Source organism: Pseudoalteromonas fuliginea (assembly GCF_000690055.1).
GTDB lineage: Bacteria > Pseudomonadota > Gammaproteobacteria > Enterobacterales > Alteromonadaceae > Pseudoalteromonas > Pseudoalteromonas fuliginea.
This window is the reverse complement of sequence record NZ_JJNZ01000073.1, coordinates 1-49374: the sequence shown is the minus strand read 5'-3', so window position 1 is coordinate 49374 and position 49374 is coordinate 1. Positions and strand designations below refer to the sequence as shown.

The 49374-nt window shown below is 38.5% G+C and carries 43 protein-coding genes and 2 pseudogenes; 25 read left to right on the top strand and 20 right to left on the bottom strand.

The genetic code is table 11. The features are described 5' to 3' along the window. Window positions 1–163 precede the first annotated feature (163 nt). Entirely contained in the window at window positions 164–778 is a 615-nt protein-coding gene (locus tag DC53_RS02750) for a fumarylacetoacetate hydrolase family protein (RefSeq protein ID WP_033031642.1), read from the top strand. 54 nt (window positions 779–832) lie between these two features. On the opposite strand, the gene DC53_RS02755 is transcribed toward DC53_RS02750, so the two are convergent. Both DC53_RS02755 and DC53_RS02760 read right to left on the bottom strand, forming a co-directional pair. Further along, complete coding sequence (locus tag DC53_RS02755; protein WP_033031640.1) at window positions 833–1885, bottom strand: aldo/keto reductase; 1053 nt, start codon at window positions 1883–1885, stop codon at window positions 833–835. Between the two features lie 9 nt (window positions 1886–1894). Continuing rightward, entirely contained in the window at window positions 1895–2329 is a 435-nt protein-coding gene (locus tag DC53_RS02760) for an acyl-CoA thioesterase (protein WP_008137540.1), read from the bottom strand. A gap of 202 nt (window positions 2330–2531) precedes the next feature. Here DC53_RS02760 and dinB point away from each other — a divergent pair, with 202 nt between their 5' ends. Then, entirely contained in the window at window positions 2532–3584 is a 1053-nt protein-coding gene (gene dinB / locus DC53_RS02765) for a DNA polymerase IV (RefSeq protein ID WP_033031649.1), read from the top strand. Between the two features lie 130 nt (window positions 3585–3714). Further along, window positions 3715–5250 carry a M17 family metallopeptidase gene (locus DC53_RS02770; RefSeq protein ID WP_033031647.1) on the top strand — a complete coding sequence of 512 codons (1536 nt, stop codon included), beginning with the start codon at window positions 3715–3717 and terminating at the stop codon, window positions 5248–5250. Window positions 5251–5612: 362 nt separating this feature from the next. On the opposite strand, the gene DC53_RS02775 is transcribed toward DC53_RS02770, so the two are convergent. Both DC53_RS02775 and DC53_RS02780 read right to left on the bottom strand, forming a co-directional pair. Beyond that, the gene (locus DC53_RS02775) at window positions 5613–7247 is read right to left on the bottom strand and encodes a methyl-accepting chemotaxis protein (RefSeq protein ID WP_007377030.1); all 1635 of its coding nucleotides are present in this window, start codon (window positions 7245–7247) and stop codon (window positions 5613–5615) included. A 145-nt stretch (window positions 7248–7392) separates the two neighbouring features. After that, window positions 7393–9618 carry a S9 family peptidase gene (locus DC53_RS02780; protein WP_033023629.1) on the bottom strand — a complete coding sequence of 742 codons (2226 nt, stop codon included), beginning with the start codon at window positions 9616–9618 and terminating at the stop codon, window positions 7393–7395. A 111-nt stretch (window positions 9619–9729) separates the two neighbouring features. Here DC53_RS02780 and DC53_RS02785 point away from each other — a divergent pair, with 111 nt between their 5' ends. Then, window positions 9730–10134: an HIT domain-containing protein gene (locus DC53_RS02785; RefSeq protein WP_007377028.1), complete on the top strand. Its 405-nt coding sequence runs from the start codon at window positions 9730–9732 to the stop codon at window positions 10132–10134. Between the two features lie 41 nt (window positions 10135–10175). On the opposite strand, the gene DC53_RS02790 is transcribed toward DC53_RS02785, so the two are convergent. Continuing rightward, on the bottom strand, window positions 10176–11876 hold the full coding sequence (locus DC53_RS02790) for a DUF8614 domain-containing protein (protein ID WP_007377027.1): 1701 nt from the start codon (window positions 11874–11876) through the stop codon (window positions 10176–10178). 300 nt (window positions 11877–12176) lie between these two features. Here DC53_RS02790 and DC53_RS02795 point away from each other — a divergent pair, with 300 nt between their 5' ends. Further along, entirely contained in the window at window positions 12177–13016 is an 840-nt protein-coding gene (locus DC53_RS02795; protein WP_007377026.1) for an HDOD domain-containing protein, read from the top strand. Window positions 13017–13450: 434 nt separating this feature from the next. Here the strand turns inward: DC53_RS02795 and DC53_RS02800 are convergent, their stop codons facing one another. Further along, entirely contained in the window at window positions 13451–14101 is a 651-nt protein-coding gene (locus tag DC53_RS02800) for a Crp/Fnr family transcriptional regulator (protein ID WP_033031636.1), read from the bottom strand. Window positions 14102–14388: 287 nt separating this feature from the next. Here DC53_RS02800 and DC53_RS02805 point away from each other — a divergent pair, with 287 nt between their 5' ends. Then, entirely contained in the window at window positions 14389–14625 is a 237-nt protein-coding gene (locus DC53_RS02805; RefSeq protein ID WP_007377025.1) for a YgjV family protein, read from the top strand. A 52-nt stretch (window positions 14626–14677) separates the two neighbouring features. Here the strand turns inward: DC53_RS02805 and DC53_RS02810 are convergent, their stop codons facing one another. The 5 genes from DC53_RS02810 to DC53_RS02830 form a co-directional block, all read right to left on the bottom strand. After that, window positions 14678–16354, bottom strand: coding sequence for an amidohydrolase (locus tag DC53_RS02810; RefSeq protein ID WP_033031631.1), 1677 nt, complete (start codon window positions 16352–16354; stop codon window positions 14678–14680). A 133-nt stretch (window positions 16355–16487) separates the two neighbouring features. Further along, complete coding sequence (locus DC53_RS02815) at window positions 16488–16724, bottom strand: EF-hand domain-containing protein (RefSeq protein WP_007377023.1); 237 nt, start codon at window positions 16722–16724, stop codon at window positions 16488–16490. Window positions 16725–16733: 9 nt separating this feature from the next. After that, on the bottom strand, window positions 16734–16970 hold the full coding sequence (locus DC53_RS02820) for an EF-hand domain-containing protein (RefSeq protein WP_033016114.1): 237 nt from the start codon (window positions 16968–16970) through the stop codon (window positions 16734–16736). A gap of 290 nt (window positions 16971–17260) precedes the next feature. Continuing rightward, entirely contained in the window at window positions 17261–17488 is a 228-nt protein-coding gene (locus DC53_RS02825) for a hypothetical protein (protein WP_008137524.1), read from the bottom strand. Between the two features lie 24 nt (window positions 17489–17512). Further along, entirely contained in the window at window positions 17513–17746 is a 234-nt protein-coding gene (locus DC53_RS02830; protein WP_033031627.1) for an EF-hand domain-containing protein, read from the bottom strand. Between the two features lie 331 nt (window positions 17747–18077). On the opposite strand from DC53_RS02830, the gene DC53_RS02835 reads away from it, so the two are divergent. The 8 genes from DC53_RS02835 (at window position 18078) to DC53_RS02870 (ending at window position 30340) form a co-directional block, all read left to right on the top strand. Continuing rightward, a complete protein-coding gene (locus DC53_RS02835; RefSeq protein ID WP_033031625.1) occupies window positions 18078–19535 on the top strand; it encodes a sensor histidine kinase in 1458 nt (485 codons plus the stop codon). 1 nt (window position 19536) lies between these two features. Continuing rightward, window positions 19537–20079, top strand: coding sequence for a hypothetical protein (locus DC53_RS02840; protein WP_007377018.1), 543 nt, complete (start codon window positions 19537–19539; stop codon window positions 20077–20079). 2 nt (window positions 20080–20081) lie between these two features. After that, window positions 20082–21428 carry a sigma 54-interacting transcriptional regulator gene (locus DC53_RS02845; RefSeq protein WP_033031623.1) on the top strand — a complete coding sequence of 449 codons (1347 nt, stop codon included), beginning with the start codon at window positions 20082–20084 and terminating at the stop codon, window positions 21426–21428. 10 nt (window positions 21429–21438) lie between these two features. Next, a complete protein-coding gene (locus DC53_RS02850) occupies window positions 21439–21939 on the top strand; it encodes a DUF1543 domain-containing protein (protein ID WP_007377016.1) in 501 nt (166 codons plus the stop codon). A 598-nt stretch (window positions 21940–22537) separates the two neighbouring features. Next, window positions 22538–25573, top strand: a complete 3036-nt coding sequence (locus tag DC53_RS02855) for a TonB-dependent receptor domain-containing protein (RefSeq protein WP_033031621.1) — start codon at window positions 22538–22540, stop codon at window positions 25571–25573. A gap of 58 nt (window positions 25574–25631) precedes the next feature. After that, a complete protein-coding gene (locus DC53_RS02860) occupies window positions 25632–26738 on the top strand; it encodes a metallophosphoesterase (RefSeq protein WP_033031619.1) in 1107 nt (368 codons plus the stop codon). A gap of 218 nt (window positions 26739–26956) precedes the next feature. Next, window positions 26957–29044 (top strand): winged helix-turn-helix domain-containing protein, encoded by a 2088-nt coding sequence (locus tag DC53_RS02865; RefSeq protein WP_008137513.1) that lies wholly within the window; start codon window positions 26957–26959, stop codon window positions 29042–29044. Between the two features lie 144 nt (window positions 29045–29188). Continuing rightward, window positions 29189–30340 carry a murein transglycosylase domain-containing protein gene (locus DC53_RS02870; RefSeq protein WP_007377015.1) on the top strand — a complete coding sequence of 384 codons (1152 nt, stop codon included), beginning with the start codon at window positions 29189–29191 and terminating at the stop codon, window positions 30338–30340. Window positions 30341–30716: 376 nt separating this feature from the next. On the opposite strand, the gene DC53_RS02875 is transcribed toward DC53_RS02870, so the two are convergent. Together DC53_RS02875 and DC53_RS02880 are read right to left on the bottom strand one after the other, a co-directional pair. Beyond that, a complete protein-coding gene (locus DC53_RS02875; RefSeq protein WP_033031617.1) occupies window positions 30717–31154 on the bottom strand; it encodes a hypothetical protein in 438 nt (145 codons plus the stop codon). 128 nt (window positions 31155–31282) lie between these two features. Next, on the bottom strand, window positions 31283–31501 hold the full coding sequence (locus DC53_RS02880) for a hypothetical protein (RefSeq protein ID WP_033023621.1): 219 nt from the start codon (window positions 31499–31501) through the stop codon (window positions 31283–31285). A 132-nt stretch (window positions 31502–31633) separates the two neighbouring features. Between DC53_RS02880 and DC53_RS02885 the strand changes: the two genes are divergently transcribed. After that, complete coding sequence (locus DC53_RS02885) at window positions 31634–32893, top strand: multifunctional CCA addition/repair protein (RefSeq protein ID WP_033031615.1); 1260 nt, start codon at window positions 31634–31636, stop codon at window positions 32891–32893. A gap of 6 nt (window positions 32894–32899) precedes the next feature. Here DC53_RS02885 and DC53_RS22200 read toward each other — a convergent pair whose 3' ends face one another. The 3 genes from DC53_RS22200 to pdsR form a co-directional block, all read right to left on the bottom strand. After that, complete coding sequence (locus DC53_RS22200) at window positions 32900–33064, bottom strand: hypothetical protein (protein ID WP_002961633.1); 165 nt, start codon at window positions 33062–33064, stop codon at window positions 32900–32902. Window positions 33065–33310: 246 nt separating this feature from the next. Then, window positions 33311–35449, bottom strand: coding sequence for a proteobacterial dedicated sortase system histidine kinase (pdsS, locus tag DC53_RS02890; protein WP_033031613.1), 2139 nt, complete (start codon window positions 35447–35449; stop codon window positions 33311–33313). After that, a complete protein-coding gene (pdsR, locus tag DC53_RS02895) occupies window positions 35449–36138 on the bottom strand; it encodes a proteobacterial dedicated sortase system response regulator (protein ID WP_033031611.1) in 690 nt (229 codons plus the stop codon). The genes pdsS and pdsR overlap by 1 nt, the downstream gene beginning before the upstream one ends. A 204-nt stretch (window positions 36139–36342) precedes the next feature. Between pdsR and pdsO the strand changes: the two genes are divergently transcribed. The 3 genes from pdsO to DC53_RS21785 are packed head-to-tail and all read left to right on the top strand — an operon-like array spanning window position 36343 to window position 39752. Beyond that, on the top strand, window positions 36343–37074 hold the full coding sequence (pdsO, locus tag DC53_RS02900; RefSeq protein ID WP_033031609.1) for a sortase-associated OmpA-like protein PdsO: 732 nt from the start codon (window positions 36343–36345) through the stop codon (window positions 37072–37074). 45 nt (window positions 37075–37119) lie between these two features. Beyond that, entirely contained in the window at window positions 37120–39150 is a 2031-nt protein-coding gene (locus tag DC53_RS02905) for a marine proteobacterial sortase target protein (RefSeq protein ID WP_033031607.1), read from the top strand. Further along, window positions 39147–39752, top strand: coding sequence for a class GN sortase (locus tag DC53_RS21785; RefSeq protein ID WP_081824594.1), 606 nt, complete (start codon window positions 39147–39149; stop codon window positions 39750–39752). The genes DC53_RS02905 and DC53_RS21785 overlap by 4 nt, the downstream gene beginning before the upstream one ends. Here DC53_RS21785 and DC53_RS02910 read toward each other — a convergent pair. Continuing rightward, entirely contained in the window at window positions 39647–40606 is a 960-nt protein-coding gene (locus tag DC53_RS02910; protein ID WP_033031605.1) for a DMT family transporter, read from the bottom strand. The two genes, DC53_RS21785 and DC53_RS02910, sit on opposite strands and share 106 nt — an antisense overlap. A 119-nt stretch (window positions 40607–40725) precedes the next feature. Here DC53_RS02910 and proB point away from each other — a divergent pair, with 119 nt between their 5' ends. From proB to DC53_RS02930, 4 genes are all read left to right on the top strand, one after another. After that, the gene (proB, locus tag DC53_RS02915) at window positions 40726–41829 is read left to right on the top strand and encodes a glutamate 5-kinase (RefSeq protein WP_033031603.1); all 1104 of its coding nucleotides are present in this window, start codon (window positions 40726–40728) and stop codon (window positions 41827–41829) included. Window positions 41830–41945: 116 nt separating this feature from the next. Then, a complete protein-coding gene (locus DC53_RS02920) occupies window positions 41946–42305 on the top strand; it encodes a glutaredoxin family protein (protein ID WP_007377005.1) in 360 nt (119 codons plus the stop codon). A gap of 39 nt (window positions 42306–42344) precedes the next feature. After that, a complete protein-coding gene (gene gltX, locus DC53_RS02925; RefSeq protein ID WP_008137490.1) occupies window positions 42345–43829 on the top strand; it encodes a glutamate--tRNA ligase in 1485 nt (494 codons plus the stop codon). Between the two features lie 159 nt (window positions 43830–43988). Next, window positions 43989–44288: a hypothetical protein gene (locus tag DC53_RS02930; RefSeq protein ID WP_007377003.1), complete on the top strand. Its 300-nt coding sequence runs from the start codon at window positions 43989–43991 to the stop codon at window positions 44286–44288. A 13-nt stretch (window positions 44289–44301) separates the two neighbouring features. Here the strand turns inward: DC53_RS02930 and DC53_RS02935 are convergent, their stop codons facing one another. Both DC53_RS02935 and DC53_RS02940 read right to left on the bottom strand, forming a co-directional pair. Then, window positions 44302–44697 (bottom strand): hypothetical protein, encoded by a 396-nt coding sequence (locus DC53_RS02935; RefSeq protein WP_033031601.1) that lies wholly within the window; start codon window positions 44695–44697, stop codon window positions 44302–44304. A 104-nt stretch (window positions 44698–44801) separates the two neighbouring features. Next, complete coding sequence (locus tag DC53_RS02940) at window positions 44802–45683, bottom strand: CPBP family intramembrane glutamic endopeptidase (protein WP_033031598.1); 882 nt, start codon at window positions 45681–45683, stop codon at window positions 44802–44804. 512 nt (window positions 45684–46195) lie between these two features. On the opposite strand from DC53_RS02940, the gene DC53_RS02945 reads away from it, so the two are divergent. After that, window positions 46196–46684: a DUF3658 domain-containing protein gene (locus DC53_RS02945; protein ID WP_008137482.1), complete on the top strand. Its 489-nt coding sequence runs from the start codon at window positions 46196–46198 to the stop codon at window positions 46682–46684. Between the two features lie 133 nt (window positions 46685–46817). Further along, window positions 46818–48635, top strand: coding sequence for a serine hydrolase domain-containing protein (locus DC53_RS02950; RefSeq protein ID WP_033031596.1), 1818 nt, complete (start codon window positions 46818–46820; stop codon window positions 48633–48635). A gap of 97 nt (window positions 48636–48732) precedes the next feature. Here DC53_RS02950 and DC53_RS0120735 read toward each other — a convergent pair. Then, window positions 48733–49134, bottom strand: a pseudogene (locus DC53_RS0120735) (group II intron maturase-specific domain-containing protein); the annotation flags it as partial. Window positions 49135–49137: 3 nt separating this feature from the next. Between DC53_RS0120735 and DC53_RS22975 the strand changes: the two are divergent. Then, a pseudogene (locus DC53_RS22975) lies at window positions 49138–49271 on the top strand (transposase); the annotation flags it as partial. Between the last annotated feature and the right edge of the window lie 103 nt (window positions 49272–49374).

Below are 49374 nucleotides of genomic sequence, written 5' to 3'. Positions count from 1 at the left end.
CGTCAGCCCGAAGGGTTCTGCCCAGGGGCTATTTACTCTTTGTTGCTCGGTTTTTACTTAGCCCACTAGGTTACAAACCTCGCGCCGCGATTAAATAGCCCCTAGATTGAACAAATTTTAATCCTGAAAGGTCAACAGGCCCAATAACTGAGACATTATTTATATGAATTCAATAAAGCTAGTATCCGAAGAATTAACGCCAACAAAAATAGTGTGTGTTGGCCGTAACTACACCGCACACATTGCAGAGCTAAACAACGAAACGCCAGATCAAATGGTGTTATTTAACAAACCAAACAGCGCGATTACTAATACGCTATTTGCAGCTCATAACGGCGATACGCTGCATTACGAAACCGAGTTATGTTTTGTAATTAAAAATAAAAAATTTGCAGGTGTTGGACTCGGCCTTGATTTAACTAAGCGTACCGTGCAAAGTAAATTAAAAAATAAAGGGCTACCTTGGGAGCGCGCTAAAGCATTTAATGGCTCGGTTATTTTAAGTGATTTTGTAGAGCTAACCGATGCGATGAAGCATTTTACATTTGAACTTAAAATTAATAATGAAGTAATTCAGCAAGGCGATACTCATTTTATGCTGCATAACCCTGACTCAATTTTACACGAAATTAGTGAATTTATGAGCCTAGAAGATGGTGATGTGGTTATGACAGGTACGCCGTCAGGTGTAGGTGAAGTGATTGCCGAAAGTGTGTTCACAGTAAGGCTTTACACTAATGAGCAATGTTTACTTGAGCAGCAATGGAATGTAAGTTAAATGGACAATTAAACAGGTAATTAAACGTAATTTAGTTACCTGTTTAGGTTTGTATTAATAGGGCATTGGATTGTTTCTAAAAATAACATCGATACTTGTAAGTACGTCGTCACTTAGCGTGATATCAAATGCATCAATATCTTCTTTTAATTGCGCCATATTTGTTGCGCCAATAATTGAAGACGTTACACCGTTTACTTGATTACACCATGCAAGAGCTAGTTGAGCAGGGGAAATATTGTGATCATGCGCAAGTTCAACATACTGTTTGGTTGCTTGCTCTGCGTTTGGTGTATCTCTAAAAATACCGTTGCGTTGCATAAAGGTCCAACGAGAGCCTTCAGGGCGAGCGCCGTTTAAGTATTTACCCGTTAATAAACCGGCAGCCAGAGGCGACCATGGTAAGTAGGCAATATCTTCATGAACACATTGCTCTATTAAATACGGCCAGTCTTTAGCATGCGCTAGGCTAAACTCGTTTTGAATAGATACCATGCGCGGTAAGTTATGCTCTTTGGCCAAACTTAAAAACTGGCTTATACCCCAAGGTGTGTCGTCAGATAAACCGCAGTGCTTAATTTTACCTGCTTTAACACAATCGTTTAAACCTTCTAAAATATCCAGCATACTAGCTTGCTGTTCTTGTGTATTTACGTCGGTAAATTTAAGCGTGCCAGGCCACTGCCTACCAAAATGTGGTGTAGAACGGTTTGGCCAATGTAACTGATATAAATCGATGTAGTCGGTTTGAAGGCGCTTGAGTGAATCGTCCACTGCTTCTATTACTGTTTGGCGAGTAATATTGCTACCATCGCGAACCCATGCTAAACCGTTACCAGCAATTTTTGTAGCAAGTATTACATCGCCGCGTTTTTGCTTCTTTCGTGATAGCCAGTTGCCAATAATTTGTTCAGTTTTACCATAGGTATCGGGTGATGGAGGAACTGCGTACATTTCGGCTGTATCAATAAAGTTTACGCCTTGAGCAAGTGCGTAGGCTATTTGTTCATCAGCATCATTTTGGGTATTTTGCATTCCCCAAGTCATACTACCTAGACATACTCTTGAAACATTAACACCACTGCTTCCTAGTGGACTGTATTGCATAAAATTTCCTTATTGCTCGTCTTGAGCGTAGCTAATTAAAGCCGATAAAAGAGGCTCTGAAATAGGGGCTTTTTGACCTGTTTCAAAATCAAACATAACCACTTTCGAATTACCGGTTGTGGTTATGGCATTTTGTGCGTGACTAAATACTGTATAATTCATCATAAATCGGTCTGTTTTAATGTCAGAAATAGTGACGCCTACAGTAAGGGTATCTGGAAAAGTAACAGGGCGCTTATAACGAATATTATTTTCGCTTATAACAGGGCCAATGCCGCTTGGGCTAATTGTATCAAATAAGTTTATTTTATTTAAAAAGTCGATTCTGGCTATTTCAAAGTAACGCAGGTAAACCACATTGTTTACGTGTTGAAGGGCATCCATATCGGCCCACGCTACAGTAATGTCAGTATGAATAGGGTGCTGATCTTTAAACGTTTGCATGCACTTTAACTCTTTATTTTAAAGCACTAGATTATCAATATGACGATATGACCTCAAGGTAATTAGTGCGCTGTTTTTATGTATGACGAGTTTACTAAACTTGAACCCACCATAATAAATCGATTAATCAGAGTTTAGGAGCTTGCTTATTAATAATGATTAAACAATAATGGCTGTATAAATAAACAGTGTTGTAATGGTGATGAAAAAGTTTATTCATATAGATATGGACTGCTTTTATGCGGCAGTTGAGATGCGCGATAATCCTAAGCTTGCCAATGTGCCGCTTGCTATTGGTGGCAATAGTCGCAGAGGTGTACTTTCTACAGCCAACTACATTGCCAGAGAGTATGGCGTGCGCTCAGCTATGTCTAATTATCATGCAAAACAATTATGCCCTGATTTAGTTATTGTACCTGGGCGCATGGCTGTTTATAAAGAAGCTTCAAATCAAATACGTGAAGTATTTAATCGTTACACCAACTTAATTGAACCACTCTCTCTTGACGAAGCTTACCTTGATGTAACTGATAGTAGCGTTTGTAAAGGCAGTGCTACGCTTATTGCGCAGCAAATAAGAGCTGATATTTATAATGCTACAGGGCTTACTGCATCCGCTGGTATTGCACCTATTAAATTTATTGCCAAAATAGCGAGTGATGAAAACAAGCCTAACGGTCAGTTTGTTGTATTACCTGATGAGGTGGATGATTTTTTAGCACAGTTACCTCTGGGTAAAATTCCGGGTGTCGGTAAAGTAACGCTCGAAAAACTCAATTTAAAAGGATTATATACAGGTAAAGATGTACGCGAAAAAGGCGTAAATTGGATGCAACAGCATGTAGGTAATTTGGGCGTATCGCTTTACCAAAAATGTGCAGGTGAGTATGTCGGTAAGGTATCTACTAATCGTATTAGAAAGTCGCTAAGTGTTGAGCATACCTATGAGTATAACAAAACCAGCTTACAAGAATGCCTAGAACAGTTGCCTACGTTGTTAGATGAGTTAAAGGTGCGCTTGGAAAAACAACAATTACAAAATCGGATTAATAAACTGAGCGTTAAAGTTAAATTTGCGAATTTTATAGTAACCTCTGCGGATCAGGCTTATCACCAATTAAATACTGAGGTTTTTACACAACTACTTACTAAAGCTTTCCAGCGAGGTGTGCAGCAACCGGTCAGGCTTTTAGGTATTGGGGTGGGCATAAAAAATCAACCAGATCAAAACTTCCAACTTAGTATTCTCGATTAAGCTGTAAAGCCTGTAATTGCAAGTTGCCACTAAAAAGTGGATTAAACTAAACACTTATCGCAGCTTGCTGGTCTTCAATATTCAAATCGACGATAATAGGGGCTTATGTTTTTTAACAGGACCTTTATTTATGGCATATCCAAAAGCCGTGTTGGCTCAGCCAGTAAGTGCTAGCCTTGAATCCGCATCACATGATGCATTAATCATTATTAGTGATGACTTTTCTCAATTACCAAATAATTCGCTACGTGATGCTGTTTTAGCACAATCAAAAGTAGATTCTCGCATTGGTAAGCAAGTTATTTTATTAGTGATTGAAAGTAAGCGTGTAGTACTTGCGCCAACCGGTCCGCTAAACAGAGATTATGACGATGTGCGCCGTTATTTTGATGCAGCTAAACTTGCAATCAACGAAGCGAAAGCATCGGGTAGTATTAACCCTGCATTATTTTTACCAAATTTAAATGGCGATAGCCGTTATCAGCATGCTTTAGAAGTTGCTTATTTAGGTGCTTGCCAAGCATTATGGCAGCCATTAGAAGCGCGTGAGTTTCATGGTGAAGGTATTGAACCGATAACAAGTATTGGTTTAGTTGGTGCTAGCGAGCAAACAATTAAAGCCGTTAATGCAATTGCTGCTGGTCAATATGCTGCGCGTGATTTATGCGGTACTGAACCTGAACGTATGGCTCCACCGCGCTTTGCTGATTACTGTGTTGATTTATTTAAAGGCTCAAACATTGCGGTTGATGTAATCGATGATATTGCAGCTATTGATAAAAATTACCCAATGTTAAGTACAGTTGCTCGCGCATCGTATGCAGTTGAGCGCCATCACCCACGTGTTGTTAAGCTTGAATATGTACCAGAGGGTGAAATTACTCGTACCCTAATGTTTGTTGGTAAAGGCCTTGTATACGATACAGGTGGAGCCGATTTAAAAGTAGGCGGATATATGGCTGGCATGAGTCGTGATAAAGGCGGCGCAGCTTCTGTTGCGGGCTTTATGAAAGCAGTTGCTGATTATCAACCTAAAGGCGTTAAAGTAGTATCGTACTTAGCCGTTGTTCGCAACTCTATTGGTTCGGATTGCTTTGTACCAGATGAAATAATTACTAGTCGTGAAGGTATCCGTGTACGCATCGGTAACACCGATGCAGAAGGGCGTTTAGCAATGGGCGACCTGCTTAGCGAAATGAAAGATTTAGCTAAAACTGAGGTTAATCCAACGTTATTTACTGTAGCTACATTAACGGGTCATGCAGCTCGGGCAATGGGTCCATACGGTGCGTATGTTGAAAATGGTCCAGCTCGTAGTGCTGGTGTTTCACGTCAAATAGCTGACCTTGGAGATTTGTGGGCCGATGGCGCTGAAGTGTCGCGTTCACGACGTGAAGACTACGACTTTATTAAACCACGTACGCTAGCTGACGATGTTTTATCTAGCAATAACGCAGCATCTGCCGTTACTGCGCGTGGGCATCAGTTCCCAATGGCGTTTATGGCTATTGTTGGTGGGCTAGATAAGCACGGTAACGACTCTGCACAGCCTTTACCTTACGTACATATGGATATTGCGGGTAGTGGCGTTGAAGGTGGTGATTGGCAGCACGGTAAGCCAACTGCGGCATCAGTAACTAGCTTGTTTGCTCGTTACTGTTTATAAAATTTAAGGCCTGTTGACCTTTGTGGATTAAAATTTGTTATACCCAATGGCGGTTTGATCACGACTCGAAATTTTTAACCTAGTGGGCTAGGTAGTTGCTCCTGCGTTACTTATATATGTAACGTAGGATGAGGCCAAAGGGTAGAGTATGTTTGTCATTTATGAAGAATAACCAGATACCATAAATAGGCACTGCTTTGCTTAATTACCAAACATACAGCTGAAAATTTAATCTGGAAAGATAAGCAGGCCTCAATATATAAATAAAAGCCCCAAATTATGAACCATAATTTGGGGCTTTTAATTTACACTATTTAAAATGTGATTCGAGGCTGATTTTTATTCTGAGTTCAATATTTAAACTATAGCTTAAAGCGGTTAACAACATTGGATAACTCCGAGCTGCTTTGTTTTAGTTTATCACTAGCATCGGTAAGTTGTTTTGTATTGCTTAACGACTGTTCAGTTGAATGTGATAGGTCATTAATACGTAAATTAACTTCATCGGCTGCAGATGTTTGCTGTTCAGTAGCACGCGCTATTTGACTGTTCATTTCAGTTATTACTGATACAAGTCTTTCAATTTCGTTAAGTGACGTGTTGGCAGATGATGCTTGATCAACCGTTGATACGGAAAGTGTTTGGCTCGCTTTTACGGCTTCAACAGCTGCTTTAGTACCTTCTTGCAGCTTGGTGATCATTGATTGAATTTCATCAGTACTTTTCCCCGTACGACTCGCTAGTGTGCGCACTTCGTCGGCAACAACGGCAAAGCCTCGGCCGTGCTCACCTGCTCGAGCGGCCTCAATTGCAGCGTTAAGTGCAAGTAAGTTGGTCTGCTCCGAAATACTTCTAATAACATCGAGTACAGAACCTATATTATGGCTTTCGTTAGCTAGATCTTCCGTTACACGGCTCACTGTTTCTATATTGCTAGAAAGGGTTTCTATGGCTGTGATTGTTTTAGCTACAACATTTTTACCAGTAGATGCATTTTTAGCTGCATCATTAGCAGCCTGTTCTGCGGCTTCCGCATTACGGCTTACATCATGTATTTGGTGAGTCATTTGCTCCATTGCGGCGGCAACTTGAGTAGAGCTGTCGTTTTGTAATTCTATGAACGATTGACTTGTTTTACTTGATTCGTCAACAGTATGAACGTGCTCATTAACGTCTCGTACACTTTGTGAAACATTAGTTAGTGATTCACGCATTTTTGATATAAAGGAATTAAATGATTTAGAAAGCTCAGAAATCTCATCGTTGCCTTCTTCATTTAAAGTGCGCGTTAAATCGCCTTCGCCTTGAGAAATATCTTTCATCATATCGGCTGCAAGACGTGTTGGGATAAGAATACTTTTGCCAATAAAATAGCTAAGTAAAATAATGGCTAATATCATTACAACAGCATTGAGAATAATTAGGTTTCGTTGTTCTGAAAATGCGGTATCAATTGAATCAAGGTAAACACCAGAGCCAATAATCCATTGCCATTGATTAAATCCTTTAACAAATGCAATTTTTTCAACAGGTTTATCTTTACCAGGTTTTGGCCACTTATAAGGTATGAAACCTTCGCCATTCTTTTTCACTATATTTACCATATCAACAAATAATGCTTTCCCGTCGGGATCTTTATTATTGCTTAGGCTTTTACCTTCAAGTGCCGGTTTTATGGGGTGCATTACCATTTCTGGTTGGTAGTTATTAATCCAAAAGTAATTAGTTTCATCGTATCTAAGTGCACGAATAGTTTGTATCGCTTGGGATTGAGCTTGTGTTTGGGTAAGCGCTTTATTTTGTTCCAGCTCATAAAAGTGATCGATTATGCTATACGCGGTTTCTACTACATTTTGTGTTTTAAGGTATTGTTCGTTCTTAAGGGCATTGTATTGGTGAGTTAAGCTCGAAATACTCAATACAATTAAGCCAAAAATAACAATACCTACTAAAATGGCAAAACGTTGGAAAATACTAAAACGACGAAGATTAAGCATACATTTATCCTTTATGAGTTTGCACTATTAAGTGCATAGAATAAGCGTAGCTAAAAAGTGTATTTAATCTAGGCTTAGCTGCTAATAAAACAAAAAAAGGCTGATTTTTCAATCAGCCTTTAGTCTACCTTTAATATTAACTCATCTATTTAACATCAAAATGACGATTAAAGAAGTTTGTTATGGTTTGATGTAGGTGTGTTTGCACTTGTTTCCCACGTAGGCTGTGTTTAGAGCCAGGGTAGGTCATCATTTCAAACTGTTTTTCGTTATCTTGAAGCTGTTTAAATAATTTAGTGGAATGCGTAAACAATACGTTGTCGTCAGCCATACCATGATAAATCATTAATGGGCCTTTTAAGCCATCTGCATATGGAAATACTGCGCTGTCTTCGTAGCCTTTAGCATTTGTATCGGGGTGACCTAAATAACGCTCTGTGTAATGTGTATCGTATAGAGCCCAATCGGTTACTGGTGCACCTGATACGCCGGCTTGAAAGTAATCGCCCGCTTTAAACATAGTCATAAGTGCCATGTAGCCGCCGTAGCTATGGCCATAAACACCAATGCGTTGTGGGTCTACGTAATCAAGGGTACGTAAAAACTCTACGCCTTTAATTTGATCGGCAACCTCAACCACACCTAATTTTTTATAAATAGCATCTTCAAACTTTTTACCACGGTTGTACGAACCACGGTTATCCAGTTGAAAAATGACATAACCTTGTTGCGCCATGTACTGAAAGTACAAGTTTTTACTGCGCCAGCTATTCGTTACTCGCTGAGCATGCGGGCCGCCGTATACGTTAACAATAACAGGATGCTTTTTGCCATCAGCAATGGTGCTAGGCTTAAATAAACGGTAATGCATAACTTGGCCATCATCGGCTTTAATTGTGCCGTATTCTGGTTTTGTTAAGTCGCTTAAATAAGGAGTAAGGGGGTGGCTACTATCTAGCTTATTTTCTTCAAGCCAGGTAATGAATTCGCCGTTTACTTTACGAAGTGCTGCTGAGTTTGGTTTATTATCAGACGAGCTATTATCGATAAAGGTTTTATTGTCTTTTGCTAGCACAACATTGTGGTACTGACCTTTTTCGGTGATACGTTTGGCATCGCCTTTTTTAAATAAAGGCGCGCTGTATAAATGGCTTTCAAGCGGTGTATCTTTTCGACCGGCAAAGTAAACAATGCCTTTTTTCTCATCAATACCTTTTAAGCTATCAACAGCCCAATCACCAGAGGTGATTTGACGTACAAGTTGACCGTTTGTGCGATACAGATATAAATGTTTAAAGCCGTCTCGCTCAGATGCCCATACAAAATGTTTTTTGTCTTTTAAAAACTCAAGATCAAAATGTAGGTTAATCCACGTTTCGCTATTTTCGGTCAGTGCTACTTTTTGGGCTTTAGTTTCGCTGTTATAAAAACGCAGTTCTAATTTATGTTGCGAGCGATTTTGCCATTGGTACGACAGTGTATTGCCGTCTTTTAGCCATTTAGCGCGCGCAATGTAAATGTCTTCATCTTTACCTAAATCAATCCAATCTACTTTTTGGTCGTTTAGCTTAACCACACCAAGTTGAATTTTAACGTTATCGGTACCTGTAAACGGGTAGCGCTGGTTAAATAATTTAACTTCGTCAGCGTAAATTTCGTTACGGATAGCTTCTTTTACTGGGGTTTCGTCAACGCGGGTATAGGCAATTTTAGTTTCATCACCTGACCACCAGTAACCTGTCATGCGGCTCATTTCTTCTTGAGCTACAAATTCGGCCATGCCGTTTTTAATTACGCCGCCGCCATCTTTACTAAGCTGAATTTCTTTACCAGACTCAAGCTCTAAAGCGAATAGGTTTTGCTCTCGAATAAACGATACGTAGTTACCTTTAGGTGAAAAGCGTGCATCGGTTTCAAATGTTTCAGTGTCGGTTAGTTTTTTACTTTTAGCAGAGGCTAAATCGTAATAATAAAGGTCGCCATTGAGTGGGAATAAAAGTGCTTTGCCATCTTTAGACCATTTGTATTCAAGTATGCCTTTACCAAAGATACGTTGGCGTTCGCGGCGTGCTTTTTCTTCATCTGATAGGTTTTCTGGGCCTGAAAATAACTTTGCTGAATCAACTAGCACACGATTGGTGTTATCTTTTAGGTTGTATTCCCATAAGTCGTAGCGATTGTAGTCATCGCTTTTACCTTGCAAATAAGTCACACGGCTGCCGTCAGGCGAAAATTTAAGTTGCACAGGTGATTTACCTGAAAGGCTTGGATCGTCAAAAATACGCTCCAGCGATAAAGGTTTTGCTTGAACAGCAAGGGTGCCAACCATTAATGGCAGGGCCAGTGAAAGATGTTTTATTTTTTTTAGCACAAGGTTGCCTTCGCTTTTATAAATATTGCTTTGAATGGTAAAGCCAAGCGTGTGCAACTGCAACTAAATGCTATAAAGTGGCAATTATTAAAGACAAAGTAGGACATAACAATGACTAACCCTGAATTTAAATTAGCGCCAGAGCTTAAACGCGACTGTATAGAACTTGCCGATTGGCCGTTGTGTAAAGTACTTTTATTGAACGACAGCTTGTATCCGTGGTTTGTATTAGTGCCTAGGCAGGCTAACTTAAAAGAGATAATTGATTTATCTGAGGATGATCAAATTGTTTATTTAAAAGAGTCAGCCAAGCTAAGTAAATTATTAATGGATGTATTTAAACCTGATAAATTAAACATAGCGGCTTTAGGTAATATGGTGCCGCAATTACATATTCATCATATTGCGCGTTTTACGAGTGATGCTGCATGGCCTGCGCCAATTTGGGGTAAGCACCCAGCAGTGCCTTATACAGATCTACAAATCACAGAGCTAAAAAAAGCGCTGCAGTTTTAAGCTGCAACGCTTTTTTAGGGTTTAACTAAGTTTAACTAAACTTATTTAAGCCCTAGTACTTCCCTACCTTGCTTAAACGTTACATCTACAGGGATATTAGCTTTACTTAGTTTTTCTAAGTCTTTAGCAAGTTCTTCTTTAATGTCGCCATGCGTTGCAATTAGTTGATCTACTTTTTCATAATCGCCATCACCTTGTAAGGTTAAAATTAAGCGAGAAAGCTTGGCCATTGCAATGCTCATTTTTTCCATATTAACGCGGTATAAGCCTGCTTCATTTTTAGAAAAAGCACCTTCTTGAGCAAAAAAGTTAAAGCGGATCATATTTGCTTTACCATGCGCGCTTGATGCTCCAAAACGAACTGAGCGGAATATACCTGCCATGAAGGTCGTGTAATAATCTTCAATAGTGCCTTCAGTAATTTCGCCTTTTTTAAGTAACTGTTCAATCATGTATAGACCTAAAATATCGGCTTTACCTTCTTCAAGTGCACTTGCGTGTTCTTGTAGTGATTGACGAACAGTACCTTTACCTGTAATTGTATTTTTAATACCTAAACCGTGAGCCACTTCATGGAACATCGTATTGGCAAAAAATGCATCAAAAGTAATGTGTTTACGCTGCTCTGGTACAATTAACTGCTCTGAAATTGGCACTAAAATTTTATCAAATTTAGCACGCATCGCATTTTTAAGTTGTAGACGACGAGTTCCTTTTTCTAGCTGTACTTGCTCATCGTTTGGTAAGTTAATTGCGATTGTTTTACTACCCGCGTTTGAATGCCCAGCGTAGTAAACAACATCATATGCATTTAGGTCGGCGTCAGAGCCTGGTACTTCTTGTTTGTACTTAGCATCAACGGGTAAGTCTTTTTGAAGCTCAGGTAAAAATGCTGCAAATTTAGCTAGGCGTTCACTCCATTTTAAATCTTTAATTAATACATAAGATTCATAAGCAGCGCGGTAACCAAATAACTGATCTTCATAAGTTTCTATAGGACCAATAACCACATCAATAGGGTTATTTTTCATGTCCATCCATGCAAAGTCAGAGACTTGGAAGTCATCTTTTTGCAGAGCATCAGCTCGAAGATTTAAGTAACTAGCAAATTCTTTGTCATCGGCGAGCTTACTGGCTTCGCGCAAAAGATCAGCTGCTTTTGCAAGTTCTGCAGCGTATTCTTTTGAGTAGGGTACGCTATAAAGCTTACCTTGCTCGTCACGCTTAATTACAGAATAAAGCCCTGTTTTGTCTTTTACGTCTGCATTATTTAATTCTTCTTTGGTTATGTCAGCAGGGTAAAACTGTGCACCAAGTGGCTTTTCTTTATAGCTGGATAAAAATGCTTTATCGCCATTTAAACGATCCCATGGGCCATAGTTTATATCGGCAAATTGACGTACTTTTTCGTCACTTAGCTTTGCTAAAAAAGCATCTTTATTATCACCAAATGCTTGTTTCCAAAATAACTCATCCATTACTTTTGAAGCGTCAATAAGCTTTGCAACCATCGCTCGTTGGTTGTCGCTCAGGTGTGATAAATCACTTTGCAGACTAAAGTCGGTGTAAATATCTAAACGTTGTTTATCTGCATTAATAAGCTTAGGGCCTGATTGTGCACTGCTTTTTTGAGCAAGCTCTACGGCTGTGTTGTCGGTAGAAGACGGTGCTTGTTCAGAACATGCACTAAGAAAAACGACACCAGAGAGCATAATTGCTTGGCTAATTTTATTTAAGATCATTATGTTGCCTGTTTGAAAAGTAAGTTTAATAATTTTTATGCACCAGCTAAGTAGCTAAATACATATAAACGTTTGCTTATAGTGACTGCATTAAAGCAAAACTAAATGGTAAATAGCAAGTGTTAGGCGTTGTAAGACAAGCCCTTGCGATAAAAGACATAGAATAAGGAATAAACTTCTATAATTTTCTTAACTTTAACGGTAAGTTAGACAATACTAATTGTACTATGAAAATTACAAAAATTAATTGTCGAAGTTTGCAGTTGCATTGCAATCGAAGAACAAAAGGATGACAGATCTATGTCTACAGAAAATGCATTATTAACAATTTTAGTCGATAGAATAAATAACGATACACTCGTTTTACCTACATTACCTGAAGTTGCTGTAAAGGTTCGCCAAGCTGCTGATAACTCTGATGTCAATTTGATGCAAATGGCAGATGTGATATCACAAGACCCCGCGCTTTCTGCTCGTATGATAAAAGTAGCTAATAGTGCGATTATGGGGCGCTCTGTAAAAGTATCCAATTTACAACAAGCAGTGACACGTATTGGACTTCGTCAAATTAAAAATATTGCAACAGCAATGGCTATGGAGCAATTATTTGTATCTAATAACGAGATAATTAAAGGCTACATGGGCAAAGCTTGGCAAAAAACATTAACGGTTGCGAGTCATTCAATAACACTTATGGAGTTTTACTTAAAAAATAATAAACATACTTCATTAAATCGCGATTCAATCACTCTAGCTGCATTGGTTTATAACATTGGCGTGTTACCTATTTTAACTGAAGCTGAGCGTCATCCTGAAGTATTTGCTAACCCGAGCTTTTTAGCTCATGCAATTCAAAAGCTTAGTGGGAAAATTGGTTCTTCTATCATGCGTGCTTGGGAGTTTCCTGAAGAATTTTCTAATGTCGCTTTAAGTTGGGCTGATCCGAGTTATAAGTTAGAACAAATAAGTTATGTCGATTTCATTCGTATTGGCGCTATTTTAGAGGGAACACTCCAGGTTTCTGATAAGTCAGCTGCTTTACAAGTGTATATAGAAAAAGGGGTTATCCCTTCCATGGATCTGTTCTCGAGTGATGAATACAACGATATGCTTGACGATGTGAAAGACATGTTTAGCTAAAGTAAGTAATACCAGTCCGTTTAGATTATTTAAAGGTTTATACGGATTGGTATTAATGTTGACTATTAAAACACGATTTAATTGCAATGCTGTTTAAGGTATACATTGGAGCAATTTTTTGAAATATTTAAATAACCTGAACTCTGGATAATAAATCCATCCCGAGCAGCAATTTTTAGCGCTAACTGCGTTGAATTTACTTGCAATAGGCCAGTTATCGACAGTATTTTCTTATCTCAAAATAGGTCTCTTAATTAAGCGAATTGGGGATTATTTGCTGTACAAGCACGCACATTCTAACATTGTCATATTAAAAATCTGATAATCGCAACTCATATCAAATTTTTAACTGAATGTTGTAAGGCCTTAAATAACCTTTTTATGGATAACGTTTTACTAATTATTTAACTAGCCAAGCCAATTAATCAAAAACCTTAAAGCTGAGCAAAGCTGTCTACGTATTCACTTAGTTTTGGTATATCAACCGCTTGCAAACCATCGTTACTTCTAAGCACTAAGCCTTTTTCTACAAGTTCTGTAACAACCCGCCTGTAAGCTCTCTCAGTTGTTGCAAAACGTTCGGCTTCTGCATTTACCGTAGGATAGGCTCTAAGCAGTGTAGGGTTGTTGTTTTCGGCTCTTAGTAAACAATCTTTAGCTATGTTGTAGCTTAGCGGTAGTAATAGCTTATCTAGATTGATTTTTTGATTTTCTTGAAATTTAGCCGCTATAGTCTGCGCTGTGTATAAACTCAGTTCTGGTTTTTCAAGCAGCAGCGCGCGCCAATGCCTTAATTCAATAAGGTTATAGGTTACATCACTAAAACACGTGACCGTATAAATACACGGATTATTATTTAGCGCTTCTATTTCACCAATAAGGGTGTTGTTACAATCCAATTGTCCTAACAGCAGGCGTCGTCCATTTCCTACATCGTAACTAAACGACACAGTGCCACTGCGTACAAGCTTGCTTAAAGGCTGATCTTGATGGATCAGAACTTCTTTTTTTGATTGTTGATAGCTACTACCGGCAAAGGTTAAAAGCTGATCAACAAGGTAACTAGAAAAATGGTATTGAAACATCAATGTGCTCTTCGGACATTTGTCCTATTTATTACATCTTAATGACGATAGCATTAAGACACTAAGAATTTACGCTAACTTGCTACTAATACTATTAGCTTTGCTAAGAGTATTATTTTACCTTCATTTCCCGTGTAATGATTTAAGAAGTTGCTGGTATTTTCCGGCAAACTTTTTCAGGTTTTTTAAGCAAGTTAGCTTTTTTATTTTGTTGTTACTTTGCAATACTTATAAATGTCATAAGCTAGCAGTAGTGTAATGCTAACCTAAAGGCTGGGAGAGAACAATTGAGTTGGGAATATTTAGGTTATATTGCGTCAGCTTTATTGGTTGCATCGTTAACAATGACTGATGTAGTAAAACTACGCTGGTACAACATGTTTGGTTGTATTGTATTTACTGCATATGGTGTTGCCATTGGTGCAGTACCTGTGATTTTTACCAACGGCTTATTGTCGCTCGTAAATTTATATCACATTATAAAAATATATCGTCAGCCAAAAGTTGAAGCGCCTAAAAGCTAAAATACTACGCTGTAACTATAAAGGGTTAACTTGCGTTAACCCTTTATAGGTTTTATTTATCGATAATATTTTTTTCTTTTTCGTACCGTTTTATTCCTGCTATCCATGTTTGCAACACATTCGTTTCATAAATCTCATCAACAGGTATTTTAAAGTAATCTTTGTCTACTAAAATAAAGTCAGCCCATTTACCTTGTTCTAAGCTACCAATTTTAAACTCTTGATGTGCGGCATACGCACCGCCTAAAGTAAATGCACGTAATGCATCTTCTCTACTTAATACTTCACTTGCACGCCAACCATTTTTAGGTAATTGATTGTGGTCCATGCGTGTAATGGCTGAATATAACCCATAGAATGGATTAGCGAGTTCTACAGGGTAGTCCGACCCAGCCGCAATAATAGATCCTTGCTGTAAAAAAGATTGCCAAGCGTAGGCACCGCTTAGTTGTTTTTCAGTTAAGCGTTGCTCTGCCATATGCATATCTGATGTAGCATGCACTGGTTGCATTGATGGGATTATTTTTAACGCTTTAAAGCGAGGGATATCATCAGGGGTTACAATTTGGGCGTGCTCTATTCGGTTGCGCAGTAATATACCGCCCGTTTTTTTAAACACATTTTGGTAGGCATCAAGTACTACTTTATTTGCTTTATCGCCAATAGCATGGGTGTGAGCGCTAAAACCGCGCTTAAAGCTTTGCGTAAAGAGTGCTTCGAGTTTTTCTTGTGTCTCTAGCATTAATCCATGATGGCCTGTACGGTCTGCATAATCTTCAATAAGAGCTGCGCCACGAGATCCAAGTGCACCATCGGCGTATACTTTAACACTGCGGATTGACATGAAACTGTTTGCGTCTTGGTATCGCCCTGCTTTAAGCATTGTGTTTAAGTCGGGGCTAGCACCACTTAACATGGCCACAATACGCACAGGTAAATTTCCTAGTTCACTGCGTTCTTTGTAAACTTCCCACGTTGCTTTATCAATGCCAGCATCATGGGTAGAGGTAATACCTAAACTTAATAAATGCTTTCCTGCTGCATCAAGCGAATCGCTTATATCTTGTTTTGAAGGGGCTGGCATATGCTGGGTAATTAGCGATTCTGCTTTATCTACAAATATGCCGGTAGGGTTGCCAAATTCGTCTTTAATTATTTCACCGCCTTCAGGTGCTTTTGTTTGGGCGGTAATACCTGCAAGTTCGAGCGCTTTTGAATTTGCCCAAATAGCGTGGCTATCTACACGTGAAAGCACAACTGGACGATCATTAACTACTTTGTCTAAATCTTTAGCTGTTGGGAAGCGGGTATCACCCCAAAGCTCTTGGTTCCAACCTCGCCCTATAATCCAACCTTGTTTGTTATTGGCAAATATTTTTAGTTTATTTTTGACTTCATCAACCGATTTTGCACCACGTACATCAAGCTGCGATAAGTTATCTCCCAGGCCAATAACATGACCATGAGCATCAATTAAGCCTGGTAATAAGGTGCTACCTTGTACATCAATGAGCTTGGCGTCTGGGTAGCTATTTTTTAGTGTATCGCCACCTACTTTTACTACTTTTCCATCTTTAATGACAAGGGTAGAAAACTGCTGTACTTCGCCTTTGTATAAAGGGGTGTAACCATTGGCGTTATAAATTACTTTTGTTTGTGCAAGAGTGTAGCTAGAACTTGCGCAAAGGCTGGCTAGTATGAGTGGTTTGATTAGTTTTTTGAGTAGCATAAGGCATTATTTTTTATTGTTAGTGAATCAACACTAACAAAATCATTTTTATAATACCAATATGATGAGATGGTTGGGGGACGAAGTAAACTAAAGCTAGTTAGTGATACCTACCTAGCTTAAGAGTTAACAATTATTTACTCGCGTATAAACCGTATTCATTTAATGTTAGCTTACCATCTTTATCTTGATCATAGCTTGAAAATCGAGACCAAAGAGCAGGGTCTATTGATGCTTCGCCACGTGTTAAAAAGCCATCTTGGTTTCTATCAAATTTATTAAATTGTTCAACAATATTATTGCTTGCGGCAAAACTTAGAGTGCAAAAAGTGCTGAATGCAAAAAGTGCCATATAGCGTATTTTTTTCATAGGAAATACTCAGTAGAGGTTATTGGTTAGATAATTTTTAAATTCGATTAATGAAATTTGGTTATCTTGATCTTTATCCCATATCAAAAATGTGCTCAATAATTGTGGTTGAGGTTCAAGTTCATCATGGGTTAAATAACCATTTTTGTTAGTATCGAGATGGGAAAAGCGTTGCTTAACATCAAGTGCTAGGGCGTCAAAACTTGATAGTATTAAGATGCTTGTAACAAAGGAAAGTATCCTCATGGTATTTCTTCCAAAAGATTATTTAACCTGTAATCTGGTTGAGAGGTTAATTAACACATCAGGCCTATTACAAGTAAATTCAACGCAGTCAGCGCTGGGAATAGCTGCTTGAGATAGATTTATTAACCAGAGTTCAGGTTATTTAGGTTATAAACAATTTAGTAGAAGCGGGGAAAGCACTTGCCATAATTTAAATCCCAACATTAAATCCTTTTACACACTCCCTCAGGGATTATGGCAAATGCTTTAGTTCACTCTACTAGATAAAAGCTTAAGCAAAACTTAACTTGTTAAGGCTTAAAGCTTTTAAACTCTGTCTTAGAAATTACTTCATCATCGTTTTCGTCTAAATCGGTAAATTGCTTCATTACTTCTTTGTCTTGCTTGGCTTCGATAATTGATATTTGTCCATTCATATCTTTATCTAAGTGGGCAAAACGCACATTTGTTGGCGATGCAATTACGGTGGCACTAATTGCTAAAAACATTAATGAAAAAGCGGCGATAAGTTGTTTCATAATCACGTTCCTTATTAAATGAGTTTATTGAATAAATTTTTTGAATTCATCTAGCGACAATTGCCCATCTTGATTAGTATCAATTTGAGAAAAATTCTCGTGTAACACAGCATCTTCACCTGCTTCGGCTTCACTTAATGTGCCGTTACTGTCTTTATCAAGTTCGTTAAAAGTCGCGTGAACGTCCATTGCGTGTGCATTAGCGCCTAAAAAGCCTAAAGCCAGTAATGATGAAATTACTAAAGTGCGTTTGTTCATAATTATTTCCTTATTGATTAAAGTTATTACTCCTGTTACAAAAATGGTGCCAATAATAATTATTGTTATTTTTCAATTGGTTATTGTTTTTGCTTTAAGCCAATGAGAAGTTTTTACTGGGTTTATTGTAATTTTTGTGCGCCTTTTGCAACATTATTTGGTGGGGGTGAAAGGGAGTTTATTAAAATCAACGAGTTACGTTGTCTCTATTTGGCGACACATTGTTTTTGTAGCGCTGGCTGTTAATCGTATTAAATATAATTGCTGGTTCAGCTAGTGTATAAGGTAAGCACTTAATAATAGAACGCTTAACTTAAAAGGACTAAACGAAATGCCAGCAACCATAGCTAAAAAATACCAAGCAATGCTTAACTGGCGGCCTAATTTAATTGGGCAATTTGCAATGAGTATGCTGCTTTCGTTACTCCCGCTTTCTATAGTGGTGATTGTATTTTTAAATGCGCTTAACAAGCAATTAGCGGTTACTCAAAGTATCGTGAGTAACAACTATCAAGTTGCCAAATCGTTTAATACTCTAAAACAAGAGCTCAACAGCCTTGAGCGCGCCACTAGGCAAAACTGGGTATTAAAAAGTGAATCGCTTGATAAGCTCATTGTCGATAAATGGCAATCATCCCTACAAAGCATTGATGAACTTAAATTTGTAAACACGAATAAAGAGTATATTCACCAATGGCAACGCTTATATACCACCTTACAAACCGCGCATGTAAAACTCGTTGAGCAAAAACAGCAACAAGCTGAGCTATTTGTGCCAGTGAGCGATTTAGTTGCTGAGCTTACTTTATGGTTACGTGATAAAAACGAAGCGCAAATTACCAATAACCAAAATGAGCTTACAAGCCTGCAAGCGTCATTTATAAACTGGCTGGTGGCACTTATTCCACTGACTTTAATTTTTGGGGGAGGCTTTTTATGGCGTATAAGTGGGCGACTAAAAGGGTTAACTACGGTTATTGATAAGCTTGGGCAGGGGCATTGGCAGCAAAAAATATCTGTGAAAGGTTCAGCTGAGCTTGTTGAGCTAGGAGAAAAACTCCAATGGGTACAAGAACAGCTTCATATGCTTGAGCAGCAAAAAGATACTTTTTTACGCCATGTAACTCATGAGCTAAAAACGCCGCTTGCTTCAATGGTTGAAGGCACTGACTTATTAACTGATGAAATAGTAGGCCCAATTACCGCTGAGCAAAAAGCAGTGCTTGAGCTTATTAGCCAATCTATGGTGCGCCTTCGCACAATGATTGACAGCCTGCTGAGTTATAATGCGATTCGCACCAGTAAAGACAGCTTAAGTGAAGTTGAGTTTAGTCTTCTTATTAATAAAATTAATAGCCATTTTGAGCATCGCTTAAGTGCGCGTGAGCAAGCTCTGCAGTGGCAAAACACTTTACCTAACAAACCACTTGCTTTACCTAGTGAGCTTATTGAGATGATTTTAATTCAGCTTATTTCAAATGGCTTAAAATTTTCAGATAATAAGCAAAGCGTTACTATTAATTTAGCGCTTGAGCAAAACCAGCTTTGTATCGTTGTACTTGATAAAGGGTGCGGTATTAAAGAGCAAGAAAAAACTCAAATTTTCAGCGCATTTTATCAAGGTAAACACAGTAAAAATGTTACGCTGCAAGGCAGTGGGCTGGGCTTAACTATTGTAAAAGAGTCTGTTGAACAGCTAAGAGGTACACTTACTGTTGAGCATAACGAGCCACATGGTTGCCGGTTTTCAATTAAAATTCCCATAACAAAAAGTCTAGGAGTTAATTAACATGCGCTTGCGTTTAATCGCTATTTTATGTGTGCTTAGTAGCATGGTTATATCAGGTTGTGAAATTAATAATGGGCAAAAAGAGCGTGTGTCAATTACACCTGCACCTGTGGTCGATACAAAAAAAACGAACGACAAAAACAGTAACCCTAGTCCAAAACCTAGACCAAAAATTGAACCAAGCTATCCTCCTGCAGAGCAAGTTATTGCATGGCACGCTAATCAGTGTGGCGGATTTAAATTGGTACCTAACAAAGATGTTTTTACAGGTGAAAACGAGCTTAAACGCTTTTTTAAATTTATGTGCTTAAACATAAATGATGATCCAAATACGGTAATGACTAAGTTGCTAAAACTCGATCTTGCTTACTTTTGGCCTGATGACATAAAGCAATATTTATGGCTTCAAAAGCAGCAAGTAACTATGCAAATAAATGCTAAAAAAGAGCAGCAAGCACTTAATAATAAAATGCAAGAAACCCTCTCATCGTTAGCTACGATTGAGCAGCAACTTTTACTACGAGAAGAAACGAAGGAGCAGTAACGATGGCAGCAACTAAAGTGCAAAGTGCAAAAGTATTACTCGTTGACGACGACGCTAGCTTATTAAAACTGCTCTCTATTCGTATTGAATCAAAAGGATACGAAGTGACAACCTGTGAAAGCGGCTTAACCGCACTACAAATACTTAAAAGCCAAGTGTTTGATGCCGTAATAACCGACTTACGCATGGATGAAATGGATGGTATGGCACTGCATCGTCAGCTGCAAAGCCGCTACCCAGCATTACCTGTCATTATGATGACAGCGCACGGCTCAATTCCTGATGCAGTAGAGGCAACTAAGCAGGGCATTTTTGCATTCATAACTAAACCTGTAGATAAAGATGAGCTATTTGACAGCCTTGCTAAAGCAATTGAAATTCACGGTGTTAACGCTGATGAAGCTGCACCTAAAAGTAATATAGTTACGCGCAGTGGTGCAATGCTGCACTTGTTAGAGCAAGTAAAACTACTTGGGCCAACGCAAGTTAATGTACTTATTTCGGGGGCTAGTGGTACTGGTAAAGAATTACTCGCACAGGCGATTCATCAGCATAGTCATGTAAGCGGTGGCCCTTTTGTTGCAATTAACTGCGGCGCTGTACCGGGGGAGCTTTTAGAATCCGAATTATTTGGTCATAAAAAAGGCTCGTTTACGGGTGCAATTAAAGATCACCAAGGCTTGTTTCAACAAGCACAGGGTGGCACGTTATTTTTAGACGAAATAGGCGATATGCCGCTTAACTTGCAGGTTAAGTTACTGCGCGTATTACAAGAAAAAACAATTCGCCCAGTAGGTTTTCAAGAAGAGATAGCAATAGATGTGCGTATTGTATCGGCAACACACAAAAATCTCCCTGAAGCTATTTTAAACCAGCAGTTTAGAGAAGATTTATACTATCGCTTAAACGTAGTTAATTTAAAATTACCGCCACTGTGTGAACGCCGCGAAGATATAAGCTTATTAGCACAACATTTTAGTGCAAGCATTGCTAAGCGCATGAACCAAAATGAAAAACACTTTGCAAGCGATGCTATGCATGCACTTGTACGTTACGATTGGCCAGGTAATATCCGCCAATTACAAAACGTAGTAGAGCAGGTTGTAGCATTAACGCCAAGCGATGTTATTTCAGAGCACTTAGTGTTAGCTGCGCTAAATAGTAATGAAAAAAACGTAGAACCATTATCACTAAACGACGCTAAAAAAGAGTTTGAGCGCGACTATGTAATTAACACTTTAAAAATGGCTGGTGGTAACGTAGCTGAAGGCGCTAAGCTTGCCAAACGTAACCGTTCAGACTTTTATAAACTGATTAAAAAACATAATATTGATGTAGATAATTTATAAAGAGAAGCAAATGCAGTTATTTATGGTGTATTTAGGGGGGCGAATTCAGGGTTGCCATATAGAAATGCATGATATTCGTTTTGTTGTAGGGGAGAATATAGAACAAACCTACTCAAAGTTAAAAAGCCAGTGGGTAGGCGACAGAAGTAATGTTCACATGGATAGCTACATGGCAATTAATCATATAGATGGTTTTAAAGTAGAAGTAGTCGAGAGCTATGTGGAGCAAAATAAACAACTCTATTTTGTAAATTTAGGCGCTTACCGAAGTGATTCTATGGCTGAGCAACACGACTTTGCACTGTATGTTGCAAGCAGTAGCCATGAAGCTAAAGAGCGTGCTAAAAACGATTTACTTGCAGGGCTTAGCCATATTCATAAAGATGATTTACATGATGTAGACGATTGCTTTGCCATTGATTTACTCGACAGCCAATTGAATATAAAGTTAACCCCCAGCGGTGAAGCACAAACCATAAAGCCAGATTGGTTTGGCTACCATATATTGTAATGACTTATGAGTATCGGAGCAGCTTGTTATTAACGCTGCTTTTTTTGTGAGATTAAAGCGACATAAAGACATGTTTTGCTAAAAGCAAAGCAATGAAACTAACTTTTAATGACACCTATATTGCAACATTTCTCCTTCCGCACGATATTTATATCTTTCAAAAGCTAATAATTAATTGTATCTGCCTGATGTGGGTACTCTTTTATTTTTGCATGATCCAAGTTGTAAAAATACATAGAAAAAGTGCAATCACTCTTAAAGTTCATCATCAACCTCACCTAATTAGATGCCAATAATCTGTGGCAAAGTAAAAAGCGTGCCACCTAATAAAGCGCGCCATACATACGGTTAGAAAACAGTGTGTTTCAATGAAAGCTAACTACGGTATGTGATTGCATGCTTTATGTAATATTTTAAGTTATTGTTTTTAAATGAATAGACTTTAAAAAGATATAAAGAAGTGACATAAAGGAGGTTAAGGTGATTGCTATTTAATTAACATTTATTTAATTATAAGTAACAAATAAAATAATTAATTGAACTGTTTTAACTTAAAAATAATGACATAAATATTAAAAACATTCATAAAGGGAAGCGTGTGAACACTTTATCAACAAGAAAATGCCTATTAGTAATCGCGATCACTGCAAGTTTTTCTCAGCAAGTGATAGCACAAGAAAATATTGATGTTGGACCACAAACAAATACAACGTTAGCTAAAAAAGTGGCCAAAACCAAAGAAAAAGTAGAAAAAATTGTTATAACAGGATCTCGTTTAAGACGTGATAGTTTTAGTGTTCCTACACCACTAGTTGTTATGACTCGTGAAGATATTGCTGATACAGGTGTGGGATCGTTAGCTGATATTTTAGTTGATGGTATTCCTTCATTAACTGAAGATATTAGTAATACTAATAGTCAGTCATTAGTTTCGGGTACCGGGCTTTCTACCGTTAATTTACGCGGTTTGGGTGCTAGTAGGACGTTAACATTGATTGATGGGCGTCGTGTTGTTTCAAATAGTTACAGTGGTAATAAAGTAAGTTTAAGTACGATCCCTAGTGGTATGGTGCAGCGCGTTGAAGTTATTACCGGTGGCGCATCTGCAACTTATGGTGCAGATGCGGTATCAGGTGTGGTTAATATAATTACGCAAACTGATAAAGAAGGCTTTAGTTTAAGCGGTCGAACAGGGGAGTCGTTTGAAGGCGGTGCAAAAGAATTCACGATTGATATGGATTACGGTACTTCATTTGATGATGATAAAGGTTACGTCTTTGTTAGCTCTAGTTGGGACCGTGAATTTGGATTAAGTTACTCAGATAGAAAACGTGCCCAATTAGAAGATGTTCATGGCTACGACAGCTCGCTTATGTGTAACACAATGCAAAATGCAGATGGCGATGATGTATGTATGCGTGATCAAACACCCGCCGATTGGGCAAGCAAAAGTGATGGAACTCTAGGAGGCGTATTTTTAGAGTCTAGTAATAATGACACTCAATTTTGGTACGATGGGCAAACGTTACGTGATGATTGGAAAGGTAACGAAGAGCGTTACGGTATTAATTCAAATGAGTATGTTGCGCTCAAAATACCAAATGATAAATTTAGCACTGCCGTAAAACTTAATTACGATATTAACGACTCACTAACAGCATATGCTCAAGTTCAGTTAAGCCTTACTAGTTCTTTCAATAATAAGTCACCAGAAGACGATTATGAAAGTGCCTATGTACCAACTTTTGATGCAGAAACTGGCGATGCTTTAGATGATATTCGACCTGGATATATTCCAATAGATAACCCTTATGTTCCCCAGGAGATGATTGATACTAATCCATATAAAGATCGTATTTATTGGGATAGACGTTTTGGTGAAGTAGGTAATATTACAACCGAAAATAATCGTACAACCCTTCGTACTTGGGCTGGTTTACAGGGAACCGCTTTTAATGATGAGTGGGAATGGGATATGTCGGTAGGCTTTGGTAAATTTCATCAAGAACAGCATCGTAATAACGAACTAAATATAGTCAAAGTAAACCAAGCTTTGCAAGCAGAGCAACTCGAAGATGGTACTATTCAATGTAAAGATGAGCAAGCACGTGCAGATGGTTGTGTTGCATTAAATATATTTGGCGAAGGTTCAATTACACCAGAAATGGCCGATTGGATACGCAGTAGTCCAACAATTAATACCTATATTGAGCAATATAATCTTTTAGGTTACATGACAGGGGATTTATTTAAGCTACCAGCGGGTAATGTATCAGCTGTATTTGGAGGTGAGTACCGCAAAGACACTGTTGATTTACAAACCAGCGAAGAGCTAAAAGTGGGGGGGATCACTTGGAATACAATTCCTGAATTTAATGAATCAATGGATGTGTTTGAAATATTTAGTGAATTTAGTATACCGCTACTCAGAGAAGTAACTTTTGCTAAGTCACTTTCAGTCGAAACGTCATTACGGTTAGCACAATACAGCGTCGATAGTTTAGACAACGTAGCCAGTTATAAGCTTGGTTTTATGTGGATACCCGTTGAAGGTTATGGCATTAGAGCTAACTATTCACGTTCACAGCGTGCGCCAAGTATCAGTGATCTTTATTCACCTCCTCGAGGTGACTTTGATAGCTTTGATGACATATGCGAAGGTGTAACAGCTACCTCAACAGAAGTTGGCCATGCAAATTGTCGATTAGATCCAACTCTTGCTACTTTAATCTCTGAGGATGAAGCATTTGAGTTGGCAGATGAGAACAATAGTTACTCTCCAAATGCAGGTAATTCAAATGTAAATGTTGAGACATCAGATTCTTACACGTTTGGAATCACAATGGCGCCTGACTTTTTAATAGGCTTCAACCTCGCGATAGATTACTACGACATTTCAATTGAAGATGCGCTTGGAGAAATCCCTAACGAAGAAATATTAGAGCAATGCTATAACTCAAGCCTAAGTTATGGCACCGACAATGCATTTTGTAACGATATTACACGAAACAGTGAAGGCCAGATAACTAAAATTATCCAACGTGTATATAACTTAAACGAAGAAAGTGCGCGTGGGGTTGATATAACATTTTCACAAAAAATTGATCTAAATGATTACGGTTCTTTAACACTAAAAGGTGATTTTAATCATGTTATTGAGCAGTCAACGACTTATGAAGGTAACGATGGTTTAGAGACCTTAAATTATGCAGGTTATTATACATCTCAAGATAAAGGTTCGGTTTCACTTCGATGGAAGCTTGATGAGTTAAGTGTACGCTGGAAAGTTAAATACTTGGGGGGATTCAAAGATGAGCTAGAGACTGATGAAGATGTTAGCGATTATCTGGATGCTGTAGCTGATAATAAGGTCCTTTGTAATACGGGTGATAGCGGGTGTATTGAAAACCCAGAGCCATTGTACTTCCAAAATTACGGAACCTACCTAAGACACGATATTTCAGCCTCGTATTCAATGAAAATGGATAAAAACTCTCGTTTGAAAATATCAGGCGGTATCAATAATATATTTGATAATAACGGTTTGTTCCACAAAAGCACTGGTAACTACTACAGTGGTTACGGTGGTGGTGTTGGTCGATTTGGTTTTATAAAAGCTGAATATTCATTTTAATCGACGATAGCTTTATTTAAGTTTTTGCCACAAGGATGTGGTTTTCTTAAGGTTAAATATGAAACATATATTTTTTTTACTACTGCCTTTATTAGTATGTTCTGGGTTATATGCATTTTTTGAATATGACTTGTACACAAAAAATCAACAAACAACAATTAATGAGTTTTTTGTACTAAAAGACGGTCCTTATATTGCTGAAAGTAACTCTGTATTAGACATAGCTTGGATTTGTAACGATCAGGCGAAACACCAAGCAACAGAATTTAAAAGCATACCAATTTATTTTTCTCAGTGCGGTTTAACAGCAGAGGTAAACACCCTTGAGTTTACTGAGGATCTAATTGAATTTACTGGAGTTTCTAAAATAGCGGCTCTAAGTGATTTGCACGGACAGTTTGATTTAATGATGCAATTATTAACCAATAACAAAATTATAAATAATGAAGGCAAGTGGAGCTATGGTGATGGCCATTTTGTGATTACCGGAGATATATTTGATCGTGGTGATAAAGTAACTGAAATTCTATGGTTTATTTTTGAACTTGAGCAACAAGCTAAGCAAGCTGGTGGCTCTTTGCATTTATTATTAGGTAATCATGAGGTTATGGTACTGAATAACGACTTACGTTACCTGCATGCTAAATATGTCCGCACGGCAAAGTTACTTGATGTAGAATTTGTTAGTTTATTTAATAAGCACACTATTCTTGGTCGTTGGTTACGGAGCAAAGCGGTGTTAGTAAAAATAGATGATTATTTATTTGCTCATGGGGGTTTTCACCCCGACTTTGCTAAAAGTGCAGTGTCATTGCAATCGATAAACACAGTTTTTAAACAAAATTTAGTTAAAGTTGAGCTAGATAACCCTAGAGAGGGCTTTGCAAAAGAATTACACAAAAAGAACGGGCCTATTTGGTATCGCGGATATTTTAAAGATGATGGTGCAACAGATATAGAAATCGATTTGTTGCTACAACATTTTGAAATTAAAAATATAGTGGTGGGACACACCTCTCAAAAACGAATAGAGGCGCGCTACCAAGGTAAGGTGATCGCAATCGATAGCAGTATTAAAAATGGTGAGTACGGAGAAATTTTATTTATAGAAAATGGTCTATTTAGTCGAGGCACTTTATCAGGCAAACGTTTAGCATTAAATTAAGCTTAATATAAGGGGCGGATTACTTGCTCTTTTTTATTTTTATTGGAATAGTCAATAATTCATCGTGACTAAATTAAAAACCAGCATTCACCTATCCAACATTTGTGTTTTAATTACTTAACTCATGTAGAATAAAATAATAACTCGTAAACAGTGAAATATTGTTTTAGATGTAATTGTTTGTATTTTAAATAAAATAGTAAGGTAAGTATTTCATTATGAATGTTGAACAGCCTTTTTTTCTGGGTCCCTATACTGTGCTGCCTCAAGAAGATGCTATTTTAATCAACACTAAAAATAAGCAATCAATTCAACCAAAAGTAACAGAGGTACTTTGCTATTTGGTTTTACATTACCCTCGTGTTGTTTCTCGCGCTGAATTAATTGAGCATGTTTGGGGGAATAATGAACTCGTAGGGGAAAAAGCACTTACTAATACCATTTGGCAAATAAGGCAATGTTTTAAATATCCTAATAATGAAATTTGTGTAATAGAAACAATACGCAAGCGAGGTTATAAGTTATTAGTTAAACCACAAGCCGTTAACGTAGAACAAGCTCCTTCCCTTTCAAGTAAAAACGACAAATCTAATGCTATACCTTGGTTAACCACACTATTTTTAATAACTATAATCATAGGCTTACTTTCTTTTTACTTAGCGCCTAAAAAGGCAGCTAATGCCACTGTTACGCAAATAACTAAAGACCCTGGTAGTGAATTATTTGTTTCACCTTCACCGGATGGTAAAAAAGTGATTTATATATGGGCTAATAATGCAGGGCGTCACTTATATTTAAAAGAGTTAGCTGCACCTCAAGTGCCACCTATACAGCTTACTATTACTAATGCATCCTATAGTCGAGCTGTTTGGAGCCTTGATCAACAATATATTTATTTTTTATCTACAACTGCCTCTAAGTGCTTTGTTATAAAGTTTGAACTAATTAGTAAGAAGGAAACTAAACTAGCTACTTGTCCAGTTACAACTGGAGTTAAATATATTGCAATGTCATCAGATGGAAGGACGCTCGCTTTTAATTCTAAAGTGACAGGAGATATAGAAGACGGCATTTACTTTTTAAATTTAAATAATAATCAAGCAAAGCCTGAGCGGTTTAGTTGCCAAGACAATTGCGCATACAGAGAACGTGATATTGCTTTTTCTCCTAATGGTGAATACGTTGCCGTAGCAAGGCGTGCAAGTAATACTAGCGAAAATATATTTATAGTAAACTTAAAAACCAAAGCTGCTCAGCAAGTTACATTTAAGCATAATGATATTGAGGGGATGACCTGGCATAAAAGTAACGATTTGCTTGTCTTTGGAAGTCAAAAAGCAGATAAGCATTCAGGGTTTATACTTAATTTAAAAACCTTGAAGCAAACACCTTTAAATATATCTGGGTTTGGCTTTCCTAGCTTTTCTGCAGACGGCAGTCTATTTTACCAAAAGCGCCGAGAAACTTACTATATAGCGGGTTACGATCTTTCTACATCGGTTGGTACTAGTATTTATCCCGTTATTGAATCTGAGTTTAGCAATAAATACCCTACTTATTCAGAGGTATCCCAAGAGCTAGCCTATCTATCAAATGAAAGTGGTTATTACGAAGTGTGGCTATCTGATATTTATGGCAGTAATCGCAGGCAGCTTACTAATTTAAAAAAGAATGCTAAATATCCCCTTTGGTCTAATAATGGTAAGAAATTAGTATTTGCGAGTGCAATTAGTAAGAGTGAAAATGAAATTTATGTTTATAATTCAGTAACAAAAAAAATCAATCGCTTAAATATTACATTAGATAAGTTTGGTCGCCCTACTTGGCATCCTAATAACAAAGATCTTGTAATAAGGTTAAATGTAGCTGGAAAACGTGAACTCTATTTATTAGATACTAATACGCTTATGACAAAAAAAGTAACAGATAATAATGGACGTTTTGGCTATATGGATAGTGATAAAATACTCGTATATGTAGATAATAAAAAGGAGTTATATAAGGTTGATATAAATGAACCTCATATGCCTGTAAAACTACTCGATAGAAAACAGTTTGGTACTCGCTATGGCTGGAGTATACATAACCATGAAGTTTATTTTAAAAGTGGTGATAAAGCAGGGGATTCAATAAAACGTTTTAATATTGGGAAAAAACTATTGACCGATATTTTGTATGTCCCAACAATCTCTATTTTAGATTCAGAGCCTTTTTCTATGATCCCTTTACATAAAAAACTGTTATTTACTAAAAGTCTATCGGAACAATCTAATATTAATCAATTACATCACCCATTATTTAATTGATTTTCAATGAATGAGTAACATAAATGCTTTGCTATTAGTTTGAACAATAGCTAATTGAATATAAAGTTGGCCCTAAGTAGGCTGCCATAAATTAGTTTTAGCTAAATATTTCATAGTGTTACTTAAAAAAGATAGGGATAAGTTGTGAAAAAGTATGGCTTCTTAGTGTTTATTCTATTATTGACCGGTTGCGAGTCAATATCGCACTTAGCGCCAGTAAGGGATCTCAATAAACTTGCAAAACAAGTAAAAAACAATCCCACCGATGTTAAAGCAATTGAAAAACAAGTAAAAAAAACGCGGCGTTCAATTAAGCAGCAAGTGGGGAGCGTTAGTCAGCTATTAGCAACGTTAGAAAGTGTAGTTAGTCGTAAATGGGGTAAAAAAAATACTCAGCAACCAACACGCAGAAAGTATGTAAAATACAGCAATGATTACCAAGCACGCGCTGTTATTGATTTTGACCGTAATATGGTACAGGTCGAAACCATAGCCACTAAAAATACCAATTCGCTTCTAACTCAAGCAATTGTAATGACATTATTGACCTCAAGTGATCCACATAAAACAGACATTTTTACCAGTGAATCGCCTATTTTAGGGGATGAACCTTTTTTGTATCAACAAGTGCTTGATGAAGACGGGCTCCCCATAAAATACCAATGGCGGGCAAATCGTTTTGCTCGTTACTTAGTAGACACTAAGGTGCAAAAAAAACGTAGTGATGGTCATTCAATTACATCGGTATCTTTTCCTCTGGTAGAACAAAACGCTCACTTACGAAAACAAAAATACAGTGAGTATGTTTTGGCTGCGGCAAAGAAATACCAAATATCTGCGTCGCTTATCTACGGTATTATTGAAACAGAGAGTCACTTTAACCCTTACGCAGTAAGTTCTTCAAATGCGTATGGTTTAATGCAAATAATTCCATCGCGCGCAGGAAGAGACGTCTATCAAAAAATAAAGAAAATACCAGGGGAGCCCAGTAAAGAAGTATTGTTTGATCCTAAAAGAAATATAGATATTGGCAGTGCGTATTTAAGTGTACTAAAAAATAGCTATTTAAATAAAATACAAACCAAACAAAACCAACATTACGCCATGATTTCTTCATATAACGGTGGCGCAGGTAATGTACTAAAAATATTTAATTCAAATAGAACAATCGCATTTTCAAAAATTAACCAACTAACGTCGAGTCAGTTTTATAAAATACTCACAACTAAGCACTCTAGAGCTGAATCGAGACATTACTTAGAAAAAGTGACCGTAGCAGAAAAAGCATATCAATAAGTTTCAAATTTATTTGTTATTGATAAACAAACCATAGCTGAGTTCCTGTTTTGGTTCAATCGGTTACTTCAATTTCAGGTGAAATATTAAAAGGAGGTTTGGTGCTATTTTAACTGCCGTTTAAAGGCTGTTACTGGTGTTTGAGTGGCTAGGTTGAGAGGGAGTGGCTTTACTTTCTTTGTGTGTTTTTTTAGGCTGTGTATCTTGTTTACTTTCAAAACATTGGCATTTAAGTGAATATTATTTAGGTGCTTGAAAATACATACGCCCTATGATGAATCAGCTTCCTTACTGCATTGAAAAATAACGGAACAACGCTACTAAAATCTGCGGTGGAAAATAAGTATTAGTGCTCATCAGCGTGTGTTGTTATCTGTTAATTAGCTATCTTCATTAGAGTTGCAGTTATGACAGCCGTTGCACTAATACATGCTACTAGTAGTGGGACTATAACCTTCCATCGCTCAAAGTTTGAAACCTGCCTATCATGAATTTCAATAGCAACTTCTATTAATTTTTGCACTAAACTCGGCTCTAATCGCTCACGTATTTTCTTATCATTTTTGGTTTCGTAAGATGCTACGTAACGAGATACTAAAGAGACCCTATTTATTTTATCTTCCTCATCTCTAACACGAAATAGCTCAGGGTGGGATTTTGATAGCTCCACCCAAGAATTCGCAGACCTTGGAATTAGTTTTAGTTCTTCAATTAAGCCTTTTTCACTACGACTTGTATGTCGATGGAATGCTAAGACCTGAATTAGTGCGATGACTTCGCCTAGCCGATGCTCTTTTAAGTACTCTTTTGACATTGCAATATATCCCCATGGCTCATAAATAATGAAGTGTTAGGCTGGATTGGAATCTCGTTTTTACACCGAAGGATAAGGCATGACCTATTGGTAACTATACCCTCGCTAATTACGCCACGAAAAATCAGTTATTCCTCCTGTTCTTCTTTTTCACTCTTAGCCGCCATTTTAAACGCCACAATAACCAATCCAAACATAGCAAACGGCAGTGCTGCCAACATGTATTCAACCACATTACTGTCTTGAAAGTTTGCTTGTAGTAAAAAGTGACCTGCTACGCACATTAAAATAACCACTAATAAAATGGGTAGTAACATGAGTTCTTTTTTTGATGAATGGTTTTTCATTGAATACGAGGCTATAGCTAAAAATAATGCGCCATTGTAATGAGCTTGTTTAGGCTTGGCAAATACCGCAGAATTTTTTAATTAATGATATGATTAGCGTCAAACAATTGGGCAAGTGTTATTGGGAATAAAGTGAAAAGTAACTTAAAACAAGTTTACCTCGTTGGCGGTGCAGTGCGCGACAAACTGCTAAATATAAAATCAAAAGATAACGACTATGTAGTGATTGGTGAAACGCCTGATACAATGCAGTCGCTCGGTTTTGTACCAATAGGTAGCGACTTTCCGGTTTATTTGCACCCAAAAACAAAAGAAGAATATGCACTAGGGCGCACAGAGCGCAAAAGCGGCAAAGGCTATACTGGCTTTGTGGTTGATGCAAGCCCAACTGTTACGCTCGAAGAAGATTTAGCAAGACGCGATTTAACTATAAATTCAATGGCGCTTGACGAACACGGTAATATTATTGACCCGTTTAATGGCCAAACTGACTTACAAAATAAAATACTGCGCCATACCACCGCTGCATTTGTAGAAGACCCTGTACGGGTACTGCGTATTGCCCGTTTTTTAGCGCGCTATGGCAGCGATTGGTGTATTCACCCAAGTACGTATGCATTGATGCGCGAGCTTAAAAATAAAGGTGAGCTAAATCATTTAGTACCTGAGCGCGTGTGGCTTGAAACAGAAAAAGCACTGGGTGAAAAGCACCCTGAGCTTTATTTTGAAGCATTGCAAGGCTTGGGTATTTTTCCAGAGCTTGAGCGCATGGTTAATGTACCGCAGCCAGCAAACCATCATCCTGAAGGGGATGTATTTGTGCATACTATGTTGGTACTTAGACGCGCCGCAGATTTAAATTTTGATTTGGAAACTCGTTTTGCAGCGCTGACTCATGACTTTGGTAAGGCGCTTAGTTTTAAAAAGTATGGAAACTTACGTGGGCACGAACGCGAAGGTGTTGCAATTATTGAGGCGTTTTGTGAGCGCTTAAAAGTGCCTAATCGCTTTCGCGATGTTGGTGTACTCACCAGTGATAATCACACCCTTTGCCACACAATTGATCAGTTAAGGCCGCAAACCGTTCACAAGCTAATAGTGACTAACTTAAATGCTTTGGTACACCCAGAACGTTTTATAGCGTTTACTCAAGCATGCCAATGCGATGCACAAGGGCGTGGTGAAACACTGGTTGATAAGCCATACCCGCAAGCAGCTAAACTGCGAGCAATTCATACTGAGCTGCAAAAAATGGATAAGAAGCAAGTAGTGCAAGATGCGCTTAAAAATGGCAAAAAAGGCCCTGAAATAGGCGAAGAAGTAAAACTAGCAGAAATAAATTGCATTAAAGCATTTTTACAAAGCGAGAAATTGGAAGCTCAACAACGTTAGGCTGAGTTAAATTAAATAGTGTGACACGCCTTCGTTTTTAGGTATGTCGGGTTTTCGAAGTTCTTTATAATTAGCGTTCTTTGGTTTTACATTTTCAGATTTAGGCTTTTTAGATGGCCTATATAGGTCAAAAATAAAGTCTAGCTCTTCACGTTCTAGTAATTCTTTCATAAAGTAATCTCCTCAATAAGCAACTAGGGTATGGTCGTTCGACTGAATTAAAAGTGAATAGTTACATATGAAGTTGTACTAAATTGTAATCGGCAGGTTTTAAGGGGTGAGAGGGGTTTTTTGTTAATTTATATGGAGTTAAGGTAAATTAACTCTTTTTAACTAAAAATATACAGCTTAATTTATTACGTACTTACTATTTGCATATAGTGCTGTGGCTATAAATATAACGGTATAAATACAGCCTTAACCATTTACTAACGGCAGTGTTACGGTAAATACGACACCATCGGCTTGTTCGTTGTTTTGCGCAGTTACGCTGCCTTTATGGTAATCGCACACCAGCCTTACAATATAAAGCCCTAACCCCAAATGTGGCTGTTGCTGCATTTGCTGGCTACGTACTGACACCATTGAATCAAAAATATGCTCAGTGAGTCCTTCTGGTAACGCGGGGCCTGTGTTTCTCACAGTTAATATTGCTTTATTTTCAGTTTGCATAAGGCTCACATTAATCGCCGTATTGGCTTCACGAAACTCCATCGCGTTATTGATAAGCTTATCAAGCAGCTGGGCTATAAACTCCGGTGCACCTTGCATAGGTAATTTGCTTTGGCATACATCAAGCGTAAATAACTGGTGTGGGTAAGTAAGCTGATAGCCTTGCATGCAGCCATTTATTACTTTTTGTAAATCAAAAGGCTCAGGCTCGTTGCTTTGAATACTTTGCTCAAGGCGAGTAGCTTCGCTCATGGTGGTTATTATTTTACCTAAGCGTTCAACACCTTCACTGGCGCGATCGAGGTATTTTTGACTCAGCTCGTTTTGTGGCAAGCTTTGTAAGTTCTCGAGTGACGAGCGCACTACGGCAACCGGCGTGCGCAGCTCATGTGATAACCGCGACGACATGTTTTCTAAGTAATCGGTATAGCCGCTAAGTCGGCTTACAATGTTTGAAAAACTACGAGACAGATCGCCAATTTCATCGTTAGCATCACTGTAATTAATACTGCCGGTAACACGCCCTTGCGCATCAATTGCTTGCTCGGCAGTATCGCGCAGCCGCCTAATTCTGTTCGATATACGTGAGGCAAAAAAGAATAAAGTCACGGTACCAATTAGCATCACAGCTAAAATAACGTTAAACAGTTTTTCGAGCGATTTGTTACGCAGCGTACGTACGCCGTTTGTGGTTTCCTCTGCTATTACCGCGCCAATTACTTGGTCTTGAATCCAAATAGGGTAAGCGGCCGATAAAATAACGGCTTTGCTGTCGGGGGTTAAGCGCCAAGACGATGCTGGTTGTCCTTTTAAGGCTTTCGCTAAATGTGTGCCCTGCATAGAAGCTACATCGTGCAGGGTATCTAAAAACTCATTTTCGGGGCGCGTTAATATTTTATAGTAAATTGGGTGTAAGTAATTTTGCTCAAAGCGCTGCCACCAAGTTTCAGGTACTTGGTTAGCAAGCCCATCAGCCCATACGCCATCTGCATTTTGAATAGTACCCGATTGCGCAAGTACGCGATGATGGTTATCAACCACCCAAATACGGCTACCACTGTGGCCCATACCTTTTAAAATACGGCTAATTTCTGGGGAAGGGACTAATACCGAGCCCAAATCGTTTGGGTTATTTAAGTTTGAGGTCGACATTATTTTAGGCTCGAGCAGTGCCCCTTTACTATCTATGTCAACAATAGCAAAGCCAAGTTTGTTGCCCAGCATGCTAATAGGAAAGCGCAGCTCTACGTTATAACCTGATTTGGTACTTTCAAAATAGCCCTGAATTTTTGTAAAAGGGGCTTTGGTATTTGCATCAAATGCATTAACCCAGCCATCTTGGCGCGGCGCAATAATGTAAGTATTAAACTGGCCGTCTGGCGTTTTTAGGCCAATTTGTAAATAATCGTTATTGGTAATGCTTAAGCTATTTTTAGCGCGATAAATAAGGGTATTGTCGGTGACTTTAAATACGGCGTATAAGTAGTTATCAAATTTTCCCACCATGTGATCAAACGATAAGTCACTGGCTTGATGTTTGTTATCTGTTTTTTGTAAGTAGCGCTTGTCGTAATGCCAAAATAGCGGTTGGTAGCTGTCCCAATCGTTAAGTTTACCGTCGAGCTGAATAGGGTTTTTAAGATTATAAGCGTATAAATCGCGGCCTTTTACTACTTGGTCTAAAAAGTTGGTTTGCTCGTCAAATAATGCGGGGCGCTCATGTAATGCAGTAGCAAGAGCACGAGTGGTGCCTACTAGGGTTTTTTCTTGGCCTTGGCGTAAAAACTTTTCCATTTCCCATACGTACTCGTAGCCAAGCCACGGCAGCAAAAACAAAAAACATGAAAGTAATATAAATTTACTGCGCAGACCAAATCGTAGCATTAGTGTTGTTCCCACCTGTAGCCCATGCCATACACTGTATCTATGCAATCAAAGGTGCTATCGAGTGCTATAAACTTTTTACGAATACGTTTTACGTGTGAAGTAATAGTGCTGTCGTCTACATAAATTTTTGCATCGCTCATTAAATCGTTACGGCTTTTAACATGGCCTGGCCGCTGGGCGAGTGAATGCAGCATCCAAAATTCGGTTACGGTTAAATCAACTAATTGTTGTTGCCAAAATACCTGCATACGTTGCGTGTCGAGTGTTAACTGCCCGCGTGTTATGAGGGCGTTTGCATCAGCAGGTTGTTCAAGCGCTTCCATGCGGCGAAACAGCGCACCAATACGTGCAGCCAAGTGAGCCAAGCTTATGTCTTTTGTTAGGTAGTCGTCGGCGCCCATGCGCAGGCCGCATACGGTATCTATTTCGCTATCGCGGGCGGTTAAAAAAATAATAGGCAGTGTTTTAGAAAGCGATCGCAATGTTTGGCACAGTAAAAAACCACCATCTATTTCATGGCCTAGGCCAATATCAACAATGGCTAAATCGGGCAGGGCGTTTTTAAATGCAGCTTCAGCGCAGGCGCGATTTTCAAAGCCACTTACTTGGTAGCCCTGTGCGCTCAGCATTTCTATGTAGTTTTCGCGGATTGCGGGTTCATCTTCAACGATGGCTATTTTTTTCATTTTAATCATTATCCTATCGGCTCTGTTGTGCACTATATCGAAGTTTTTAAGCTAAGTAAGGTTAAAAAGGCAATTGCCATGTTTTTGCCACAATTGCTCAGCAGTTTGCCATTTTTGATCCCCTTTGCTGCCACTTGAGCTTGTTTTAATACACCCATCAAAACAAAACATCACAAATTAAAAAGTAAGTTTAAGGATCAAATCATGAAGAAGACATTAATTGCGTTAACACTCGTTGCTAGTTTTTGTACTCCAGCAATTGCCTCAACATCTAACACGCCATCAAAAGAAGCCCATAAAGAAACGGCTATTGGGCTAGGTGCAGGCGCTATTATTGGCGGCGTAGTGGGCGGACCAATTGGTGCGTTTATTGGTGCATTTGCCGGTGGCTTAATAGGTGATTCAAAAGTAGCTGATAACAAAATTGCAGAGCAAGAGCGTGCAATTACGGTCATGAAAGAAAAAACCAGCGATTACCAACACGTGCTTAACCACAACAATATGTTAGAGCAGCAGTTAGAAGTACTTGCCAATCAAAATGAGCAGTTAACTCAAGTTCAAATTAATAACTTATTGGCGATGACGGTGCAATTTAAAACAGGTTCAAGTGTTATTGCCCCGCATTTTGCGCTGCAGTTAGACCAACTCGTTACCTTGTTAAACAACCAACCACAACTCGCACTTGATTTAAGTGGCTTTGCCGATCAACGCGGCGATGAGCAAGCTAATCTTTTACTTTCCAAAGCGCGTGTAAATGCCGTGCAAAGCTATTTAATAAAACACGGTGTGAGCCACAAACGCTTAAGTACGCAGGCATTTGGCGAGCAGCAAACATTGGCTAACAGCAACACGGTGGAAGATAACTTTTTTGATAGACGCGTAACGCTTACCACTCGCTCAATGAGCCCAGCAAATGGCCAAATGGCGAGTAACTAAATCTAACTGAATCTAAGTAAAACAAAGCGTTCGATGGAGTGATTTATGTTGAGTAAACCGACCAAAATGCTTACTAAAGTAAGCATTTTTATATTCATAGCGATTGTGCTGTTAGCGAGCTTCAAAAGCCATGCGCAATCACCCAAGTTAGAACTTTTTGATAGCAATGGTGCGCCAGCAGGCCCAGCAATAATATTAAAAAGCGATGCCAATATGACCTTAACTGGCTTAATTAATCACGTTGTAGTAACGCAGACCTATCAAAACGAAAACCCGTTTGCAGTTAACGCGCGCTACGTTTTTCCATTGCCAGATGAAAGCGCCGTGCATGCCATGACGATGCGTATAGGTGAGCGAGTCATTAAAGGCCAAATTGATAAAAAAGTGGAAGCCGAAAAAAAATACGAAGAGGCTAAAAAAGCAGGTAAGCAAGCGGCCCTTGTACGCCAGCAACGCGCCAATATGTTTATTACGAATGTGGCAAACATTGGTCCTGGTGAGCAAGTGATTATTGAGCTTGAGTATCAAGAAATAATTGACTACAGCAGCGGCACATTTGCTATTAGATTTCCTACTATTATTACACCGCGTTATCACGCGATTAGTGGTGAGGTTGAGGTTAATACTCAAAACCAAACGCATACTAACCCACTCCCAACTGGGTGGTTAAGCCCTGTTTACAGCATTCAAAACATCACTCAAAATAGTACTCAAACTGATAACGTACCAAGCAGCCAATTTAGCTTAAACATTGATATAGACGTAGGCTTAGAGCTGGTGGATATCAATTCTAAATATCATAATGTTGATGTACAAAACACTGCGTTTGGACAATATAAAATAGCGTTAAATGAGACAAATACAGTTAATCGCGACTTTTTACTTGAGTTTAAACCGCTGCAAAAAGAGCAAGCTCAAGCCGCATTTTTTACTCAGCAGTTTGAAAATGGTGACCGATACGGGCTTGCTATGCTAATGCCACCGGGGGATCATTTTACACAAACTCAGCGATTACCTCGCGAAATGGTATTTGTAGTTGATACGTCTGGCTCTATGCACGGGCAATCTATGGAGCAAGCTAAAAAAGCCTTGTTTTATGCACTTTCATTACTTGATAGCGACGACAGCTTTAACATTATTGGTTTTGACAACATAGTAACTCCAATGAGCGATAAACCACTTATAGCCAGTGACTTTAATTTACGCCGTGCAGAGCGATTTATTTATAGCCTAGAAGCCGACGGCGGCACTGAAATACAAGGTGCGCTTAATGCCGTACTTGATGGCAGCGAGTTTGATGGTTTTGTACGCCAAGTTGTATTTTTAACTGATGGCAGCGTAAGTAATGAAGATGCATTATTTAAAAATATTCAAAGTAAGTTAGGCGATAGCCGCTTATTTACAGTGGGTATTGGCAGCGCACCGAATAGCTTTTTTATGCGCCGAGCGGCAGATATAGGCAAAGGCTCATTTACGTTTATAGGCAGCACAAGCGAGGTGCAACCTAAAATGCAGCAGTTGTTTGATAAGCTAGCACATCCGGCTATTACTAATTTGGCGCTAAGCGACGAAAGCGGTAACAGCTTAGATTTTTCACCATCACCACTACCTGATTTATATTTTGGCGAGCCTATCATGGTCGCTATAAAACTTAATAATGCTAAAAATTTGGTACTTGCTGGGCAAACAGCACAAGGTCCTTTAAGTATTAAATTAAGCACACAAAATAGCTCAAACGCTCAAGGTATTGCAAAACTATGGGCGCGCCAAAAAATCAAGTCATTACTTTTATACAACGAGCAAAATACAGTTAAAGATGAAGTACAGGAGCTTGCGCTTACTCATCAATTACTTAGCCCGTTTACTGCTTTTATAGCGATTGAACAAACTCAGATAAAAGAACTGGCAGAGCAAACGGCGCAAGCTACTAATGCATTACCACAAGGTATGGCAATGCGTTTACCGCAAACCGATGGGCAAAGCAGGTTACATATATTACTAGGCTGTTTTTTATTATTGGGATTTGGCGCGCTTAAAATAAATCGAGGGCTTAAATTAAGTAGGGAATATAAATGAAAAAGTGGCTAAGCGTGGGCTTACTAATAGCTGGGCTTGGATTATTTGGTCACGGCGCTTATATGCAGGCAAAAGCGTGGCTTGCTCAAGTATTAATTGAGCAAGCATGGCAAGAGGCACTTAAATCACCCGGCACTAAAGTAAAACCGTGGTATTACGCCGACAGCTACGTTACTGCAAAGCTTGATTGGCCAAGTCATAATAAGACATTAAGTGTATTGGCTGGAGCGAGTGGCCGTAACTTAGCGTTTGCGCCTAGCCAATTTTTACCCGCAGGAGAGCTTGGCGGAAAAGAGTTTGGAAACGAAAAGGGCGCGCTAATAGCCGGGCATAACGACACCCACTTTGCATTTTTACAAAACGCCAAAGTGGGAGAGGCGTTTACTTTGCAACTGCAAAGTGGGGTGATTCAAAATTATAAGGTAACGGGGATTGAGGTTATTCATCAATCCCAAAACTCATTTTTACAAACACCTGGGCTGTATTTGCTTACCTGTTACCCTTTTGATTCGCTTGCCTCGGGTACTGATTTAAGATTGCTTGTATCTGCGCAAATGTCTTCGCCTGATTCACTAAGCGGTATATCAACCACAAGTTCTTGATGACGCTGGCTTACCATTACGCCAATAAATACCACAAATATGCTCAACCATTGCCAAACGTTGAGTACTTCGCCCAAAATAATCGCTGACAAAATAAGTGTAAAAATAGGAATTAAATTAGAGTACGCCGCAGCGGTTAATACCGATACCTTGCTAATAGCATAGTTATACATGCCGTAGCCGCCAAGGGTTACACACGAACCTAAATACAAAATGCTCATAAGCGCAGTTAAGTCGTGTTGGTTTTCGCTTGGTAGGTCGATAAAAAATAAAAACGGCGCAAAAAATAAGCTGCCGCTAATACCTTGCAACGCAATTAAAGTAAGAGGCGAGTAGCGATTAGCTAAATGTTTAACACTTACGGTATAAAATGCAGCGCACACCATAGCCATAAGCTCTAAAAAGTTACCTAACAACGGATTAGGTGCTTGATCGGAACTTGGTGAAAGAAGCGTAAGTAAAATACTGCCGCCAATACACAGCGTAAAACCGACCACGATGGATTTACTTATGTATTCTTTAAGCAATAAAAAGGCAAGTAGCGCAATAATAATGGGCAAGCACGACACAATAACACCGGCCTGCGAGGCCGATGTGTATTCCATTGCATGGCCTTCAAATAAAAAGTACAAGCAAGGCTCAGCAAGCGACATACCCACTAAATACTTCCAGTCACCTTTTAAATACTCAAACCGAATAACGTAGCGCCATAAACAAAGCGACAAAACTAACGTAGTGAGCATGCGTAAAAATATCACCAATGCAGGGTCGTAAATGGCAATGGCGTATTTAAGCGCTATAAAAGAGCTGCCCCATAAAAAGGTGGCAATAATTAAACATAAACTGGCAGGCATAGAGAGTAATTTACATAATTTAATAAAATCAGATCCTAGCATGAATATTTTTAACTTGTTCAAAAATACCGAGCTGGTATAAATTAATTCATCTTTAATTAATCAGTAGTAAAAAGCACATGCAAAGGGAACAGGTAATAGTTGTAAAGCTTGGTACAAGCGTACTTACTGGCGGCACAGATAAACTAGATAAAGCACACATGGTTGAATTGGTACGCCAATGCTGCGAGCTTAAAAAGCAGGGTCATCACGTTATTTTAGTATCGAGCGGCGCGGTTGCTGCTGGGCGCGAACAACTATTAAAACCCTGTGGCAGAAGCTTAATTGATAAACAAATGCTTGCTGCAATTGGACAAGGTCAACTTATTCATATTTGGCAGAGCCTATTTGCTTTATACGGTGTAAACGTAGGGCAAATGCTACTTACTCGCGCCGATGTAGACGACAGAGAGCGCTACCTTAATGCCCGCGATACACTCAATGCGTTATTAAATTACGACGTTGTACCCATCATTAACGAAAATGACGCAGTCGCAACCAGCGAAATAAAAGTAGGCGACAACGATAATTTATCGGCACTTGTCGCTATTTTGGCTAATGCTAATAAGTTACTGCTACTTACCGATCAAGAAGGGTTATTTACCAGCGATCCTCGCACAAACGCCGATGCCACCCTCATTGGCGAAGTAACACACATAAACGATGAACTGCGCCAACTTGCTGGTGGCAGTGGCACAAATTTAGGTACTGGCGGCATGGCGACTAAACTGCAAGCCGCTGACATTGCAAGGCGCGCAGGCGTTGAAGTTATTATTGCTAAAGGCGCAGGTAAAAACGTTATTTTAAAATGTATGAGTGACGAGTTACCAGGTACGCGCTTTTTAAAACTCACCGCCCCAAAAGATGGCCGTAAAAAATGGCTACTCGCTGGGCCTAAAAGTACCGGCCAAATTGTTATAGATACAGGTGCTATTAGTGCCCTTCAAAATAAAGGTGCAAGCTTACTTGCTAAAGGCGTTACTAATGCATTTGGACGTTTTGAACGCGGTGATTTAATTGATTTAATAGATAATAAAAATCAAGTGATTGCACGAGGCTTAACGCGCTTTAGTAGTACCGAGGTAAATAAAATAAAGGGTGCTCATTCTAGTCAAATAGGCCAATTACTTGATTACGATAGTGGCGCAGAAGTACTTCATAGGGATGATATGGTATTGCTATAGAAGCACTTTTAGTAAATTAAATTACTTGGGTGTAATTCTCGCAGTATTACACTTTTTTGATTGTAAATTTGTGCTAAAATCTGGCTCCTTAAATTGTTGTAAGCAGAGCACAGAACATGAAATTAGTTCGTTGGTTTTTAGGTTGTATAATCTTATTTTTTAATTTTGTATTTACTCCTCGCAGTAAAAAGCGCGCAAGCGACGAGCAAGCACAGCTTGATCTGCAAACCTCACAATTTAAACTGTATCAATTTAAAGCATGCCCGTTTTGTGTAAAAGTACGTCGCGCCATTAAACGCGAAGGCTTAAACATAGAAACGCGTGATGCAAAAGACAATGAGCAATATCGTCAAGAGCTACTAGAGCAAGGCGGTAAAGTTAAAGTTCCTTGCCTGCGTATAGAGCAAAACGGTCAAGTACAATGGCTGTATGAATCAAACGATATTATTGCTTACTTAAACAAAGTAGCTGCATAAACCACTTTTATTATCTCACTTATTTAAAGAGAATATACCATGACAATTCGCACCCGTGTTGCCCCGTCGCCAACTGGTGACCCGCATCTTGGCACCGCTTATATCGCCTTATTTAACTACTGTTTTGCTAAACAACAAGGCGGTGAATTTGTACTTCGTATAGAAGATACAGACCAAGTACGTAGCACGCCAGAGTCTGAACTTGCGATTATGGATAGCCTACGTTGGTTAGGGCTTGAGTGGGATCATGGTCCTGATGTGGGTGGCGAATTTGGTCCTTACCGTCAATCTGAGCGTAGCGATTTATATAAAAAATACGCGCATCAGTTAGTTGACGATGGCAAAGCGTTTTACTGCTTTGCAACAAGCGAAGAGCTTGATCAAATGCGTGAAGAGCAAATGGCAGAAGGCTTGCGCCCTAAATACGACGGTCGTGGTTTAAACCACACAGATGAAGAAATTAAAGCAAACTTAGCGGCAGGCAAACCTTACGTTATACGTATGAAAATCCCAAGCGAAGGCACATTTAAGTTTAACGACTACCTACGTGATGAAATTGAGATCCCGTGGGAAAACGTAGACATGCAAGTGTTATTAAAAGCAGATGGTTTCCCAACGTACTTTTTAGCGAACGTAGTTGACGACCACCACATGCAAATTAGCCATATTTTCCGTGGTGAAGAGTGGATCAACTCAGCACCTAAGTTATTAAAACTTTACGAAGATTTTGGTTGGGAAGCGCCAGTACTTGGTCACTTACCATTACTACGTAACCCAGATAAATCAAAGCTGTCTAAGCGTAAAAACCCAACATCTATTAATTACTATAAAGAAATGGGTTACCTGCCAGAAGCCGTACTTAACTACTTAGGTCGTATGGGTTGGTCAATGCCTGATGAGCGTGAAAAGTTCACACTTAATGAGATGATTGAAAACTTCGACATGAAGCGCGTATCGCTTGGTGGTCCAGTATTCGACGTAGATAAATTAAGCTGGTTAAACGGCATGTGGATCCGCGAAAACCTAACCGACGAGCAGTTAATTCAGCGCTTTGTTGATTGGAAGTTTAACGGCGAAATGCTCGCTAAAATATTACCAGAAGTTAAAACACGTATTAATACGCTGTCGGATATGGTTGAGCTTGCAGGGCACTTTGTAGGTGGTATTCCAACTTACGATCCTGCGCTATTAACAGCCGGCAAAGCAGACGAAAACGTGATTCGCCAAGCGCTGCAATTTTTTGTATGGCAGCTTGAAGGTTTACGTAGCTTTGAAAAGCCAGCTATTTTTGCAATTGCAAAAGAAGTGGCAACATTCCACGAGCTTAAAATTAAAGACTTTTTAGAGCCAATTTTTGTCGCAATTACAGGCAAAACATCAAGTACGTCAGTGCTTGATGCAATGGAAATATTGGGGTCTGACTTATCACGTGCTCGTTTACGTGTAGCCCTTGCTCATTTAGGTATTTCTAAAAAGCAGGCTAAAAATATAGAGCGTGCGTACCGCGAATACCCAAGTTCATAATTGCTAAACAATGTACTTTTAAAAGCCGAGCTTTACTAAGCTCGGCTTTTTTGTTTCAGGCTGTTTAGCTATATGACATCGTATTTTGATATTGTTTAGCCTAAGTATTCATAATTTACTAAATGCTACAATAAGGCATATAAACTCATAGGAGGCAGTATGATTGCAACCGTTAAAAACAAAGCTATTTTTAGCAGTAATACATTCTCGATAAACCTTGTTACTTACCCAACTAATCACAGCGTAATGAACCATATTGATCCCGTGCAGCAAGGGCGCTATTACAAGCTCAATTTTGTATTAGAGCAACCTAAAACAGGTGGGGTATTTAAATGCTCAAAATGCATTATAAATTTATTTAATCGTGTGTATTTGTTTAGACCCGATAAGTACGAACACAGCGTATCTAAAATCGAGTCTGGAAAGCGCGTACTACTTAGCTTTGCGCTTAATATATAATTTGCACTTTTACTTATTGATAGTCGTAGGCTTGTCCGCTACATAAAACAGATAAGTCGCAATACGATACAGACGTTTCGCTACAAGAGTTAATAGTAAAAGCATTCCCGCCTCTGCGCATGGCATCAGCTTTAAGTAAATCGATAGCATTTGATTTAGAGCGATTGTAACCTACATTATTGCTACCCATACCGTCGCCATCACAGCTTTCACCTTCTATTCGCCCTAAAAGGGTAGCGCCACTTTCGTGTGCTTCTTGGTCGCTATAAAACTGCTGTAAATCTCTTTTATTAACATAGGTGCCAATTTCTTGAGATAAAACGCCGTTGTCTATATCTGTATGAAAAGTAACGCCAGAACAGCCAGTTAACACGAACACCACACTCATTATTGTTATAAAACGCCGCATATTTATTAGTCCCTTAATTTATTATTTGAAATAGTAAATTACTAACAAAATCAAATGCGGGCAATGTTTACTACTAAGTAAATTGTTAGCATTTGTAAATGTATTTAGATTTTACTGAGCATAGGGTAAGTAAACAAAAAGAAGTGGCAAACGTTCACCAACCAATGGCATAAAATAGCCCACTCTAAGCGCTGCGTTCTATAAAAAATATAGCCGTATCCTAAGCCTGCTATAAACGAGACCAGCACATAGTTAATGCCTCCTGCAAAATGTGCCAAAGCAAAAATACCAGCCGTAATTAAAGGAGCAAGTAACGCTAAACGGGTTGGTGTAATAATTTGGCTAAGCTTAGTTTGTAGTAAACCTCGAAATAAAGCTTCCTCGGCAACACAGGTAAATAAAAGATTAATAGCAATAAAGGCTAACCAAAAGTCGGGCACTTTTGGGTTAAAGCTTACAAGTCCAAGCATTAAAGCCGCTATGAGCGTAGCTAAAACAGTAGCAATAACTATTAAAATGGGTTGTTTAACGTTTAATTGACCCGCTTTATTAGAGTCTGCTTTTAAAGGCCTTTTATTTGAATCTAAGTTTGAAAAAAAGTAAGCACAAAGAAATAACCCAGCCATAGCTTTATCAAAATTAGCATAAAGGGTAAAAGTAATCGCATCGCTGGTAATACGCTCGTTTATAACAATAGGGAGGTTACTAAAACCAGGCACCCAATGAAGTGCTAATGCTAATGAGGTAATAACAAAAACAGTACCTAATATAGTGCGTATTATTGCCCGCTTTGTATTTAGCGCACAGTAGTATAAAACAACGTAAAGCCCAGTGCTCAGCAGAGCATATAAATTTATATAACCTTCAGCATAAGCACTTACAACACTTAAAGCTACTAAGTAGTGCCAAAGGGGTTGTCGTATTATAAGAATATTGCAGCGAGAAAAAACGCATAATATTGACAATGCCAGAATATAAAAAGCCATTTATTTATCATTTTCTAGTGTTAAGTACTAAACAATAACGTGCAATTTTGTATTAATAAACCATTATATTTTCACTAATCGGTACTGTCATCGTTGGTGTGTGTTTATAGATTTAATGAACAGGCTTATCTTATTAAACAGACAGTAATGAGCGATAAGTAGCTAGGCAGTACTTACGTGTATGAAATTAAAATTTGATCTTGGTCAGCCTATAAAAAGCAACTTCCAAAGCAGTACTTGTTATTAGTAACACCGTCTTTTGTTATCAATTTAGTTGGTTGCCTAGGTTAATAAATGCTGTGAATACAGACAGTGATTGTTGTTTTGTCCAATATTACTGATCTCCACCATTTTGGTGTATTTTTGCACTGATTAAAAATAATTTTCATTTAACCAATTGTTTACATATGTTTATTTGATGGTTAAGATAAATGCATTGTAATATGGACATTTGTCGGTTTATAAAACGACAAATGTCGTAGACAAAATTGTTATGTTTCTAGGAGTATTTCGTGTCAGCCGATGAAGTTATGAATGAGCAACTGAATCAATCTATTCGTTTGATAGAGCAAGTTATGGAACAAGCTTATTTCACATCAAAAGAACGAGATATTAGGTATAGTGTTGGTGGCTTAGGTCGAACTATAGGTCTAATTAGAGAATTTCAGGAACAAATTTACCACCAATTTCCAGACTTAAAAACAGAAATTAAAATTAGTTTAGATCCGCCTTTGACAGCAGAGCAAGCAGAGGTTTGTTCGAAGTTATCTCCGGATGAATTAGATAAAATTGACGGATTTTTGTTATCGAACACTAGGTCTAAATTTCGGAAAGTAGCGCGTGTTATAGGCATATCAATGCAAAATGAACTTGATTCATTTAATTTGCCAGATCTTTTTTATGCGGAAAGAATAAAATCTTTGGTAAAGCGTGGAAAGTTAGATTCACAAGGAAATCTTGGTGCTATGAGGTTTAGTGAAGTTAAATTACCTGATATGTAAATCGAAACATAACAAGAAAATCAACAAGGACACGTAACAGTTGGCTACGTTTCGCTTCGCTACACAATTTTAGCCAACCATTACTTAGCCTGTTATTTTGGCGTTAAAGCGCTAGTCGTATACTGAGAAGTTGATGCACCCAAAGTTCTTATCATTATTTTTAGTTTTGTTTTCATTAAATATTGCTTATGCCGAAAGCGATACTCATATTGAAACCGAAATCCAAAATACTATCGACACTGAAGATATTGTAGGATTATCTTGGTCAACAATTTCAAAGGGGCATGTTGAGGTTGGTAGTGTTGGATATGCAAATATTTCAAAACTTGAACATATGATGCCTGCACAAAAAATGCATGTAGGCTCAGTTACCAAATCGGTTCTGGCAATGGGCGTTCTCCATTTAATATTTGAAGGAAGACTCTCATTAGATAGCAATATTGAAGCACTATTGCCAGGATTGAACTTCGACAATGTTTGGCATCATCGTTCACCTATCAAGGTCAAAAACTTACTCGATCATACTGCTGGATTAGACAATATCAGGATGTGGCAGTTACTAAGCACTAAACCTTTGCCAAATACGCCACTTGGAAAAGCTTTTGAATCAAGCAGACAAAACTTATTAAAGATTAGAACTGAACCAGGAACGCAATACTCATATTCCAATATGGGATATACATTACTTGCAATGGTTATAGAAGCTGTAACCAACCAGCGTTATGAAGAGTTCCTCGATGACAACCTTTTAGCTCCTTTAGAAATGTATGACAGTAGCTTTGAGTTTATCAGCCAACAAGGTCAGTACGCCGATCCTTTATTAGCAATGGGCTATCATGAAAATAATGTTACTCAAATTGCTGTGCCTAGCTATCTTAGACCTTCGGGACAATTCACAACTACCGCCCCTGACATGGCTAAGTTTATGAATTTTATTTTGAATGAAGGCAAAGTAAATGGTCAAAATTTTGTAAAACCTGAGCATATGAAAATGCTTACTAATCCTTTCAACACTAAAGCACATATAGAAGGCCTGAATATTGGGCATGGCCTTGCGTTTGCTAATAGAGATCGGCATAACGTGCTTGGCATGTGTCATCCAGGTACAACATTTGGATTTAGAGCCTATATTTGCCTTTTTCCAGATGAAAAAAAGGGATTTTTTTACGCCGCTAACACGGATAACGAAACTGCCGACTATGAAAAGTTTAATAAATTATTTATCAATAAACTAAGCGTGGTGTCAGCGTCTATTGCAGAGAGCACGGGAAAGGGAATTGGGTTGTCAAAGTTGGAGGGCATTTATCTACCATCCCCAAATAACATGGCCGAATTTGAATTCATTGATATGCTTTTCAATTTTATTTGGTTAGAACAATCAAACGAGCACCTTCTAATGAAGTCATTGCAAAATGCCGATAGGCGCTTAATTCAAGTCGGCGATCACTTATTTAGAGATGTTAATAGGACACAAGCTTCCCATGTTTTCTATTGGGATAGTGAGAGGAGATTGTTTCTTAGTAATGGTCTTAAAACGTTTAAGCAAGTTTCAATTATAGCATTGGTACTTTATTGGTTAAGCTTAAGCTTTGGTCTAATAGGACTGTTTTATATATTTTTAGTCGGATTAATTAGGGTCATTAAACGAGACAAAGAAAGCTTCGTTCGAATAAAATGGGGATTTATAAACCTACTATTGTTCAGCTTTCCTGTATACCTCTATGTTCAGCAATCCTTTCTACAATTTGGTGATATTACAGCGGCAAGTGTTTCCTTGGCTTTTCTTTCAGGAATTTTGCCACTAACACTGTTATTTTCTTTATGGATTTCTCTAAGAGTAAAATTACAAAGTAAACTAATTAAATTGGATGTTGCGGCAATTTTGATATCGGTACAATTAGTTTTAGTATTGATTTTCTGGGGGCAGCTCCCCGTTATATTTTGGCAATAAAGAGTAGCGCTTTAATCGGGTAGCCGGAGGTCTCTAACCTCCAGCCCCCACACCACCCATCATGCGCTTTTTATTGACAGGAAGTGCAATGGGCGGTTCATCTCCCGTAATGAATATTGATCCAAATACCTCTCAATGACACTAAACCTTGTGACGCTAAATAGTCATTGCCTAGCGCAATGTTAATTCCTTTTGTTTTCGAGCTTCGATAAGGCCCTTTGCTGGTGATACCACAGGCTATGGCGAGTCGTTCGCTAACCCCCAGCTTTATTAAACTGCGTACTTTCGTGCGTGGTTTACGCCATTGCCGCCAGTAGCACATTCTTATCCTACGGCGGATCCAATGATCTAAATCCACCGTTAACTGATAAGCGTTGGCTATTAGGTAATAGTGTCCCCAGCCACGTAAATACTGCGTGAGTTTATGAATTTGTAGGGTCATTGAGATCCCCCTGTTGCGGTTAGTGAGCTCTCTTACATTTGCTTTAAATTTCTTTAGCGGAATATTACAGTAAATAAAGGCATGAATAAATTGACCTTACGGAGCCAAGCGAAAGTGGATACCCTTAGTTTACGCTGCGGCAACTGTATTGCCTTGTTCATAATATAGAAAAGCTGCAAAACACGATGCATTAAAAAGGGGGGTAATCCCCCCGAAAAATAATAGATGCCAAACGTAGAATTTTCTCTTATTGTAAACACAGGAGAAAATTATGAAAAAAGCACATTTTACAGACAG

Coding starts and splice junctions, on each gene's coding strand:
- DC53_RS02750 (WP_033031642.1), top strand. CDS start 164: ATGAATTCAATAAAGCTAGTATCCGAAGAATTAACGCCAACAAAAATA.
- DC53_RS02755 (WP_033031640.1), bottom strand. CDS start 1,885: ATGCAATACAGTCCACTAGGAAGCAGTGGTGTTAATGTTTCAAGAGTA.
- DC53_RS02760 (WP_008137540.1), bottom strand. CDS start 2,329: ATGCAAACGTTTAAAGATCAGCACCCTATTCATACTGACATTACTGTA.
- dinB (WP_033031649.1), top strand. CDS start 2,532: ATGAAAAAGTTTATTCATATAGATATGGACTGCTTTTATGCGGCAGTT.
- DC53_RS02770 (WP_033031647.1), top strand. CDS start 3,715: ATGGCATATCCAAAAGCCGTGTTGGCTCAGCCAGTAAGTGCTAGCCTT.
- DC53_RS02775 (WP_007377030.1), bottom strand. CDS start 7,247: ATGCTTAATCTTCGTCGTTTTAGTATTTTCCAACGTTTTGCCATTTTA.
- DC53_RS02785 (WP_007377028.1), top strand. CDS start 9,730: ATGACTAACCCTGAATTTAAATTAGCGCCAGAGCTTAAACGCGACTGT.
- DC53_RS02790 (WP_007377027.1), bottom strand. CDS start 11,876: ATGATCTTAAATAAAATTAGCCAAGCAATTATGCTCTCTGGTGTCGTT.
- DC53_RS02795 (WP_007377026.1), top strand. CDS start 12,177: ATGTCTACAGAAAATGCATTATTAACAATTTTAGTCGATAGAATAAAT.
- DC53_RS02800 (WP_033031636.1), bottom strand. CDS start 14,101: ATGTTTCAATACCATTTTTCTAGTTACCTTGTTGATCAGCTTTTAACC.
- DC53_RS02810 (WP_033031631.1), bottom strand. CDS start 16,354: ATGCTACTCAAAAAACTAATCAAACCACTCATACTAGCCAGCCTTTGC.
- DC53_RS02815 (WP_007377023.1), bottom strand. CDS start 16,724: ATGAAAAAAATACGCTATATGGCACTTTTTGCATTCAGCACTTTTTGC.
- DC53_RS02820 (WP_033016114.1), bottom strand. CDS start 16,970: ATGAGGATACTTTCCTTTGTTACAAGCATCTTAATACTATCAAGTTTT.
- DC53_RS02825 (WP_008137524.1), bottom strand. CDS start 17,488: ATGAAACAACTTATCGCCGCTTTTTCATTAATGTTTTTAGCAATTAGT.
- DC53_RS02830 (WP_033031627.1), bottom strand. CDS start 17,746: ATGAACAAACGCACTTTAGTAATTTCATCATTACTGGCTTTAGGCTTT.
- DC53_RS02835 (WP_033031625.1), top strand. CDS start 18,078: ATGCCAGCAACCATAGCTAAAAAATACCAAGCAATGCTTAACTGGCGG.
- DC53_RS02840 (WP_007377018.1), top strand. CDS start 19,537: ATGCGCTTGCGTTTAATCGCTATTTTATGTGTGCTTAGTAGCATGGTT.
- DC53_RS02845 (WP_033031623.1), top strand. CDS start 20,082: ATGGCAGCAACTAAAGTGCAAAGTGCAAAAGTATTACTCGTTGACGAC.
- DC53_RS02850 (WP_007377016.1), top strand. CDS start 21,439: ATGCAGTTATTTATGGTGTATTTAGGGGGGCGAATTCAGGGTTGCCAT.
- DC53_RS02860 (WP_033031619.1), top strand. CDS start 25,632: ATGAAACATATATTTTTTTTACTACTGCCTTTATTAGTATGTTCTGGG.
- DC53_RS02865 (WP_008137513.1), top strand. CDS start 26,957: ATGAATGTTGAACAGCCTTTTTTTCTGGGTCCCTATACTGTGCTGCCT.
- DC53_RS02875 (WP_033031617.1), bottom strand. CDS start 31,154: ATGTCAAAAGAGTACTTAAAAGAGCATCGGCTAGGCGAAGTCATCGCA.
- DC53_RS02880 (WP_033023621.1), bottom strand. CDS start 31,501: ATGAAAAACCATTCATCAAAAAAAGAACTCATGTTACTACCCATTTTA.
- DC53_RS22200 (WP_002961633.1), bottom strand. CDS start 33,064: ATGAAAGAATTACTAGAACGTGAAGAGCTAGACTTTATTTTTGACCTA.
- pdsS (WP_033031613.1), bottom strand. CDS start 35,449: ATGCTACGATTTGGTCTGCGCAGTAAATTTATATTACTTTCATGTTTT.
- pdsR (WP_033031611.1), bottom strand. CDS start 36,138: ATGAAAAAAATAGCCATCGTTGAAGATGAACCCGCAATCCGCGAAAAC.
- pdsO (WP_033031609.1), top strand. CDS start 36,343: ATGAAGAAGACATTAATTGCGTTAACACTCGTTGCTAGTTTTTGTACT.
- DC53_RS02905 (WP_033031607.1), top strand. CDS start 37,120: ATGTTGAGTAAACCGACCAAAATGCTTACTAAAGTAAGCATTTTTATA.
- DC53_RS21785 (WP_081824594.1), top strand. CDS start 39,147: ATGAAAAAGTGGCTAAGCGTGGGCTTACTAATAGCTGGGCTTGGATTA.
- DC53_RS02910 (WP_033031605.1), bottom strand. CDS start 40,606: ATGCCTGCCAGTTTATGTTTAATTATTGCCACCTTTTTATGGGGCAGC.
- proB (WP_033031603.1), top strand. CDS start 40,726: ATGCAAAGGGAACAGGTAATAGTTGTAAAGCTTGGTACAAGCGTACTT.
- DC53_RS02920 (WP_007377005.1), top strand. CDS start 41,946: ATGAAATTAGTTCGTTGGTTTTTAGGTTGTATAATCTTATTTTTTAAT.
- gltX (WP_008137490.1), top strand. CDS start 42,345: ATGACAATTCGCACCCGTGTTGCCCCGTCGCCAACTGGTGACCCGCAT.
- DC53_RS02930 (WP_007377003.1), top strand. CDS start 43,989: ATGATTGCAACCGTTAAAAACAAAGCTATTTTTAGCAGTAATACATTC.
- DC53_RS02935 (WP_033031601.1), bottom strand. CDS start 44,697: ATGCGGCGTTTTATAACAATAATGAGTGTGGTGTTCGTGTTAACTGGC.
- DC53_RS02940 (WP_033031598.1), bottom strand. CDS start 45,683: ATGGCTTTTTATATTCTGGCATTGTCAATATTATGCGTTTTTTCTCGC.
- DC53_RS02950 (WP_033031596.1), top strand. CDS start 46,818: ATGCACCCAAAGTTCTTATCATTATTTTTAGTTTTGTTTTCATTAAAT.